General features: G+C 67.8%; 56 protein-coding genes and 1 pseudogene (2 of these 57 cut by a window edge). 19 read left to right on the top strand and 38 right to left on the bottom strand.

The window, feature by feature from the left end; all coding sequences use genetic code 11:
* The 20 genes from tatC to VF632_RS02105 form a co-directional block, all read right to left on the bottom strand.
* Window positions 1–209, bottom strand: partial view of a twin-arginine translocase subunit TatC gene (tatC, locus tag VF632_RS02010; protein WP_331021171.1) — the beginning only. It extends 559 nt beyond the left edge of the window; 209 of the gene's 768 nt are visible here — the first part of the coding sequence; the start codon lies at window positions 207–209; the stop codon falls past the left edge of the window.
* A 54-nt stretch (window positions 210–263) separates the two neighbouring features.
* Window positions 264–812, bottom strand: a complete 549-nt coding sequence (nrdR, locus tag VF632_RS02015) for a transcriptional regulator NrdR (RefSeq protein WP_331021172.1) — start codon at window positions 810–812, stop codon at window positions 264–266.
* Window positions 813–859: 47 nt separating this feature from the next.
* Entirely contained in the window at window positions 860–1,612 is a 753-nt protein-coding gene (gene ybgF, locus VF632_RS02020; protein WP_331021173.1) for a tol-pal system protein YbgF, read from the bottom strand.
* The gene (locus tag VF632_RS02025; protein WP_331021174.1) at window positions 1,609–2,217 is read right to left on the bottom strand and encodes an OmpA family protein; all 609 of its coding nucleotides are present in this window, start codon (window positions 2,215–2,217) and stop codon (window positions 1,609–1,611) included. Before VF632_RS02025 ends, ybgF begins: the two co-directional genes overlap by 4 nt.
* Window positions 2,218–2,728: 511 nt before the next feature.
* Complete coding sequence (locus VF632_RS02030; RefSeq protein WP_331021175.1) at window positions 2,729–4,042, bottom strand: hypothetical protein; 1,314 nt, start codon at window positions 4,040–4,042, stop codon at window positions 2,729–2,731.
* The gene (locus VF632_RS02035; RefSeq protein ID WP_331021176.1) at window positions 4,042–4,923 is read right to left on the bottom strand and encodes a hypothetical protein; all 882 of its coding nucleotides are present in this window, start codon (window positions 4,921–4,923) and stop codon (window positions 4,042–4,044) included. The genes VF632_RS02030 and VF632_RS02035 overlap by 1 nt, the downstream gene beginning before the upstream one ends.
* A gap of 29 nt (window positions 4,924–4,952) precedes the next feature.
* Complete coding sequence (locus tag VF632_RS02040) at window positions 4,953–5,369, bottom strand: biopolymer transporter ExbD (protein ID WP_331021177.1); 417 nt, start codon at window positions 5,367–5,369, stop codon at window positions 4,953–4,955.
* Entirely contained in the window at window positions 5,369–6,070 is a 702-nt protein-coding gene (locus tag VF632_RS02045; protein ID WP_331021178.1) for a MotA/TolQ/ExbB proton channel family protein, read from the bottom strand. Before VF632_RS02045 ends, VF632_RS02040 begins: the two co-directional genes overlap by 1 nt.
* Entirely contained in the window at window positions 6,070–7,416 is a 1,347-nt protein-coding gene (hemA, locus tag VF632_RS02050; protein WP_331021179.1) for a glutamyl-tRNA reductase, read from the bottom strand. The genes VF632_RS02045 and hemA overlap by 1 nt, the downstream gene beginning before the upstream one ends.
* A complete protein-coding gene (locus VF632_RS02055; protein ID WP_331021180.1) occupies window positions 7,398–8,033 on the bottom strand; it encodes a bifunctional precorrin-2 dehydrogenase/sirohydrochlorin ferrochelatase in 636 nt (211 codons plus the stop codon). The genes hemA and VF632_RS02055 overlap by 19 nt, the downstream gene beginning before the upstream one ends.
* Entirely contained in the window at window positions 8,030–8,854 is an 825-nt protein-coding gene (locus tag VF632_RS02060) for a cytochrome C assembly family protein (RefSeq protein WP_331021181.1), read from the bottom strand. Before VF632_RS02060 ends, VF632_RS02055 begins: the two co-directional genes overlap by 4 nt.
* An 85-nt stretch (window positions 8,855–8,939) precedes the next feature.
* Window positions 8,940–9,947, bottom strand: coding sequence for a LysM peptidoglycan-binding domain-containing protein (locus tag VF632_RS02065; protein WP_331021182.1), 1,008 nt, complete (start codon window positions 9,945–9,947; stop codon window positions 8,940–8,942).
* A gap of 238 nt (window positions 9,948–10,185) precedes the next feature.
* Entirely contained in the window at window positions 10,186–10,821 is a 636-nt protein-coding gene (locus tag VF632_RS02070; protein ID WP_331021183.1) for a tetratricopeptide repeat protein, read from the bottom strand.
* Window positions 10,822–10,895: 74 nt separating this feature from the next.
* Window positions 10,896–11,231, bottom strand: coding sequence for a divalent-cation tolerance protein CutA (gene cutA, locus VF632_RS02075; protein ID WP_331021184.1), 336 nt, complete (start codon window positions 11,229–11,231; stop codon window positions 10,896–10,898).
* A complete protein-coding gene (locus VF632_RS02080) occupies window positions 11,228–11,680 on the bottom strand; it encodes a tetratricopeptide repeat protein (RefSeq protein ID WP_331021185.1) in 453 nt (150 codons plus the stop codon). The genes cutA and VF632_RS02080 overlap by 4 nt, the downstream gene beginning before the upstream one ends.
* 156 nt (window positions 11,681–11,836) lie before the next feature.
* A complete protein-coding gene (locus VF632_RS02085; RefSeq protein ID WP_331021186.1) occupies window positions 11,837–12,499 on the bottom strand; it encodes a hypothetical protein in 663 nt (220 codons plus the stop codon).
* A gap of 6 nt (window positions 12,500–12,505) precedes the next feature.
* On the bottom strand, window positions 12,506–12,886 hold the full coding sequence (locus tag VF632_RS02090; RefSeq protein ID WP_331021187.1) for a 6-carboxytetrahydropterin synthase: 381 nt from the start codon (window positions 12,884–12,886) through the stop codon (window positions 12,506–12,508).
* 6 nt (window positions 12,887–12,892) lie between these two features.
* Window positions 12,893–13,633, bottom strand: a complete 741-nt coding sequence (locus VF632_RS02095) for an SDR family oxidoreductase (protein WP_331021188.1) — start codon at window positions 13,631–13,633, stop codon at window positions 12,893–12,895.
* A 744-nt stretch (window positions 13,634–14,377) separates the two neighbouring features.
* Window positions 14,378–14,968 (bottom strand): GTP cyclohydrolase I FolE, encoded by a 591-nt coding sequence (gene folE, locus VF632_RS02100; RefSeq protein WP_331021189.1) that lies wholly within the window; start codon window positions 14,966–14,968, stop codon window positions 14,378–14,380.
* The gene (locus VF632_RS02105; RefSeq protein ID WP_331021190.1) at window positions 14,969–15,379 is read right to left on the bottom strand and encodes a 6-pyruvoyl trahydropterin synthase family protein; all 411 of its coding nucleotides are present in this window, start codon (window positions 15,377–15,379) and stop codon (window positions 14,969–14,971) included.
* Between the two features lie 374 nt (window positions 15,380–15,753).
* On the opposite strand from VF632_RS02105, the gene VF632_RS02110 reads away from it, so the two are divergent.
* On the top strand, window positions 15,754–16,167 hold the full coding sequence (locus tag VF632_RS02110; protein WP_331021191.1) for a Fur family transcriptional regulator: 414 nt from the start codon (window positions 15,754–15,756) through the stop codon (window positions 16,165–16,167).
* Between the two features lie 104 nt (window positions 16,168–16,271).
* Window positions 16,272–16,682: a MerC domain-containing protein gene (locus VF632_RS02115; RefSeq protein WP_331021192.1), complete on the top strand. Its 411-nt coding sequence runs from the start codon at window positions 16,272–16,274 to the stop codon at window positions 16,680–16,682.
* Window positions 16,683–17,086: 404 nt separating this feature from the next.
* On the opposite strand, the gene VF632_RS02120 is transcribed toward VF632_RS02115, so the two are convergent.
* The 4 genes from VF632_RS02120 to VF632_RS02135 all read right to left on the bottom strand — a co-directional run bounded on the left by VF632_RS02120 (window position 17,087) and on the right by VF632_RS02135 (window position 22,065).
* Window positions 17,087–17,515 carry a hypothetical protein gene (locus VF632_RS02120; protein WP_331021193.1) on the bottom strand — a complete coding sequence of 143 codons (429 nt, stop codon included), beginning with the start codon at window positions 17,513–17,515 and terminating at the stop codon, window positions 17,087–17,089.
* Window positions 17,516–17,665: 150 nt separating this feature from the next.
* Window positions 17,666–19,639 carry a penicillin-binding protein 2 gene (gene mrdA / locus VF632_RS02125; RefSeq protein ID WP_331021194.1) on the bottom strand — a complete coding sequence of 658 codons (1,974 nt, stop codon included), beginning with the start codon at window positions 19,637–19,639 and terminating at the stop codon, window positions 17,666–17,668.
* A gap of 85 nt (window positions 19,640–19,724) precedes the next feature.
* Window positions 19,725–20,579, bottom strand: coding sequence for a nucleotidyltransferase domain-containing protein (locus tag VF632_RS02130; RefSeq protein WP_331021195.1), 855 nt, complete (start codon window positions 20,577–20,579; stop codon window positions 19,725–19,727).
* A 352-nt stretch (window positions 20,580–20,931) separates the two neighbouring features.
* Complete coding sequence (locus VF632_RS02135; RefSeq protein WP_331021196.1) at window positions 20,932–22,065, bottom strand: VLRF1 family aeRF1-type release factor; 1,134 nt, start codon at window positions 22,063–22,065, stop codon at window positions 20,932–20,934.
* 298 nt (window positions 22,066–22,363) lie between these two features.
* Here VF632_RS02135 and VF632_RS02140 point away from each other — a divergent pair, with 298 nt between their 5' ends.
* The 6 genes from VF632_RS02140 (at window position 22,364) to VF632_RS02165 (ending at window position 28,594) form a co-directional block, all read left to right on the top strand.
* Window positions 22,364–22,489: a hypothetical protein gene (locus VF632_RS02140; RefSeq protein WP_331021197.1), complete on the top strand. Its 126-nt coding sequence runs from the start codon at window positions 22,364–22,366 to the stop codon at window positions 22,487–22,489.
* Window positions 22,490–23,146: 657 nt separating this feature from the next.
* Window positions 23,147–23,629, top strand: a complete 483-nt coding sequence (locus VF632_RS02145) for a hypothetical protein (RefSeq protein WP_331021198.1) — start codon at window positions 23,147–23,149, stop codon at window positions 23,627–23,629.
* Between the two features lie 905 nt (window positions 23,630–24,534).
* Entirely contained in the window at window positions 24,535–24,987 is a 453-nt protein-coding gene (locus VF632_RS02150; RefSeq protein ID WP_331021199.1) for a DUF4145 domain-containing protein, read from the top strand.
* Between the two features lie 384 nt (window positions 24,988–25,371).
* Complete coding sequence (locus VF632_RS02155; RefSeq protein WP_331021200.1) at window positions 25,372–25,920, top strand: thioredoxin family protein; 549 nt, start codon at window positions 25,372–25,374, stop codon at window positions 25,918–25,920.
* A 230-nt stretch (window positions 25,921–26,150) separates the two neighbouring features.
* A complete protein-coding gene (locus VF632_RS02160; RefSeq protein ID WP_331021201.1) occupies window positions 26,151–26,408 on the top strand; it encodes a hypothetical protein in 258 nt (85 codons plus the stop codon).
* A gap of 104 nt (window positions 26,409–26,512) precedes the next feature.
* Entirely contained in the window at window positions 26,513–28,594 is a 2,082-nt protein-coding gene (locus VF632_RS02165; RefSeq protein WP_331021202.1) for a S9 family peptidase, read from the top strand.
* A gap of 89 nt (window positions 28,595–28,683) precedes the next feature.
* On the opposite strand, the gene VF632_RS02170 is transcribed toward VF632_RS02165, so the two are convergent.
* The 11 genes from VF632_RS02170 to VF632_RS02220 form a co-directional block, all read right to left on the bottom strand.
* Window positions 28,684–30,084: a sigma-54 dependent transcriptional regulator gene (locus VF632_RS02170; protein WP_331021203.1), complete on the bottom strand. Its 1,401-nt coding sequence runs from the start codon at window positions 30,082–30,084 to the stop codon at window positions 28,684–28,686.
* Entirely contained in the window at window positions 30,081–30,653 is a 573-nt protein-coding gene (locus VF632_RS28190; RefSeq protein ID WP_331021204.1) for a DUF433 domain-containing protein, read from the bottom strand. The genes VF632_RS02170 and VF632_RS28190 overlap by 4 nt, the downstream gene beginning before the upstream one ends.
* Before the next feature lie 21 nt (window positions 30,654–30,674).
* The gene (locus VF632_RS02180; RefSeq protein WP_331021205.1) at window positions 30,675–32,027 is read right to left on the bottom strand and encodes a sensor histidine kinase; all 1,353 of its coding nucleotides are present in this window, start codon (window positions 32,025–32,027) and stop codon (window positions 30,675–30,677) included.
* On the bottom strand, window positions 32,027–34,519 hold the full coding sequence (locus VF632_RS02185; RefSeq protein WP_331021206.1) for a hypothetical protein: 2,493 nt from the start codon (window positions 34,517–34,519) through the stop codon (window positions 32,027–32,029). The genes VF632_RS02180 and VF632_RS02185 overlap by 1 nt, the downstream gene beginning before the upstream one ends.
* Window positions 34,520–34,795: 276 nt before the next feature.
* The gene (locus VF632_RS02190; RefSeq protein ID WP_331021207.1) at window positions 34,796–35,326 is read right to left on the bottom strand and encodes a hypothetical protein; all 531 of its coding nucleotides are present in this window, start codon (window positions 35,324–35,326) and stop codon (window positions 34,796–34,798) included.
* 163 nt (window positions 35,327–35,489) lie between these two features.
* Window positions 35,490–35,972 carry a hypothetical protein gene (locus VF632_RS02195; RefSeq protein WP_331021208.1) on the bottom strand — a complete coding sequence of 161 codons (483 nt, stop codon included), beginning with the start codon at window positions 35,970–35,972 and terminating at the stop codon, window positions 35,490–35,492.
* The gene (locus VF632_RS02200) at window positions 35,969–36,595 is read right to left on the bottom strand and encodes a nucleotidyltransferase domain-containing protein (protein WP_331021209.1); all 627 of its coding nucleotides are present in this window, start codon (window positions 36,593–36,595) and stop codon (window positions 35,969–35,971) included. The genes VF632_RS02195 and VF632_RS02200 overlap by 4 nt, the downstream gene beginning before the upstream one ends.
* A 238-nt stretch (window positions 36,596–36,833) precedes the next feature.
* Window positions 36,834–37,550, bottom strand: a complete 717-nt coding sequence (locus VF632_RS02205; RefSeq protein WP_331021210.1) for a carboxypeptidase regulatory-like domain-containing protein — start codon at window positions 37,548–37,550, stop codon at window positions 36,834–36,836.
* Between the two features lie 415 nt (window positions 37,551–37,965).
* Entirely contained in the window at window positions 37,966–39,207 is a 1,242-nt protein-coding gene (locus tag VF632_RS02210; RefSeq protein WP_331021211.1) for a hypothetical protein, read from the bottom strand.
* Window positions 39,208–40,136: 929 nt separating this feature from the next.
* Window positions 40,137–41,111, bottom strand: coding sequence for a PD-(D/E)XK nuclease family protein (locus tag VF632_RS02215; protein ID WP_331021212.1), 975 nt, complete (start codon window positions 41,109–41,111; stop codon window positions 40,137–40,139).
* Between the two features lie 4 nt (window positions 41,112–41,115).
* Window positions 41,116–41,538: a single-stranded DNA-binding protein gene (locus tag VF632_RS02220; protein WP_331021213.1), complete on the bottom strand. Its 423-nt coding sequence runs from the start codon at window positions 41,536–41,538 to the stop codon at window positions 41,116–41,118.
* A gap of 666 nt (window positions 41,539–42,204) precedes the next feature.
* On the opposite strand from VF632_RS02220, the gene VF632_RS02225 reads away from it, so the two are divergent.
* Entirely contained in the window at window positions 42,205–43,290 is a 1,086-nt protein-coding gene (locus tag VF632_RS02225) for a hypothetical protein (protein ID WP_331021214.1), read from the top strand.
* Between the two features lie 40 nt (window positions 43,291–43,330).
* Here VF632_RS02225 and VF632_RS02230 read toward each other — a convergent pair whose 3' ends face one another.
* A complete protein-coding gene (locus tag VF632_RS02230; protein ID WP_331021215.1) occupies window positions 43,331–46,237 on the bottom strand; it encodes a relaxase/mobilization nuclease domain-containing protein in 2,907 nt (968 codons plus the stop codon).
* A complete protein-coding gene (locus VF632_RS02235; RefSeq protein WP_331021216.1) occupies window positions 46,234–46,728 on the bottom strand; it encodes a plasmid mobilization protein in 495 nt (164 codons plus the stop codon). The genes VF632_RS02230 and VF632_RS02235 overlap by 4 nt, the downstream gene beginning before the upstream one ends.
* A 259-nt stretch (window positions 46,729–46,987) precedes the next feature.
* Between VF632_RS02235 and VF632_RS02240 the strand changes: the two genes are divergently transcribed.
* The 10 genes and pseudogenes from VF632_RS02240 to VF632_RS02270 all read left to right on the top strand — a co-directional run bounded on the left by VF632_RS02240 (window position 46,988) and on the right by VF632_RS02270 (window position 56,386).
* Entirely contained in the window at window positions 46,988–47,302 is a 315-nt protein-coding gene (locus VF632_RS02240) for an acyl carrier protein (protein ID WP_331021217.1), read from the top strand.
* Window positions 47,299–47,667 carry a helix-turn-helix transcriptional regulator gene (locus VF632_RS28010; RefSeq protein WP_349263960.1) on the top strand — a complete coding sequence of 123 codons (369 nt, stop codon included), beginning with the start codon at window positions 47,299–47,301 and terminating at the stop codon, window positions 47,665–47,667. Before VF632_RS02240 ends, VF632_RS28010 begins: the two co-directional genes overlap by 4 nt.
* A complete protein-coding gene (locus VF632_RS28195; RefSeq protein WP_414682876.1) occupies window positions 47,664–48,554 on the top strand; it encodes an ImmA/IrrE family metallo-endopeptidase in 891 nt (296 codons plus the stop codon). The genes VF632_RS28010 and VF632_RS28195 overlap by 4 nt, the downstream gene beginning before the upstream one ends.
* A gap of 874 nt (window positions 48,555–49,428) precedes the next feature.
* On the top strand, window positions 49,429–50,046 hold the full coding sequence (locus VF632_RS02245; protein ID WP_331021224.1) for a hypothetical protein: 618 nt from the start codon (window positions 49,429–49,431) through the stop codon (window positions 50,044–50,046).
* Window positions 50,047–50,141: 95 nt separating this feature from the next.
* On the top strand, window positions 50,142–51,146 hold the full coding sequence (locus VF632_RS02250; RefSeq protein ID WP_349263961.1) for a nucleotide kinase domain-containing protein: 1,005 nt from the start codon (window positions 50,142–50,144) through the stop codon (window positions 51,144–51,146).
* A gap of 150 nt (window positions 51,147–51,296) precedes the next feature.
* Window positions 51,297–52,184 (top strand): thymidylate synthase, encoded by an 888-nt coding sequence (locus tag VF632_RS02255; RefSeq protein ID WP_331021219.1) that lies wholly within the window; start codon window positions 51,297–51,299, stop codon window positions 52,182–52,184.
* Window positions 52,185–52,210: 26 nt separating this feature from the next.
* Window positions 52,211–52,582, top strand: a pseudogene (locus VF632_RS28200) (metallophosphoesterase); the annotation flags it as partial.
* Window positions 52,583–52,873: 291 nt separating this feature from the next.
* The gene (locus VF632_RS02260) at window positions 52,874–54,535 is read left to right on the top strand and encodes a hypothetical protein (RefSeq protein ID WP_331021220.1); all 1,662 of its coding nucleotides are present in this window, start codon (window positions 52,874–52,876) and stop codon (window positions 54,533–54,535) included.
* Window positions 54,536–54,543: 8 nt separating this feature from the next.
* On the top strand, window positions 54,544–55,596 hold the full coding sequence (locus tag VF632_RS02265; RefSeq protein ID WP_331021221.1) for a hypothetical protein: 1,053 nt from the start codon (window positions 54,544–54,546) through the stop codon (window positions 55,594–55,596).
* 376 nt (window positions 55,597–55,972) lie between these two features.
* Window positions 55,973–56,386: a hypothetical protein gene (locus tag VF632_RS02270; protein WP_331021222.1), complete on the top strand. Its 414-nt coding sequence runs from the start codon at window positions 55,973–55,975 to the stop codon at window positions 56,384–56,386.
* Here the strand turns inward: VF632_RS02270 and VF632_RS02275 are convergent.
* A protein-coding gene (locus VF632_RS02275) for a hypothetical protein (RefSeq protein WP_331021223.1) crosses the window boundary here: on the bottom strand, window positions 56,365–56,759 show its final stretch. 1,159 nt of this gene lie beyond the right edge of the window; only the last 395 of its 1,554 coding nucleotides appear in the window; its start codon lies off the right edge, out of view — the gene reads right to left on this strand; its stop codon occupies window positions 56,365–56,367. The genes VF632_RS02270 and VF632_RS02275 overlap by 22 nt on opposite strands.

Raw genomic sequence — 56,759 nt, forward strand, 5'->3', positions numbered from 1 at the left:
GGGCTCAGGTACTTGAGCTTTTCGCCGTGCAGGAACGGCTCGATGGGGCGGATGAGCAGCATCATCACCCCCAGGCGGTCCACCAGCACGAACCCCGCGATGGAGCAGGCGATCACCGCCAGCAGGCTCCACAGGATGCGCCAGCGCAGCTCCTCGAGGTGGTCGAGGAACGGCATTTCGCCGGGCCGGCTGCTCTGGAAGATTCCCATCGTTCCCTGAAAGAAAACCAGAAGCGGGCGCGGCCCTCCGCGCCCGCCGAATCGTCAGTTCCCCGCCTGCCCCGCGCCCTCGTCCTCGTCGTCGGCTCCCAGGCCGGGGAGCTCGAACTCGGGCTGCACCTTGCGGTACTCGCGCCGCGTCTGCTTGTCGCGCAGGTCGCGGAACTCCAGCAGGAACTCTTCCGGGTCCTGGAAGTTGCGGTAGACGGACGCGAAGCGCACGTAGGCGATGTGGTCGCGGCGCTTCAGCCGGTCCATCACCATCTCGCCGATCTCCTTGCTCCCCGCCTCGCCGCTTTCGCGCCGGTCCAGCTCGCGCTCGATCTCCTCGACGATGCGGTCGATCTCGGCCGGGGTCACCGGGCGCTTGGCCGTGGCGATCTGCAGGCTGGTCAGCAGCTTGCGCCGGTCGAACGGCTCGCGCTCCCCGTCGCGCTTGAGCACCTGCAGGGGCCGCTCCTCGATGTACTCGTACGTCGTGAAGCGGCGCTCGCACTTCAGGCACTCGCGGCGGCGGCGCACGGCGCGGCCCTCGCGCACGCTGCGCGAGTCGACCACGCGGTCGTCGGTGTGGTGGCAGAACGGGCAGCGCACGGCCTAGAACCCCGCCGGGGCGCCCGGGTTCACCGGAGCGGCCTGGATCACCGGGTCCCCAGCCGCTGAAGCTCGGTGCGGGCCTCGGCTGCCTCGGGGCTGCGGGGGAACCGCTGCACCACCTGGTTCAGCCGGGTGCGGGCCTGCGTGCGGTTGCCGCGCCCCAGCTCCAGCCGCCCGATCCGCAGCAGCGCCGCCGGCGCCCGGGCCGAGGTGGCGTGCTCGCTCAGCACCCGCTCGTACGCGGTGATGGCGGCCGGCACGTCGCGCGCCTGCTCGTAGCTCTGCCCGATGTTGTACTGCGCGTCCGGGGCCAGCCGGTGCTCGGGGGCGGCGCGCAGGAACTCCTCGAAGCCGCCCCGCGCCGTGGCGACCGACCCGCGCCGCAGGGCCGCGAGCGCCGCGTCGAACAGTTCCTGCGGGTCGGCCGCTTCTTCCTGGGGCGCTGCGTCGGCGCGCTGGGCGGCGGCCTGGGCGCGCCGGGCCTCTTCGGCGGCGGTGTCGACCTGGCGACGGAGTGCGCCCAGCTGCGCCTGGTTCTGTCCGCTCAGCTCCTGGATCTGCACCAGCTGGCGGTCGATGGCCACCAGCCGGTTGGCCAGGTCGCCGCGCAGCCGGACGTTCTGGTCGCTGAGGCTGTCGAGCATGGCCTCGGTGCGCGCGATCAGCACGGTCACCATGGAGTCCTGCCGGGCCTGCTGCGAGGCCATTCCCAGCTGCAGGTCGCGGATGTCCTGCTTGGTGGCGATGCAGCCGGCCAGCAGGGGAAAGGCGAGCGCCGCCAGCGCCGCGCGCCTCATCGCAGCTCCTGTGGCACCACGCGCACCTCGCCGGCCGCGATGGCGAACTCCACGCGCCGGTTGCGCGCGAACGCATCTTCGCCCTCGCCCTCGGCCAGCGGGCGCTCCTTGCCCAGGCTGACGGTGGTGAAGCGGTCGGCGTTCACGCCGTAGTTGGCCAGGTACGCGCGCACCGCCTCGGCGCGGCGCTGGCCCAGCGCCAGGTTGTATTCGGTGCTGCCGCGCTGGTCGGCGTGGCCTTCCACGCGCAGCCGGACGCCGGGGTTGGCCTGCAGCACGGCGGCCTTGAGCTGAAGGATCTCCGCCGCGGTGGGGGTGATCTCGTTGCTGTCGTACTCGAAGAAGACGATCTCGGTGAGCACCTCGCGGGCCCCCGCGGTTTCGCGCGCCAGGCGCTCGCGTTCCGTCCGCTCACGCTCGGCGCGGTCGCGCTCGGCGGTCTCGCGGTCATTCGCGAGGCGGATGGAGTCCGCGCGCGCGCGGTCGGCGGCGCTCTCGGTCGTGGCGTCCGGGGTGGGCGCGGTGGTGACGGCCGGGCGCTTCTTGCATGCGCCCAGGGCCATGACGGGAACGAGGGCGATGACCACGGCGTGGCGAAGGTTCATTCGGTTTCTCCTGGCGTTTGGTGCGGTGCTGCGTGTGATGGTTCCCCCTCCCCCGGCCCCTCCCCCGCTGCGCAGGGGAGGGGGAGACCTGAATCGCGCTCTGGCTGAGACTGGCGCATGCCGCAGCCGCCCCCCTCTCCCGGCCTCTCCCCCATAAACCCCATGGGGGAGAGGAGAATTCGATTGCGCTCCGGCTGGCCCCGCACACTCGACTGGCTCCCTTCCCCAGCGCAATTTGCGAGGGAAGGGCTGGGGATGGGGGGCGCCCGCCCGAGCACCGGACCTGCCCACCCACGCCTCGACCTGGGGTGTACCCCCTCTCCCACGCTGTTTGTGGGAGAGGGTGGCACGCGTGTCAGCGCGGCCGGGTGAGGGCCCCACGGCAGCCGAGGCCTCGGCTACGGTGACCGCTGCCGCGCCCGGGCTGGTACGTGCCCCAGGCTAGATCCTTCGGCCCGCGACGTCTCTGCTACGGGCTAATTCCCCGCGCCTGGGCCTTCAGGATGACAGATTACCGTCCCCCGCCGAGGCGCATCAGCGTCCCCGACCAGTCGGGCAGACCGAAGCCGCGGCCGCCGACCAGCTTGCGGACGTTCCCCGTCACCGTGTCGAGCACGAACAGCCCACCCCCTTCGCGGTCCGGCGAGGCGAACACCAGGTGCCGTCCGTCCGGCGCCCAGCTGGGGTCCTCGTTGGTGGAGCGGTCGGTCAGCACCCGCGGACGTCCTCCATCTGCGCTCACCGCCACGATCTGCATCACCCCGTTCACCCGCGTGTGGTACGCGATCACCGGCCCCACCGGCGACCAGTCGGGCGAGGTGCTGTAGGCGCGCCGCCCGTAGGTGTAGTCCGAGACCAGCCGAGGCTCGCCGCCCAGCGCCATCACGTAGATCTGCGGCTCGCCCAGGCGGTCGCTGACGAAGGCGACGCGGCGCCCGTCCGGCGACCACGTGGGCGACAGGTTGTCGTACCCGCGCCCGCGCGTGTGCTGCTGCAGCCCGCCTGGCCCGCCGATCGTGGCGATCTCGGTGTTTCCCGCCACGGTGGTCGCGAATGCCACCGTGCGCCCGTCCGGCGCGTACGAGGGCGTGATGTTGATCCCGGCGCGGTCGGAGAGCACGCGGTCCGCCCCCGTCGACAGGTCGCGCTCGTACAGCAGCGGCGCGTCCGCGCGAAAGCTGGTGTAGGCGATACGCCCGCCGTCCGGCGACCACGCGGGCGAAAGCGCGATGGAACCGTCGCTGGTGATACGCGTCAGGTTCTCGCCGTCGCTGTCGACCGCGTAGATCTCCTTGCTGCCGCGCCCCTGCGTGACGAAGGCGATGCGCGACGCGGCCATCCCCGGCTCGCCCGTGGCCCAGCGCACCACCTGGTCGGCCGCGGCGTGGGCGGCCATCCGAAACCCGCGCGCGTCCGCCGCCGGGATGGGGAACGTGCCCTCGCCCTTCTTCTGCCCGTAGACGGCGTCGTACAGCGTCAGCGTCAGGCTGGAGCCGCCCGCGCGCGGGGCCACGCTTCCCGCCAGCACCCAGTCGGCACCGCGCTCGCTCCACAGGTCCAGGTTCACCGGCTCGCCCGCGCGTGCGCCGGTCGCTTCGCGCACCTGGAAACGATCGCTGAACTGCAGGTCGCGCTGCACGATGGCGCGCACCGCCTCGCCCCCCGCCCCGCCGAAGGGCAGGACCACGAAGCCGGACGCCGCCTGCGTTTCGTACGTCGTGCGAAGCTGCACCACCACGGAGTCCTGCGCCCGCGCCGGCGCGAACGCCAGCACGGCGGCGGCCATGGCCAGGAAAAGGCGGGTGGATCGTTGAACCACGGTCATCACAGCATTTCGGGAGTGATCAGGACGCACACGGGAAGCTCTTCGACGCTGAACCCGGCGGGAAGCGTCCCAAACGCCTTGCGGTTGCCGGCCTGCTCCGCCGCCTCCATCAGCGCCAGGCGAAAGGCCGCGCCACCACGCACGTCCCTCGTGGCAATCTCCGCCACCGAACCGTCGCGCATGATGCGGAAGCACACGTTGCCGCTGCCGCCCGACGCCGACTCCGGAGCGCGGAAGAACCGCCGCACCTGCCGGACGATGTTCGTGCAGTACCCCGCGGTGGGGCAGCGCACCCCGCGGCTGCTGATGGTCAGCCCCTCGCCGCCGGGGCTGTTCGCGTCGGCGTTCCGCCCCGTCGCCGGCCCCGTGCGCGTTCCCTCGCCCCGCGAGCGGCTCGCATCGTTCCCCGTCCCGCTCTGCCCCGAGCCCGGCTGCGTCGCCGGTGGCCGATTCGGTGTGGACGGCGTGGTGCGGGGCGGCGTGGACGGTGTCGTCCTCGGCGGCGTCGGATTGGGCCGCGGCGGCGTGGGACGCGGGGGCGTCGGGCGCTCCGGGGTCTTTCTAGGCTCGGGAGCCTTCTCAGGTTCCTTCGGCGCGCTCTTCTCTGGAACCGGTGGCGCGGGTTCCGGCTCCGGCGCGGGCGGCTCCGGCGCAGGTTCGGGTTCAGCCGCGGCGGCCGGGGCGGGCTCCGGCGCGATGGGGCCGGGCTCCTGGTTGGCCATGGCCTCGGGGAGCGGCTCGCCTTCCACGTTGGGCCGCTCCGAGACGATGTCCACCGCGTAGACCTTCATCTTCGGCGGCTTGGGATCGGCCCCCGTGAACGCCATGAGGACGACGGCCAGTCCGTGCAGCGCCAGCGACGCCAGCACGGCCCCGGGCATCCGGCCTCCCTCGCGGCGCCTGGCCATGGCTACTGCTGTCCCGGCTCGGGCTCGGCGATGAGGCCGACGGAGGCTACGTCCGCCGCCTTCATCAATCCGAGCACCTGGATCACCTTGCCGTAGGGCACCCCGTCGTCCGCGCGCAGATACACGCTGGTGGCGCCCTTCTCCTTGACCATCGCCGGAAACTGCCGCTCGAACTCGTCCAGCCGCACCGCCGCCTCGCCGATGAACACCTGGCCCGCCTTGTCGACCGTCACCGTCAGCCCCTCGTTGGAGGGGACCGACTGGGTGCGCGCCTTGGGCATGGTGATCTCTACCCCGCCCTGCATCATGGGAGCGGTCATCATGAAGATCACCAGCAGCGTCAGCGCCACGTCCACCAGGGAGGTGACGTTGATCTCGGCCGTGATGCCCGATTCGTGGCGGTTGCGGCGGCGCGGCACTAGATGCGCCCCTCGCGCGCCAGCGTGCCGATCAGCTCGCTGCTGATCCCCTCGAGCTCGCCCATGAAGCGGTTGAGCCGTCCGGTCAGGTAGGTGAACGCCATTGCGGCGGGGATGGCCACCACCAGCCCGCCTCCCGTGGTCACCAGCGCCTCGGCCACGCCGGGCGCCACGGCGGCGATGCTGCTGGAGCCGGACTCCATCACGCCCATGAACGAGTGCATCACGCCCAGCACCGTGCCCAGCAGCCCCAGAAGCGGCGACACGGTGGCGATGATCGCCAGCCAGGCGATGCCCCCCGAAAGGGCGTCGCGCTCCTCGCCCTCCTCCTTTTCCAGCACGATGCGAAGTACCTCCAGCTGCGCCGGAGAAAGGCCGCGCACATCGCTTCCCGCCTTCATGGCGCCGGGCCGCAGCTCGCTGAAGAAGCCCACGCCGCGCTTGAACACGCGGGTGAAGGGCGACTCCTTGAGGCCGCGCACCCACTCGTACGCCTCTTCCAGCCGCCCGGCCGACTCGATGCGGTCCAGGAACTGGTCGGCCTCGGCGTGAAGGCGGCGGAACTGCAGCATCTTCCAGACGATCAGCGTCCACGAGACGACGGAAAAGATCGCCAGCACGCCCATGATGATCTTGGTGGAAGGCGTGCCGTGGGCGATCATCTCCCACGTCGCGGAAAACTCGTTGCTCCCGGTCTGCATCAACCCTGGCGTGTGGTGGCGTGTGGTTCAGGCGTGCCGGCTTCGGCGTCCGCGGCGTCGCGATCGGCGGCCTCGCGGTCCAGCTCGAACAGGTAGCGCACCGCGTCGAGCACCCCGGTGCCGCGGCCGTTCCCGGCGGCATGGCGCAGGTTCACCGTGGGCGCGTGCAGCACCTTGTTCACCAGCGCGCGGGTCAGCGCGTCAATGGCCAGCTGGTCTTCCGGCGACAGGTGCGCAAGCTGGCGCATGGCGCGCTCCACCTCGGCCCGGCGCACCTCTTCGCCGCGGTCGCGCAGGGCGCGGATTGTGGGCACCACCGCCAGCGCGGCGTACCACTGCCAGAAGTCCTCCACGCCCTGGCGGACGATGGCCTCGGCGGCGGGAAGCTGCGCGCGGCGGCGGCCCAGGTTGTCGTCGACGATGTGCTGCAGGTCGTCGACGTTGTACAGAAAGACGTTGGGCTCGTCGCCCACGGCCGGCTCCACGTCGCGCGGGATGGCGATGTCGATGAAGCACAGCGGCCGCCGCGCGCCCCCCGGCAGCGCCGCCCGCAGCCGCTCGCGTGTGACGACCGGGTGCGGGGCGGCGGTAGAGCAGACCACGATGTCCACGTCCGCCAGCGCGGCGCCGAACTCGTCCCACTGGATGGCCCGGCCGCCGCACTTCTCCGCCAGCTCTTTAGCCCGTTCGAAGGTGCGGTTGGCGACGATGGCCGTCCTCACCCCCTCGTCGCGCAGGCACTGCAGCGTCAGCTCGCTCATCTCGCCCGCGCCCAGCACCAGGGCGCCACGCCCCTTCAGCGAGCCGAAGATCTTCTTGGCCAGGTCCACCGCCGCGGTGGAGACGGAGGCCGCGCCCCGGCCCAGCCCCGTCTCTCCCCGCACCCGCCCGCCGATGGAGAACGCGCTCTGGAAGAGGCGATGGAGCGCCTGGCCCACGACGGCCCCGTCCTCACCCGCCACCTCGCGCGCGGCCGCGTAGGCCTCCTTCACCTGCCCCTGGATCTGCGGCTCGCCCAGGATCATGCTGTCCAGCCCCGACGAGACGCGGAACAGGTGCTCCACGGCCACCCGGTCGCGGTGCACGTACAGGTGCCGCGCCGCCTCGCCTACAGTCATCCCCACACGCGCGGCAAGCAGATCGCGCGCAAGCTCCACCGCGTGCGAGCCCTCCGGCGCGGCCAGGTACACCTCCGTCCGGTTGCAGGTGGAAAGGATAACGGTTTCCGCCGACTCGCGGGCAAGCGCCAGCAGGGCGTCCGGAAGCTCGGCGCGCCCGAAGGCGAACCGCTCCCGGAGCTCGATGGGCGCCGTCCGGTGGCTGGCTCCTACGACTGCGACAGGCATCGTGCGATGGCCCGTTCCACTTCATCGTCCCGACCCTGGATCGCCAGGTCCAGGAACTCGGGGGTGATCAGGCTGAACCAGAAGGCCCGCCGCCGGCCCTCGTCGCCCGCCCAGCGCGCCTGGACGTCCGCGCGCGCCTCCGCCAGCCGCCCCGCCGCGCGCCCCAGCCCGGCGGTGACCACGTCGTCCAGCCGCTCGCCGATGCGCCGCGCCAGCAGGGGCGACGCGCCGCCGGTAGAGATGGCGACCACCACCTGCTCGCGGCGCAGGTGCGAGGGCACCTGGAAGTCCGACTCGCCGCCCTCGTCCGCCCGGCTCACCAGCGACCCGGCGCGGCGCGCATCGTCCGCAACGGCCGCGTTCACCTCGGCGGCGTTCGTCGCGGCAAAGACCAGGTGGAATCCCTCCACGTCCACGCTCCGGTACGCGCGCGGAAACCACGTCAGCTCGTGCGCCTGCACCGCGGCCCGCAACTCCTCCGACACCTCGGGGGCCACGATCACCGGCGCGCCGCCGGCATCCACCAGGCTCGCAACCTTGCGCGCCGCCACGGCCCCGCCTCCGACCACCAGCACCCGGAGCCGCGCCACGTCGAGCATCACGGGATAGGCGCTCACAGGAACCCCGCGCCGGTGTTTTCGCCCGCGCGCAGCAGCAGGTACGCCACGACGACGATCGCGAACCCGATGACGGAGGCCATGGCGCCGTGGCGGGGATGCCGCGCGCCGCGCCCGCGTGCCGCCAGGGCGACGACGAACACCAGCCAGGTGACTACCCCCCAGACGACTTTGGGGTTTCCCGCGCCCATCCCCGGCCCGAAGCGGTGCGACCACGCCCACCCCAGCAGCAGCGCCGCGGTCAGGAACGGCAGCCCGGCCAGCAGCGCGCGAAAGCCGATGCGGTCCAGCGTATCCAGCGGGGGAAAGAAGCGGAACACCGCACCGAAGCGCTTGCCCTTGAGTTCCCGCCACTGCAGCAGGTACATCAGCCCCGCCGCGAAGGCGATGGTCAGCCCCGCGTACCCCACCATGGCGAGGACGACGTGCAGGACGAACCAGGGGCCGCGGTACACCTGCTCCTGCGCGCCCACGCCCGGCGCCAGCCCCACGATCTCGGCCACGGCGGCCAGCGCCGCGGCGACGGGGACCAGGACCAGCGAAAGCGGGCTCGTGCGCGTCAGCGCCAGGACCAGCGAGCCCAGGGCGATCAGCAGGGCCAGCACGGAAAGCGACGGGCCCAGCCCCACCAGCGGCAGCTCGTGGTGCCGCGCGGCGAAGGCGCCCAGCGCGGCGCCGTGCGCGCCCACGCCCAGGGCCAGCGCGGGGGTGGCCGCGCGCGGAGCGCCGTGGCCGCCGCGGGCCATCGACAGCCCCAGCATTCCCGCCGTCGCCGCGTACAGCAGCAGCGCCACGGTGTGAAGCGCCAGCGTGGGGCTCATCGCCGCCCCACCGCAAGCAGAGGCGCCCTTCCCGGGGGAAGGGCGCCGCGATCACCACCCGTCCGTCCCGCCACGGTCCGCACCGTCACGGCATGCGCGCCACGCGGCGCACCGGAAGCCCCACCCGGATGGAGGGCTGGGCCAGGTGCGTCACCCTCACGGATGCGGTGCGTCCCGTGACCTTCACCACCTGCATGCGGGCGACGGACACCTCGGGGCGGGTTCCCCAGTCGCGCCCCCGCGGCGGCGCGTAGGCCTCGAACACGTCGCCGATGCCCACCCCCGCGTCGCGGCCCACGTCCAGGAACAGGATGGACTCGGTGCGCTGGATGGGGCTGGGCAGGCCGAAGCCCAGGATGCGTCCCTGCAGGTCGGCATCCACCGGGCGCGACCGGGCCGTGGCGGCGACGGGAAAGCGCTCCCACGGCACAGCGATGTCGTTGGGCGCCACGCGGTCGAACATCCCCACGATCACCACCGTGGCCGTCGAGCCGTCCAGCGCCGCCACCGTTCCCACGCCCGTCGGCTCGTACACGCGCCCGGAGCCGCGGATCTCGCGGTCCGTGCGCAGGAAGTGAAGCCGGTCGCCCACGCGCACCGCGGCGGGGTCCACCACCACGAACACGCGGTCGTACAGGTTCAGCTGGCCGGGGACGCGCCCCTCCACCACCGACTCGTACAGCGGCTCGGTCAGGCGCCCCACCGGCCTCACCTCGCCCTCGCGGGCCACGAACGAGGCGCGGTAGAAGTCGCCCTGCAGCACCTCGGCCGCCTCCCCGCGCGCCCCGAACTGCACGCGCGGCCCCTGCGGCTGCTCCTGCGCCGGCCCGCCGAACGCCGGCTCGCCCTGCATCCCCGCAGGCAGCACCAGCCGCTCGGAGGGGTAGATGCGGGCGGGGTCCTCGACCACGTCGGTGTTCAGCCGGAAGATCTCCGGCCACAGGAACGGGTCGTCCAGGTAGGCGCGGGCGATGTCCCACAGGGTTTCGCCCGGGCGCACCACGTGCACGCGCGCGGGCTGCTCGTCCTGCGCGGCGAGTGGAGCGGCAGCGAGCAGGCCCGCGGCGGCGATGACGGATGCGGCTTTTCTCACGAGACCCCGAGGGTTGTGCGTGAGGGACGTGGGATTCACCGGAGCTGCCGGAGAGGGCCGCCCAAGAGGCCGGCGTTCCCGCGTAGTGTAAGGCGCCGCCTTGCCGAAAGCAAGGCGAATCGCGCCATCCACCCGTTTGCGGGCCCTCTGCATCCACCCTGCGTCGCAGCCGCAAAACAGCGCCGCCCGTCCGCATGGATGCGGACGGGCGGCACGGGTGTGCTCAGGGGGACCGCGTTCAGGTGCGGGCCACCACCTCGCGCGACAGGCGGTACATCTCGGCCGCGCGGTCGTGGTTGCCCTTGCGGTCGTAGGCGATGCCCATGGCGTAGTACGCCTTGCCGTTCTCGGGCGAAAGCTGCACGGCCATCTCCAGCGCCTGGATGGCGGCGTCGGACTCGGCCATCTGGTTCAGCGCCTCGCCCAGGATCAGGTAGGCGCCGCCGTGATCGGGGTCCAGCTCCACGGCACGCCGCAGCTGGGTGGCGGCGGCGGCGTACACGCCCTTCTTGTAGAGCGTGTAGCCCAGCAGGTAGCTCACCTCGGGCGAGTCGGCGGCCAGCTTCAGCGCCTTGCGAAGCTCCTTCTCGGCCGGCTCGTACTTGCCCAGCGCGAACAGCGCCGACCCCAGCCCCAGCACCGCGCGCAGGTTGTCGGGCTGCCCGGCCGCGACGGTGCCGAACGCCTCTGCGGCGTCGGCGTGGCTGCCGGCGGCGCTCAGCGACTCCGCGCGCTCCAGCCGGGCCAGCCACGCGTCGGGCGAGGCGTCGCCGCCGCCCGCACCCGCGGGCGCCTTGCGCGTGCGCTTGCGGGCCGGCTCGACGGCCTCCGTCTGCCCATCCTGCTGTGGAGCTTCGTCCTCCGCCTTCGTCATCCGAGCCGTTCCGCTTTCAGTTCCACGGGGGGCCGGTCCTTCCGTCCCTTCGCTCCCACCCACCGCCGCCGCTGCTACGGCCGCGTTTCGTCCATCACCCACCTGCAGTACGGCGCCAGCCCGTCTTCTACCGGGGCCACCACCAGTTCCGGAACCTGGTACGGGTGCAGCTCCGGCAGCCGCTCCTTGAGCCGGGCCACGTTCTCCCGGCGGGTCTTGATCAGCAGCAGCACCTCGGGATCGGCGTGCACCTGCCCTTCCCAGCGGTACACCGAGGTGAGGCCGGGAACCAGGTTGGCGCAGGCGATCAGCCCTTCGTCCACCAGCGCGCGGGCGATCCGCTCGGCCGTCGCGGCGTCGGGCGCCGTGCTGAAGGCGATGACGATTTCCGAGGCGCCTTCGCCACTCACAACGGAAGCTGAAGCTCCGGCGAGCCTTCACCCTCGCCCGTCAGCTCGGCCAGCGTCTGCTTGGCATGGCTGATGTGCCGCTGCGCGTTGGGCGCTTGCGGGGGCCGGGCCAGGAACGCCCGCAGGTGCGCCACGGCCTGGTCCTGCTGCCCCTGCTGAAGCAGCAAAAAGGCGAGGCCGTAGTGGGCGCCCGACGCGTGGGGCTTCAGCTCCAGCACGCGGCGGTAGGTTTTCAGCGCCTCGTCGGTCATGCCGATGCGCGTGTACGTCACCGCGATCTGCTGCAGGACGTCGGTGTCGTTGGGACTTTCGCGGAGCGCCAGCCGAAACGAGGTAAGGGCCTCGTGGTACTTCTCCTGGTGGAGCAGGACCGTGCCCTCCTCGTAGTAATCCGGCTCCCGCTCCTGCGAGCCGGAGCGGCCGCCGATCAGGTTCGTGAACCAGGACATAGCCACGAAGTGGAGATGCGAGAAGGACTTGTCTGTGGGCCGCGGAGCGCGGCTTGGACCGCCGGCGGGACGCGCTCGGCGCGGCGCGCCGGCCGCGCCCCGAAGGTTCCCAAGCTACTCGCGAAGGGCCGCTCCCGCAACCGAGCGGAGCGCGTGTCAGCCCCGCCGCGAGGCCCCCAGCTGCACCGGCCGGCCGGGTGCCGCGGCCACTACCACACCCTCCTGCTCCAGCATCACCTGCGCCCCCAGCCCCCGCAGCCGCGCACCGGTTTCGGCGTCCGCGGGGTCCACCAGGAGGCGGGCACCGGGGGCCAGCACCCGCAGCGCCTCGCGAAGCCGCGCGTCGCCGGCCCCGCCCGTGAGCGCCGCGCCGCGCATGGTCCCGTCGCGGAAGGGCAGCGCGGCCCCGGCCCTCACCCGGCTCACCCCCGCCTCCATCGTGGGAGGCGGCCCGGCGCTGTCATCGACGCCGACGACTTCCACCTCCGGCACCAGCCTCGCGAGGGCCGCCGCGTGCCGCGCGCCGGGGCCCTCGACCATCACCAGTCCCCGCGCCCCGGCCAGCCCCATCAGCGCGGCGAGCTTCACCGCTGCCTCCGGGTCGTCCGCGGGGGGATCGGCCGGGACATCCGCCTCCGTCGCGGAGCCAAGGGAAAGGTGGGCGACGCCGCCGTGGACGGGGTAGGTTTCGCGGCAGTTGGCGCACCCGAGCCGTCCCTCCACCACGCGGCGCTCCTCCAGCCGGTCGGCCTGCACCAGCAGCCCGAACCCCGGGCCGCAGCGCGGGCACGAGAGGGCGTCCGTCAGCAGGATGTACATCGCAGCCTACCAGGTGGGCTTCAGGGAGTACTGCGCCCACTGGTTGGGGGTTTCCCACACCTTCACGTAGACCAGGTTCTGGCCCTCGGCCCCCAGGCGCGCCTGCATCTCCTGGAAGATCCACCGCGCCTGGTTCTCGGCGCTGGGCTCCAGCTCGGTGAAGGGCGGGATGTCGTTGATGTTCTGGTGGTCCAGCTCGTTGGCGATGGCGCGCAGGTGGCGCTTGGCGTCGCCGAAGTCGAACGCCATGCCGCCGGGACCCACGTCGTCGAAAGCCAGGCCGGCCTCGACCACGTAGTGGTGGCCATGGAGGTTTTCGCACTTTCCCTTGTAGTCGCGAAGGAAGTGCGCGGAGTCGTACGAGGCCTTTACGTTCAGCAGGAACATGGGCTTTCAGCCGGCTGCTTCTACGGCGATGCTGGGGATTTGCACCCCCGGGGGCTGCGACGCCGCAAACACCACGGCGCGCGCCACGTCTTCGGGGCGCATCATGGACGCGCGCGACGGAAGGTCGGCGCGCTCGTCCGGGTTGACGGTGTTCCACAGGGGCGTGTCGGTGGCCGCCGGCTCCACCAGCGTGGCGCGCACGCCCGTTCCGCGCAGTTCGGCCAGCAGCACCTCGTGCAGCCCGCGCAAGCCGAACTTGGAGGCGGAATACCCGCCGTTCTCCGGATATGCCACCCGCCCGGCGACGGAGCCCAGGTGGATGAAGTGCCCGGTGCCGCGCCGCAGCATGGCGGGGAGAAAGGCGCGGATCATCAGGAACGGGCCGCGCAGGTTGGCGGCCAGCATCCGGTCGAAGTCCGCCGGGTCGGCACGGTCCAGCCGCGCGAGCGAAAACGCCCCCGCGGCCCCCACGATCAGGTCCGGCGCGTCGCCCAGCAGCTCGGCCACGTAGGTGGCGAGCGTGTGCACGCCCTCGTGCGTGCCGACGTCGGCGGGCATGGCGTGGCCGCCCACCTCGGCGGCGGCGCGCGCCAGCGGCTCGGGCGAGCGCGCCACCAGGCCCACCCAGGCGCCCGCGGCCGCAAGCTCGCGCGCAACGGCCAGCCCGATGCCGCTGGAGGCACCCGTCACCAGCGCCGTCTTTCCCTTCAGCCCCTCCATCCCGTTCCCCCGAGCCGATTCTGGCATTGGATGATGATGTGGTTGGTGGATGAAAGGTGCTGCCGATCAAACGGACGAAATCCTCGCACGCGGGCGTTCGGACTTCGAGCCGGGGGAGGCTTGGATGCGGTGCATGCCGCGGCGCCCCCCATCCCCAGCCCTTCCCCCGCAAACTGCGCGGGGGAAGGGAGCCAGCCCGGTGCGCCACAGTAAGTGCACGCGCTTGGGCTGGGATTCCTAGCGGGGATCGATGCGCTTCGACCGCTCCGGTACATACCCCGGCTGCCCTCTCCCGCCGGGAGAGGGGGAGAACTTCGATCGAGGTTCGACTGGCTGCCTCGCATGCGGCGGGAGCCCCCTCTCCCCGGCCCTCTCCCCCGCTTCGCAGGGGAAAGGGAGAATTCGGGTGCGGTCCGGCTGGCCCCGTGCACTCGACTGCGCGTGCAGTCCGCGAAGGCGGACTTCGGGCCGTTGTTGCCGCGAATTCATTCGCCCCAGCAGGGCCGAGGCCTCGGCTTCCGCGACCGCTGCCGCGCCCAGGCTGGTTCGTGCCCCAGGCTAGATCCTTCGGCCCGCGAACCATCGGGTGCGGGCCGGTGCGGTGCGCCTGGGCCTTCAGGATGACAGGCTCCGCCGCTTCGGCCGGGGTGACGCGCCACACTGGCTCCCTTCCCCCGCGCAGTTTGCGGGGGAAGGGCTGGGGATGGGGGGCGCCCGCCCGAGCACCAGACCCAATCCTTGTGCACCCCTCCTGAAGTCTACCCCCCCCCTCTAGTCCCTGCCCCTCACCAGCCCCAGGAACTCCTCGCGCGCGCCCAGGTCGTTCAGGAACACGCCCTTCATGGCGCTGGTGACGGTGCGCGAATTCTGCTTTTCCACCCCGCGCATCATCATGCACAGGTGCGCGGCCTCAATCACCACGCCCACGCCCTGCGGCTCCAGCACGTCCATCAGCGCGCGGGCAATCTGTTCCGTCAGCCGCTCCTGCACCTGGAGGCGGCGCGCGAAGATCTCCACCACGCGCGGCAGCTTGCTCAGCCCCACGATCTTGCCGTTGGGGATGTACGCCACGTGCACCTTGCCGAAGAACGGCAGCATGTGGTGCTCGCACATCGAATACATCTCGATGTCCTTGACGATGACCATGTTGTGATGGTCTTCGTCGAAGATGGCGTCGCCGACAGCGTCGTGCACCGACAGGCCGTAGCCGCGCGTCAGCCAGCGCAGGCTCTTTTCCACCCGCTCGGGGGTCTTCAGCAGGCCGTCGCGTTCGGGATCCTCCCCCAGCGCCTCGAGCATGCCCCTCACCAGGCCCGCGAACTCCGCGCCAGCCTGGCCCTCCGCTTCCGTTCCGTCCGGCATCTATTCTCCCGAATATTCCGCGGAGTTCCGCGGTGTTTCCCAAAGTGTCAGCTTCACCAGCCGGCCCGCGGGCACCACCGGCGCAATCCGGTGCCACAGCGCTACGACCAGGTTTTCCGTGGACGGGATCACGTCCCGCAGCCAGGGCACGTCCAGGTTCAGGTTGCGGTGGTCCAGGTCTGCCACCACCGCCTCGGCGGCGTCGCGCAGCAGGCCCAGGTCCACCACGTAGCCCGTGTCCGGGTTCGGCTGGCCCTCGACGGTAACGTCGAGCTCGTAGTTGTGGCCGTGCCAGTTGGGATGGTTGCACGGGCCGAACACGCGGCGGTTCTCCTCGTCGGAGAAGGCCGGGTTGTGCAGCCGGTGCGCCGCGCTGAAGTGCAGCCGGCGAGTTACGCGAACCGTTGCCACGCGTGCCCAAGGAGCCGGGGTGAGAGCGAGAAAAGGCCAGCCCCGCGGGGCGGGGCCGGCCTGAACCGGGCGGCAACGGGAAGGATTTTTGAAGCCATGTCAAGGACATGTTGCGGTGGCTTCTCCGCGGCGTTCCGCCTTCCCCTGCGGGCGTGGCGTCTGCCGCAAAAGGCAGCCCCGGCTTCAAAAGTGTTGGCTCAAAAATTGTGCTCCCCGCTACCTCCAGACGGCGGTGAAGATAAGGCACTGGCCGAGTTCAGGTCAAGGATGGCGGTGCCGGTCGTGACGGGGAGTTCCTCCGGTTTCCGCCAAGCCGTTGCGCACCATGTGGATGAGCGTAGCTTTCCAGGCTCACCGACAGACGGAGGGACGCGGTGGAGCAGCAGATCCTGGAGCTGATCTCGGGGCGAGGGCACCGGCTGACCCAGCCGCGCCGCGCGGTCGTGCGCGAGATGGCGCGTGCCGGCGGGCCCGTCAGCGCTCGCGTTATCCACGAGGCGCTGTTGGCGGAGGAGACCGACCTGGCCACCGTGTACCGCACCCTCCACTGGCTGGTGGAGCTCGGCGTTGCGCGGACGGTGGTCACCGGCGGCGCGGAGCGGTTCGAGCTGGTGGCGGACGATCGCCACTCGCACCACCTGCGCTGCGACGCCTGCGGCACCATCCGCACGGTGTCCGTCTGCGGCCTGGACCGCGCGGTGCTGGAACGCATCGAGCGCGAGTACGGCTTTGCGGTAGACCATCACCGGCTGACTTTCCACGGGCGCTGCGCCGGGTGTCGTTCCTAGTTGCGAAAGACTTGCAACAAGATCCTCGATCCGCTATCCTTGCCACCCCGGAGCGCACGCCGTGCTCCGGGGCGTTTTCTTCTCCGCACGAGTACGAGTTTTCGATGAGCACCACTCCCGCGCGCGCCCGCACGGCGCCTGCGTTCGGCTGGGCGGCCGCGCTTCCGCTGCTGTGCTCGGTCCATTGCGTCGCAGCCCCGCTGCTCACGGTCGTCGCCCCGGCGTTCGCCATCGCCCCCGCCACGGAGCACGCGGTGCAGTTCGCCTCGGCCGTGCTGGCCGTCATCATGGCGTGGTCCGGGCTTCGCGCGCACCGCCGCACGATCGTCCTCGCCCCGATGGCGCTGGGGATGGGCGTGTGGGCGGTGGCGGAAACCGTCGGCGTCGGCGGCGCGGCCGAGCAGGCGGCCCACGTGGCGGGCGGCCTGCTCTTGGCTGCGGGGATGCTGTGGAACGGCCATCTGCGCCACCATGCCTCGTGCCACCACTGCGGCTGCCCCGCGCACCACGACTGAATCTCCGGCGGGTACCACGACGGGAAGGAGCGGGGAGAACTTCAATCGGGGTTCGGCCGGCTGCCTGCGCATGCCGCGGGAGGCCCCTCCCCCGGCCCCGCCCCGCACGCTGCGCATGCGGAGAGGGGAGACCTGAACTGGGTTCCGACTGGTTTCGGGCACTCGACGCGGGGCGAGGAACGATGCGCTTCGGCGAGCCCGGTGCATGCCCCGGGCAGCCCTCTCTCCCCGGCCCTCTCCCCCGCAAGCGGGGGAAAGGGAGAATTCGATCGCGCTTCGGCTGGCCTTGCGCACCCGACTGCGCGTGCAGTCCGCGAAGGCGGACTTCGGGCCGTCGTTGCCGCGAATTCATTCGCCCCAGCGAGGCCGGGGCGGCCGCACGATCGACCCGAAGTGGCCGAGCGTCAGTTCACCCGGACGGGGATCGAGGGCGAGCCGTAGTCGACGGCGCCGGCGGAAATGACGTCCACGCGAAGCGTGGTGTTGCCGCGGCTGCGGCCGACCAGCGTCCCCGATGTTCCCCCCGCGTCCTCCCAGCCCGCCACCTGGCTGTTGACCACCGTCACCCGGACGGATTGCGACAGCCCCAGGCCCACCGGGACCCCCGCGGCACTCAGCAGCACCACCTCGAGATCGCGCTCGGCGCCCTGGTTCACGGAGAGCGTCCCCGTTACGCCCGTGCCGTCGACGGTCACGAGAGGAACTCCGCCAGCGTCCTCGATGATCAAGCCGGCCACCGCCTCCCCGCCACCGCCGGTGATGTCGGAGCACGCAGTGGCGGCGAAGAGCACGGGAACCAGCAGCGCGAGCCTGCGCATCGTCATGCCGATCATTGAGGGTTCGGTTGAGGCTTCGGTGCGAACGTAGATTCGTACCGAAAGAAGCCGTCGCGCGTTCCATAGATCAAGCCCCGACACGTACGAGAAAGCCGGCGGCGGCCCCGCGAGGGACCGCCGCCGGCTCCTGTTTCGTTTCGGCGCCCGCTAATTCGTGTCGCCGGAGTCCGACCGCTGCTCGCGAGGCGTGTCGTTCCCCCGCTCGCGCGATTCGCGGCGCGCGCGGTTGCCGGACTCGCTGCCTCCGGTGGAAGCGCGAGGCTTCAGGCGCCGGTTGGGCGTGTCCCACTGCCCGTCCGTGCCGGCCCGGCCCGCGCGCCAGCGCTCGCCCAGCGTGGGCTGCGGGTCGAACGGGTGGCCGTACTTCTTGTCGAGGTAGAAGTTGGCCACCTTGGCGCCCAGCGGGGCCGCCGCGTCGCCGTGAAGCCCGTGCTCCACGATCACCGCCACCACGATGTCGGGGTGGTTGTCCGGCCGGCCCGCGAAGCCCACGAACCAGCCGTGGTCGTCGCCCTGCGGGTTCTGCGCGGTGCCCGTCTTTCCGTACAGCTTGTAGCGCGCCAGGCTGGACTGCAGGGCCGTGCCCTCCTGTTCCGTCACCAGCCGCAGGCCCTCCCACAGCGCCTCCAGCCCCGTCGCGTCGATCCCCAGGTCAATGCCTTCGCCCCGATCGATGGTGTCGCCCGCCACCAGGCGCGGTGCCGGCGCGGTGCCGTTGCCCGCCAGCGCGCTGTACACGTACGCCATCCGCAGCGGCGTCTGCGAGTTGGGTCCCTGCCCGATGGCCAGGCTCATCACGTCGCTGGGCACCGGCGGAACGCCGAAGCGCTCCTTGTACCAGTCCAGCCCCGTGGGGAAGATGCCCGGCTTTTCGGCGGGCAGGTCGATGCCCGTCTGCTTGGTGAAGCCCAGGCGCACGCCCGCGCGCGTGAGTTCGTTGAGCCCGATGCGGATGCCCACCTGGTAGAAGTAGACGTTGCACGATTCTTCGATGGCCCCGGCAAGGTCCACGTTTCCGTGCCCCTGCCGGTTCCAGCAGCGCGAGTAGCGCCCCGCGTACGCCATGCCGCCCGTGCAGGAGATGGGCATCCGCGTTCCCGCCTTCAGGATGCCGCGCTGCACGCCGATGGCCGCCGTGATGGTCTTGAAGGTGGACGCCGGCGGGTACTGCGCCGAGATCGTCCGGTTGTACATCGGCAGGCGCGGATCGGTGTTCAGCGCGCCCCACAGCCGCGGCGGAATGCGGCCCACGAAGGCGTTGGGGTCGTACGTGGGGTGGCTGTACAGCGCCAGGATTTCGCCCGTGCTGGGCACCATCGCCACCACGGCGCCCTTCATGGTGTCGGGGAAGATGCTGTGCGTGTACTCCTGGAGGTCCAGGTCCAGCGTCAGCTTCATGGAGTTGCCGGCCACGGGGGCCTGCGCGCCCACGGTAGACCGCGGGTCCACCACGCGGCCCTTGGCGTCCACCTCTACGAAGCGGGCGCCATCGCGGCCGGCCAGGGCCAGCTCGTACTGCTTTTCGATCCCCGCCTGCCCGATCAGCCGGCCCTGCTTGTAGCCCGCCTGCCGGTACTCCGGAAGTTCCAGCTGCTGCTTGGTGATCTCGGTGACGTAGCCCGACAGGTGGCCGATGGCGGCGCCCGCCGGGTAGTAGCGCTGGGGCCGCTCCACCACCATCAGGTTGCTGAACGCGGCGCGGCGCTCCTCGACGGCGGCGGCCTGCGAAAAGGTGGCGCGGTTCGTCACCTCCAGCAGGTCGTGCGGGCGGCGGTTGCGCTTGGCCATCAACGTTTCGATGTCGCTGGCCGCCAGCCCCAGGAAGGGAGCCAGGTCGTTCAGCGTCTGCAGCACCACCGCGCTGTCGCCCGGCAGTACGGCCAGCGAGTACGAGGTGATGCTGGTGGCCACCACGTCGCCGTTGCGGTCCAGGATGGTGCCGCGGGGCGCCGGGATGGGAATGCCGCGCAGGCGGTTTTCCTCGGAACGCATGGCGTACTGCTCGCCCGCCACCACCTGCGTGTGGAAGAAGGCGGTGAGCAGCATGGCGACGACGAACGTTACGGCGAACAGCGCACCGAGGCTGCGCCGCTGGCGCGTATCGCGCTGAAAGAGCTTCATCTTGCGTCGGACGTTGGATTTCCCACGTGTCGGCCGGGGTTCGGCCCAGGGATGGATAGCAAGAGCCGCGCCGGTCGTCCCCCCTTCAGCCCCGGTGGAATCCCCCGCTGCGCGCCACCTGTCGGCCCTGTCGAACCACCAGCGCGCGCACCCGGTCCACCAGGTTCAGCAGCGTGTCGAGGTCCACCGGCGGAGGGGGAACCGGGCTCTCGTCATCGAGCTCCACGTGCCCCGGTGGATACGACCGCGCCGCCCAGGCCAGGGCCGCGCGCTCGGCGCGGGAAAGCGGCAGGTTCGGGGTGCGCTCCAGGAACCGGCGGACGGCGTCGCCCCGCCGCGGACGGGTGTCGCCCGCCAGCAGCAGCGCCGCGGTGCACAGCCGCACCAGGTCGTCGCGCACGCGGCGGACCCACGCGTCCGGGCCGTCCCGGAGGCTCCGCACGACTTCCTCGCTCCCTTCGTCCACGCGGTCCAACAGCCGCGCCGCGCAGAACCGTGCATCGTCGGGGGTGAACGGGACCACGGGGAGAGGCGTGTGCGAGGGCCAGAGGGGAACGGCGTCGTCCAGCGCGTCCACCAGCATGGGCGTGCGGCAGCCCTGGCCCAGATCCTGGAGCGAGACGGACCACACGCCAACGTCCACGCCGGTGCGCGCCGCCACCTCGTCGGCGATGGCCTCGGCGTGGCCGGCCTGGGGCTCGCGATCAGGCGGCAGCCGGCGCCAGATCAGGAGCACGTCCACGTCGGAATCGGGACGCGCCTGCCGCCGCGCCTTGGAGCCGAACAGCGCCGCGTGCACCAGCTCCGCGCGGACGCGCTGGCGCACCTGCCTCACCAGCTCGGCGACGGCGGCGCGTTCCCGTGCGTCCAGGCAGGCCGCCACCTCCGGCTCGTCCCCCGCGATCATCCCTGTCCCGTCCGCATCCGCGCTCCCGTGCATGGTTCGCCGGGGCGGGAGCAAACCGCGTTCCGAGCAAGGCTTCGCGGCTAGCGCCCAACTCGCCGGTGCAGTCCGCGCAGGCGGACTTCGTGATTTGCCAGCTGCGGTTTCAACCGCCGGAGGGGAGTGGAGGCCTCAGCCACAGTGACCGCTGCCGCGCCCGGGCTTCGTGCCGGCCGCGGCTAGATCCTTCGGCCCGCGTCGGATGTGCTGCGGGCGAATTCGGCGCGCCTAGGCCTCAGGATGACAGGCTTTGGGGCGTCGTCTGATACCATCGGACCGGGAATTGGCTGAAGGCCCGGGAGAGCGAGTCTCCCGGGCCTTCGTGGCCTACCCCCGCCCGACCGGTGGATCAGAACCGCAGCAGGGCCGCGGCGCCGCGCAGGTCGGCGATGGCGTTGGCGTCGGCGAACTGGATCTCGGCCTCCTGCTGCTGCGCCAGCCGCACCATCTCCTCCATCACGTCCACCTGCTCCAGCGATTCCGACCCGTCGTACGGGCAGCGGCTGACGTCGCGCACGAAGACGAAGCCGCACTGGCTGCAGCGCACGCCCTGGATCTGGCCGTCGCGCGGCAGCACCAGCGTGTCGACCTTGCCCTCCTGCAGCGCCGTGAGCGTGCCCTGCACCCCGGCCGTGGCCAGGTAGTCGTGGGCCGCGCGGTCGCGCACCTGCTCCAGGAGCTCGCGGTCGTGCCGCTCGTGATCGGCGCGCAGGTGCGGCTCCAGCCGGGCCAGCACCTCCGACGCCGCCTGGTCCACCGGCATGGGACCGGTGTGGCCGATCATCTGCTGCACGTTGTCCGCAAGGAATTCGCGGAACCGGGCGACGTTCTCGTCCGTTCCCAGCAGCACCAGGCTGGCGGGGTGGAAGCGGTGCACGAACTTCTCCACCTCGGTGGCGAAGTCCTTGAAGAAGTGCTTCATCTCCTCGCGCTTGCGCCGCTGGTAGCGCGTCTGCGAGTAGCCGCCCGCCTTGACGTTGCTGGGCACCGGCAGCGGGTCGCCGCGAAACTCCAGCTCGTCGAGCAGCGTTCCCAGGTACACGCTGAGAATGCGGACGTGCTCGCGGTCCAGCAGCACCACGCCGTAGTGCTCGTACGTCGTCAGCACCTGCGCCAGCGGACCGATCACCGGGCGGTCGCTGACCACCATCCGGTTCTGCACCGACACGGGGAACTGCAGGGCCTCGAACCAGTCGCCGCCCACTTCGGCGTAGATCACCACGCCGCGGTTCTGCTCGTCGAACTCGTTTTCGCACCAGCCGAGAATGCGCTCGTACAGGCTCCCGACGCCCGTTTCGCTTCCGCTGCCGGTGGGGATGGTGATGTTTTCGAGCTCGGCGAAGTCGCCGCGCCGCTGCCCCAGAAAGACGAGGTGGTTTCGCTTGTTGTTGCTGTCCACCGACATGTCGAGGAACAACGACAGCACCTGCTTGTCCCCGTCCTGGCGCTGAATCAGGCGTTCGAGATCCTGTCTGCTGATCATGGGCTGCACCGTTGATGGTTCGAAGAGCCTGCGGCACCGGACCGCCGCGGTGCCGGACGCCGTTTGCAAGAACGCTGCCGCCCCGCCCATCCCGCGCGACGCCGCCCGCACGCGTTCCATCCGCCGCATCCTGCCCTCGTGCAAGCACTTGCAACGCATCGTCACCCCGCCGCACCGATCCTCGTCCACCGACCGGTGTACCACCATGCAGCAGCGAGCGGCGCGCACCCGGCGCCCGCCAGCGTGGCATTTGCACGCGATCTCCCCAGGTGGCGGGGAACGCGTGGACGAGGGAGAGATGATGGCGACGACGACGGAGTTGGACCTGCAGGCACGGCGGACGACAACCTACCGCGACGTCCGCACCTGGTACGCCCCCGGCCGGGTCGAAACCACGCTCCGCGTGGCGAAGCCTGATCCATGACGCAACAGGAGCAGCTGGACCTGTTCTGTGAGTCTTGGCGCCCCCTGGCCAACGGGTATTACCGAGGGACGCCGCGGCCTCAAACCGCTATTCTGGCATCCGCCATGAATGTTCTACTCTCGAGTGTGCCTCTGGCCGAGAGAGGGCGAGCGATGGGGGAGCTGTTGCTGAGGCGCACGCCCGCGCAGGGATTGACCCGCCCCGATGGGCGAAGGCACGGGAGCGACGTAAAGCAACGTGCGTGGCTCCGTCACTGAGCGCCCGGACGGCTGGTTAGTTCGCGTGTCGCGGGAAGAGGACGGGGGCCGGGCCATCTCTGCCGATCTCGTCAGGTCCGCTGAAGAGGTTTCAGGGGCGCTGAAAACGGTTTGGAGAGGGACGCCCCGCGGTCATCCGGCACACCTGGGTCAGGCAGCAGGGATCTGTCAGAGCCGGAGAATCGATGGCTCGGCCGGGTATCCTGGCGTGGGACACGAACCGTAAGAGGCAGTACAAGGCAGTGACGGTGCACGGGCCGCGAGAGTCTGCAGAAGCTACCTTAACGCAGCTTCAGAACTTCGCCGCGGTGCACCGGATCCGATCAAAAAGCCAAAATGGGAAGGGCGGTGAACATTGAATAGCGAGTTTTGGGACGCCCTCGCACGCATCTCTGTCCTGTTGTTCGCCTTCCTCGTCGGCGGCACGGCCTCAGGTGTGATCGCGTTGCGGTTGCTGCATGCCCACATCGTCTATCTAGACCGCCGGATAGACGAGATCGGGGAGCGCATGGCAGCCTTCAAAGACAGCGTACGCAGCTTCGCGGCGACAGTCGAGCCTGCCGCAGAGGAGGCGAAAGGCCTTCGGGAGGAGCTTGAGCAATTCCAGCGCGACTTCGAAGAAGTAGAGCGCAGCGGAGATGAAGGCGACATCGGCAGATTCCTTCAGAACTTTGAGACATTTCGTGTAAAGTTTGCAGACCGCGAGCCCCAGCTAGTGGCCGACATAGAGTCCCGGAGCCGCGCAATCGAAGCCGAGCACCAGGCGCTAGCTCGGGACGTGAAGGCTGCTCGCCGGGCGCACACAAGAGCGGTTTTTCTGTTCCGGGCTCTGCAATGGATCGGAAACATCGGCCCGAGGGGCTTTACCGGGGGGGCGCAATGACCCCGCTAGCTACCTTTCTGTGGGGCTTCGCCGGGAGCTTGGCCGTAGAGGTTGTGGCATTGAACGGCTACGCTGATCGTTCGCGGCTGCCGAAGAGGTACAAGACCGTATCTTTCTGGATCGCGCGCGTGCTCTTGGCCGTCGTTGCCGGGGGACTTGCAGTAGCCTACGGGATTCAGACCCCGATCCTGGCAGCCAACGTGGGCATATCTGCGCCGCTAATCATCGGAGCGATTGCAGCCAATGCGCAGCCCCCGACTGAGGTGCTGCCCGATCCGCCTGCGACCTGAACGCGCCCCGGAGTGCCTACCTAAGGCTGCTGGAGGGTTCCTCTTTCCCCTCTGGTGTGCCCGTCGGCAGCCACGGGCGAGCCTCTTCCGTCCCGCCATATGCGCGGCTGCTAGCGCAGGCCGGGTCCGCATTGCCCCATATCTCGAAATAGTTTAGCGTCAGGGCAGAAGGCGCGTGCTCTCCGATTCATCCACCCGCGGCGGGGTCCTCTTGTGTCACTCAGCGAGAACGTAGGCGAGCATTTCCGCACTCAGAACAAGCGCGACCAAGGCATCCAACTAACTGAGGGGCCGTGTGGGCACTGCGGATTTGCTGTGCAGTTTTCCCGGCCTGAGGGCGTACCCTCCCTCTCGTATCGGCACACAGGGCCAGGTCGGGATGATGATGAAGCCGCTGAGGCATACCACAGCTTCTACATCGGCGTTTGCTCTAGACCGGTCTGCCGCCGCCCCACCGTGCTGTATCAGCGATTCACTAAGTACTGGTCACACGGCAGCCATGAAGATTCAGATGAGCACGTACAAGTTCTCTACCCACCGAACAGCGGGGTTCGGGCGCAGCTACCCACCGAGGTCCCGGAGAGACTGCGAGAGCTGTACGGGGAGGCAGCCGCCGTGGAACACATCTCTCCGAACAGCGCCGCGTTTCTGTGCAGGCGCCAGTTAGAGATAGTGCTGCGGCAGCAACTCAAAACGAAGCGTGGGATGCTGGGCACCCTGATCGATCAGTACAGCAGTGCACAGACACTCCCGCCCCTGGTCGCCGACCTGATGAACACAATCCGTTGCTTTGGGAACGTGGCCGGGCATGGGGAGCAAGACGATTCGGGCGAGTGGATCGACGTTGAAGTAGGTGAGGCAGCATATATGCTTGACGCTCTCCCTCACATCTATCGCTTTGTGTACGTGGAGCCCGCGGTTCGCGAGCTGATGCGCCAGAGAGCCGAAGCGAAGAACAAGGGAAAGAATCCTGGAAGCCTTAGCGCCGCCTCTCAGTTTGTACTTGCGCAAACGCCCCCGGCGCCACAGGAGACCGCAGAGCGAGATGAGGACGGCCTTCCGTTGTGAACGAACGAGGCAACCGGTCCGGCAGGAGAGAGAGGGCGGAGAAAGTTTCCACGCGGGGCCGCTCGCACATCAGAGCCGCACACACTAAACACCAGCAGAGGAAGCCAAACGTAAAGGAATCCGCTGTACCGGACACCGTTTGCATGAACGCTGCCGCCCCGCCCCCACCTGCCCCGCCCCGGCGACGCCGCGCGTCCTCGTTCCATCCACTGCATCCTGCCTTCGTGCAAGCACTTGCGTGGCTCCGTCCGTCCGTTGCGCCGATCCTCGTCCGCAGACCGGTGTACCACCACGCAGCAGCGAGCGGCGCGCACCCGGCGCACGCCAGCGTAGCATTTGCACGCGATCTCACCCCCGTGGCGGGGACGCGTGGACGAGGGAGAGATGATGGCGACGACGACGGAGCTGGACCTGCAGGCCTGCTGGGACGGTGCGTTCAGCTGGGACGACTACCTGAACCACGAGGTGGTGAAGCTCGCCGAGATGTGGAAGGGCACTTGGCAGCGCGCCCGGGCCCCGGAGTGGGCAACGCAGCGCGGGCAGGAGATCGGCGGGCGGTGGCGGATCCTGGTGATTTCCGAGGATTGGTGCGGCGACGCATGCAACACCATTCCCTGGATGGCGCGCCTGGCCGAAGCGCTTCCCCAGGTGGAGCTGCGCGTAGCCAAGCGCGACGAGAACCCGGAATTGATGGATGCGTTCCTGACCAACGGCTCGCGCTCGATCCCCATCGCGATCGTGCTGCGCGAGAACGGGACGGTGGCGGGGCACTGGGGTCCGCGTCCGGCGGAGCTGCAGGAATTCGTGCTGCGGGAAAAACGGGCCGGCATCCGCACGACGGACGACATCTACCGCGACGTCCGCACCTGGTACGCCCGCGACCGTGGCGAAACCACCCTCCGCCAGCTGCTGGACATCATGGCGGACGGCTGATCCGCGCTCACGGCGGGAGACGGGTTCACGCGGAGCCGCGGAGGAACTGATGACCCGCGGAGGGCTTCGATGCCTTCCGCGGCTCTCTGCTTTTCTGCACGGCTCCGCGTGAGAAATGAAGGATTTCGTTGCACTGCCGCGCGGCGCACAGCATAATTGCGAGACACACGCACATCGAGAGCACCGAACCCGAGCGGGAGCCGTCTAGACCCGCGCGTCCGCCGCCGCAGATGACGCTTCGCACCTTCAACGACCCCGATGGCGTTTCGTGGACCGTGTGGGAGGTGATCCCCGACGCTTCCCGGTCCAGCCAGTCGCTTCCCGAGCTGATGGTGGGCGGGTGGCTGTGCTTTCAATGTGGCGACGTGACGCGCCGTTTCTATCCGCTTCCCGCGGACTGGGCGGGGTTCAGCGAGTCCGAGATGTGGCTACTGCTGCGCGCCGCCGTTTCGCCGCAGGAGCAGCGGGACGGGATGGACCCCGCCTAAGCTTTGACCGAACGCCGGGCGCCTGCCGCGCTTGCCGCCCGGCGCGATGGTCTCTACGATGGGGGAAGTTGCCCGTTTCCATTCGCCGATGGCAAAGGAACCCCATGAACACTCTCCGTCCGGCGGCCGCCGCCGTCGCGCTGGTGCTGGCCGCGGGCGTTGCCCCGCTCCCCGTCGCCGCGCAGGAGGTTCGCTCCGACTCGCTGTTCACCACCGCCCGCATCCTGGACTTCGAGACGGTTGCCGATCCGCAGATTTCTCCCGACGGGCGCCACGTGGTCTACACCCGGCGCTGGGTAGACAAGCTGAAGGACCGGTGGGAATCCAGCCTGTGGATCGTGAACGCCGACGGCACCCGCAACCGGTTCCTGGTGAACGGATCCAACGCCACGTGGTCGCCGGATGGAACCCGCATCGCCTACCTGGCCGAGGGAGAGCCCAAGGGGACGCAGGTGTGGGTGAAGTACCTGGATGCCGAGGGCGCCAGCCAGGTCACCCGCCTTTCCGAGAACCCCGCCAACGTGCGCTGGTCTCCCGACGGACGGTCGCTGGGCTTTACGCAGTTCGTGCCGCAGGAAACCCCCTGGAAGATCGACCTTCCCGCCGCGCCCGCGGGAGCGCAGTGGACCGAGGCGCCCCGCGTGGTCAACCGGCTGCACTACCGGGCCGACCGGCAGGGGTTCCTCAAGGCCGGCAACATTCACCTGTTCGTGGTTCCCGCGGATGGCGGAACGGCGCGCCAGGTGACGACGGGCGACTGGAGCGTAGGGTCGCGCTTCGACCAGCTTCCCGGCGGCGTGGCGTGGGACTGGATGCCCGACGGGAGAACCGTCGTCATCGAGGGGTTGAAGATCGAGAACCCCGACAGCATCTACCGCGACTCGTACCTGTACGCGGTAAACGTGGCGAACGGCGCGGTGCGCCAGCTGACGCCCGACCGCGGGAGTTGGGGAAAGCCGGCCGTTTCTCCCGACGGCAGCCAGATCGCCTTCGTGGGCGCGCCGTATTCGCGGATGAGCTACCGCGCGGGCGACCTGTGGCTGATGCGCGCGGACGGCGGGGGCATCCGGCGCATCTCCGGCAACTTCGACCGCGATCCCGACAACCTGGTCTGGGCCGCGAACGGCGGCGGCGTGTACTTCACGGCCCAGAGCGAAGGAGCGAGCAACGTCTATTTCGCCCCGCTCCAGGGCGGCGTGCGGCCGGTGACCCGGGGCGCGCAGGTGCTCACGCTCAACTCCCTGTCCCGCGGCGGCGTGGGCGTAGGCGTACGCAGCACGGCGCGTGAGCCCGGCGACGTGGTGCGCTTCGAGGCGCGCAACCCGGGCGAGGTCACACGCCTGACGCGGGTGAACGACGACGTGCTGCAGAACGTGGCGCTTGGCGAGGTCGAGGAGATCTGGTACACCTCGTCGGGCGGGGCGCGGGTGCAGGGGTGGATCGTAAAGCCCCCGTCGTTCGACCCGGCGCGCAAGTACCCGCTGCTCATGGAGATCCACGGGGGCCCGCACGCCATGTACAACGTGGGCTTCAACACGATGTTCCAGAACTTCGCCGCGAACGGGTTCGTGGTGCTGTACACCAACCCGCGCGGCAGCACCGGGTACGGCACCGAGTTCGGCAACGCCATCCAGCGCGCGTACCCCAGCGTGGACTACGACGACCTGATGGCGGGTGTGGACGCGGTGATCGCCCGCGGGTACGTAGACCCCGCCAACCTCTTCGTGGGGGGATGCAGCGGCGGGGGCGTGCTCACCAGCTGGGTGATCGGCCACACCGAGCGCTTCCGCGCGGCGGCCGTGCGCTGTCCGGTGATCAACTGGCTGCGCTTCGCGGGCCAGACCGACGTTCCGCTGTTCGTGTCCAACTTCTTCGACCGGCCCTTCTGGGAAGATCCGCAGGCCTGGCTGAAGCAGTCGCCCCTGATGTACGTGGGCAACGTAAAGACCCCCACGCTGATCATGACCGGCGAACTGGACCTGCGGACGCCCATGCCGCAGTCCGAGGAATACTTCGCCGCGCTGAAGATGCGGGGCGTTCCCACGACGCTGCTCCGCTTCGCGGGCGAGTACCACGGCACCGGGTCGCGGCCCTCCAACTGGATGAGGACGCAGCTGTACATGATGGACTGGTACCGCCGCTGGGGCACCTTCGACGACGCGGCGCCACGAGCGGCGGCACCCTGATCGCAGCCGCGCAGGACTGATGAGCCGCGGAGGTGCTGGATGCGCCTCCGCGGCTCGCTGTGTACCGGCCTGAACCCGGATCGCCGGTGCTACGCCGATGGGCCGGGTCCGTCTGCCGGCCCTTCCCGCGTGAGTCCCAGCGAGCGCAGCCGCTTCTGCAGGCTCTGGCGGTGCAGGTCCAGCGCGCGGGCGGTGGCGGACACGTTGTCGCCGTGCCTCTCCAGCGCGGCGGCCAGGAAGCGCCGCTCCCACGCCTCCATCGCCCGGTCGCGCGCCTCGGCGAAGGGGAGGTCGGCGAGCGCGGCATCCACCGGCCCCACGGGCGCGCGGCTCTCCGCCAGCTGCGGCGGCACGTCCCCCGCCCCGATCTCGTCCTCCTCGGCCATCACCACCGCCCGCTCTACCGCGTTGCGCAGCTCGCGCACGTTCCCCGGCCAGTCATAGGACAGCAGAAGACGCCGCGCGGCGTCGGAAAAGCCGCGCACAGGCCGTCCGTAGCGCCCGGCGAAGTGCGCCAGGAAGTGCAGCGCCAAGGGCATCACGTCCTCGCGCCGGTCGCGCAGCGGCGGGATCTGGAGGGCGATCACGCGCAGCCGGTACAGGAGGTCGTCGCGGAAGGCGCCGGAGGCGACCATGGCCTCCAGCGGGCGATTGGTGGCCGCGACCATCCGTACGTCCACGGGCACGGGCTTCGTCGATCCCAGCCGGGTCACCTGCCGCTCCTCCAACGCCCGCAGAAGCTTGGCCTGCGCGGGCGGAGCCAGGTCGCCCACCTCGTCCAGGAACAGCGTGCCGCCGTCCGCCGCCTCGAACAGCCCCTCCGCGTCGCGGTCCGCGCCCGTGAACGCGCCGCGCACGTGGCCGAACAGCTCGCGCTCCACCAGCTCGCCGGGAAGCGCGGAGCAGTTGAGGGCGATGAACGGCCCCGTGCGCCGCCGGCTCTCGTCGTGCACGGCGCGGGCGACCAGTTCCTTGCCGGTGCCGCTCTCGCCGGTAACGAGCACCGTGGCTTCCGTAGGCGCGGCGCGCCGGATGACGCGCACCACCTCGCGCAGCGCCGCAGAGTCGCCGATCAGCCCGCGGAAGTCGCCCGCCAGCTCGCGCCGCAGCCGCCCGTTCTCGGCGCGCAGCGAAAGCACTTCGCGCGCGCGGCGGACCACGGCGCGGATTTCGTCGTTGTCGAAGGGCTTGGGAACGTAGCCGTACGCGCCCTGCCCCAGCGCGCGCACCGCCGTCCGCTCGTCCCCGTGCGCGGTGACGAGGACGAAGAGGGTTTCGGGATGGCGGGCGCGGACCTCCTCCAGCAGCGCCATTCCGTCCATCGCCGGCATGGTGAGGTCGGAAAGGACGAGGTCGGCAGGCGCCTGCTCCAGCGCAGCGAGGGCCGCGGGCGCGTGCTCGGCCTCGCGCACCTCGTGCCCGTCGTCCTGCAGAAGCTCCATGAGCGAAAAGCGGATCGCTCGCTCGTCATCGACGACCAGGATTCTCACAGCTCGGAACCACGCAGGCGCCGGGCTCGCGCGGAGATCTCTTCCAGCGTCAGATCGCCGATCAGCGCGTCTCGCTCCTCAGTGTAGTTCCCCGCCCCGGTCGCCATCGCGAACCCGGCAACAGCTGGGCTGCGACGAATCAGGAGCGATGCGTACTGCATCACGGCTTGGATGTCCTCGCGTTCAAGGTTCTCGAACTCCTCCAGCACTTCGTCCATGCTCGACCCTGCACCCAGCAGATCGAGGATGTCGATCACGCGGATGCGATAGCCCCGGATACATGGCTGGCCCCCGCATTGTGCGGCATTGACGGTGATGCGGTCCGGCAGGTTCGGGGTCGTCGAAACGCTTGCATCGGACGAACGCGTGGGGAACCGGCGGCGCGCTTCCGCGAAGAACTCGTCCTGCGTCATATCGCCAAACAGCGCGTCACGCTCTTCTGTGTAGTTCCCCAACCCGATGTTGAACTGGCTGAGGAAACGAAGCGTGTCGGCGACGCCCATCTCGCGAGTGAGCAGGGTCATCGCGTCATCCGTGATTTCGCTGATCGATCGGACAGTTACGCCCATCGTTCCACCTCCTGAACCAACTCACGGACTTACCGGATTCGTCACTGGGACGCTCGATCTTGGGATCATGATGCGGAACTCGGCGCCGCCGCCGGGGGCGTCGCCTACCTCCGCCATCCACCCTTCCTCTCGCGACAGGCGGCGGACGACGGCGAGGCCCAGCCCGGTGCCCGCGCCGCCGGTGTGGAAGGGCTCCCAGATGAGCTCGCGCTGGTCGCGGGGCACCCCAGGGCCGGAATCGCGCACCGTGATCTCCAGTCCGCCCGACACCTCGCGCGCGGCGAGCGAAACCGTGCCGCCGACGGGCGAGGCCGCGACCGCGTTCAGCAGCAGGTTCAGCAGCGCCTGCGCCAGCGGCTCGCGGGCGCCGGGCGCCGTCAGCCCGCGTGCGTCCAACGACAGGCGCACGCCTGCCTTTTCCGCCCGGCCCGCCACCAGCAGCCCCAGGTCCTCGAACAGCGGACCTAGTGGCGTGCTCGCTCCCGCATCCCTCAGCCGCGGGGCGCGCTTGGCGATACCCAGCAGGTTGGTCACCAGCCGCTCCACGCGGCCCACCTCTTCCAGGATCACGGATGCGTAGCGCCGCCGCTTGTCGTCCGGGATCTCCTCCTCCGCCAGCCGCTGGGCGAGTGAGCGCACGCCGGTGAGCGGATTGCGGATTTCGTGCGCCAGCGAGGCGCTCAGCTCGCCGACGACCGCCAGCCGCTCCTGCTCCGCCGCGGCGGCCGCCAACTCTCCGGTGCGGACGGCACGCACCTCGATGTTGTAGAAGCGCAGCCGCGCCACGCCCACGAACAGCAGCAGCTGGATCCACACCATGGCCAGCGGCATCACGTAGATGCCCAGCGACCCGCGGGTGAGCACGCTGCTCAGAATCCCGATGGGCATCACCATCACGATCCCCAGGAGCAGCGTGCGCCCCAGCCGCCGCTCGGCCGCGGAACTGCGCGGCTCGCGGCGCATGATCCGCACGAACAGCGCGGTCGCCAGCACCCATCCGCCGATCGTCCACGTGAGCAGAACCGGCCGGGCATAGCTCATCGTCACCAGGTGCTGGTCCAGCGGCAGCAGCGCGAACCCAAGGCCGAGGGCGCCCAGTGCGTAGGGCAGCGAGCGCACCGTCTGCATCAGCGCGAACGCCAGGAAGAACCCCGGCGACAGGTGCACCGCGCCGCTGATCCACGGCCGCCACGTATCCCACTCGCCCGTGGCGAAGCCCATGCCCTGCGCGAACAGCCAGACCGCGATGCACAGCTGGAAGAGCGCGTACCACCGCACGCCGGCGCTGCGCGGGTTGAACAGCAGCAGCGTGAGGGCGGAAAAGACGGTGACCCCTAGTGCGAAGAACGCCTCTCCCGCCGCCAGTGCGTTCATCAGAAGGTGAGCCCCAGGCCCAGGACGAGGGTGCGCTGCGAGAAGTAGGAGTGGACGGGGCGGCGCTCGGCGTAGCCGTCGCTGTAGGTATACCCCTGCACGTTCTTTCTGTCCAGCAGGTTCAGCATTTCCAGGTACACGATGCCGATGCCCGCGCGCATGGGCAGGTAGCGGCTGATGCGCCCGTCCAGCCGCGCGTACCCCGGCAGCCGGGACCCGTGCACCGCGCCGTAGATGGGCGAGATGCGCCCGCCCGCGCCCGTCCGCCCGCCGTCGATGTCCGTGAACGGGCGGCCGCTGCCCAGCCGCAGCGTGCTTCCCAGCTCCCACATCGGCCGTACGCTCCACCGCGCCACGCCCGTCAGCGAGTGCCGCACGTCCACGGCGGAGGGCACGCTGCCGCCGTCCTCCAGGTCTACCCGGCCGTCCAGGAACGAGTAGGTGATCCAGCCGTTCAGGCGGCGCTCGCCGCTCCACCGGACTATGGCGTCCATCCCGGCCACGCGCCCCGCCTCGATCCGCGGCCCGTCCCCGTCTTCAGCATATCCGCCGTAGCGCTTGACGTAGCCCTCCACCTTGAGCGAGGGATCGCCGGCGCGCTCCGCGCCCGCCACCAGGTGCTCCGCCCGCGTGGGAATGCCGCCGGGTGTGCCTGCATCGGGCACACGGTACTTCGTGCGCCAGCGGCCCTGGTGGAACAGCCCGCCGCCGAAGCGCAGGGTCCACTCACCCGTGCGGTACGCCAGCGCGAGGCGCGGGTCCGCAGTCCACGACTCCTCGCCCGGCAGGCGGTCGGCGCGCACGCCAGCGATCAGCGCCAGCGAGGGCGAGAGCGCGCGCTCCACCTCCACGTAGCCGCCCACGTGCCCCGCATCGTCGCTCTCGTTCAGCGCAACCGTCGGCGCGCCGGGCGACAGGCGGTCCGTCGCGGGAAAGCGGCCCGCCTCCGTGGCGTCCATCCACGCACCCTCCACCCCCACCGACACACGCCCGCCGCCGGGGAGCGACACGTCCGCGTCCACCCGCCCGGTGGCGCCGCGGTCCGTACGCTCGCGGTCCAGCACGCCGAAGGTGAAGTGGGTGCTCCGCCGCGAGCCGCTGACCGTGCCCCGCAGCGCCACGAGGTCGCCCGCCAGCAGCGTGCGCCCGCTGAGCGACGCCAGGCGGTTGCTGCCGCGGCTTTCGAACGGACCCGTCCAGCCGTACGCATCCACGTCGCGAGAAAGCACGTCCTCGTCCGCGAGCGCCACCAGCTTCACCTCGCTCCCCGCGCGCGGCTCCCACACGGCGCCGCCCATCCCCTCCACCGCGGCGGGGGCGCGCTGGAACTCGCCCTCGCGGCCGTGCATGGCCATCATCAGCCGCGCGTCGGTCGCCCGGACGGTGGCCCAGGCGCCGGTGTTGGGCGACGTGGGCAGGTCGATGCGGGTGCCCGCCTGCACCGTGTTGGCGTTCAGCCGCACCGTGCGCGTGTCTGGCCGGCCGATGGTACGCACGTCCAGCACGCCGCTGAGCGCGTTGCCGTAGCGCGCGCCGAAGCCGCCGCTGGAAAAGTAGGCCGCGTCCAGCACCTGCGCGTCCAGGATGCCGAACGAGGCGCCGCTCAGCGTCTCGTAGCGCCCGGGGTAGAAGAGCCGCGCGCCGTCCACGAACACCGGCGACTCCGCCGGGTCGCCGCCGCGCACGTACAGGTCGCTCCCCTCGCCGGCCCGCGTGGCGCCGGGGCCGGTCTGGAACGCCTGCATGATGTCGGCGGTGCCGCCCGGCGTCACCAGCACGTCCACGCGCGTCAGCGCCACCTGGCTGCGGGTGTCGTCCATGCGCGTGCCGGCCTCCACGACGATCGGCGCCAGCGCGAGCGCCGGTCCGCCCTCGCGCCCGGCCGCGGCCACGGCACCGGCCGGAGCGCCCCCGAGCCGCGCCCGCAGCTCCGCGTGCTCCGGAAAGAGCGCGGCGCCGCGACGCCAGACGGCCAGCGCATCCTCCTCGCGCTTCACTCGGCGGTACAGGTCGCCCAGGACCAGGTAGGTCCGCGCGAAGCCGGGCCGCGTGCCTTCGCCCTGCTGGCGCAGCAGGATCTCCAGGTGGCGGATGGCTTCGGGTCCGCGCCCCAGGAACTCGGGCGTGTGAAAGTGGTGCATGGCCAGGGTGAAGCGCGCCTCCCAGTGGGTGCTGTCGATCTGCAGCGCCTCTTCCAGCAGGGTGTTCGCCTGCCCGATGAGCGTGCCCTTCCCCATCATGTCGGCGAAGGGCAGCTCGCAGCCGGCACGCAGGTTGGCCATCCTTACCCGCGGCTCCACACCCCTGGGCTCGGCCCGCAGCCACTCGGCGAGGAGCGCCGACGCGCGCTGCGCCGCGGGCCGCGCCGCCGCCTCGTCCTTGCGCGCGCCCGCCGCGCTGCACTCCTGCACCGCGGCTCGCGCCTCGGCCGCCTTCTCCGCCGGGAACTGCTGTGCGTGCAGGGTTCCCGCCCAGGATGCCGTCAACAGCATCGTCGCACTGATCGTTCTCGCTATGGATTTCATCGTCCGCTCCGGTTGGTTGTCGATCCGTCGTGTCTACGTGGACCAACAAGGCAACCGCGGGACCGGGCTGCGCATATTCGCAAGTCGTTCGGAGACGACTACTTAGGCGTTAACTAAGCCAGATGCCGGTGCAGCCGGAGCGTGTCAGGTGCAGCCGCGCGGCTGCACCGTGCAGGGGGGAAACGACGAGAGCCGCGGAGGGGCAGTAGCGCTCCTCCGCGGCTCGTCGATCCACTCCGTGCCTCAATCGCCTGACACGCCGATGAAGACCAGGTGCCGGGGCTTGCCGTCTTCGTAGACGGGAAAGTAGACCGCCTCCCAGCGTGCCAGCGAGCAGCTGATCTCATGCGCCGCTTCTTCCGCCGCGTCCCGCCCGGGCTCCGTCGTGCCGAAGAACTCGCGCAGGCGTAGCTCGGAGAGCGGAATGGCGACGCCGAAGCCGCGGTACATGCCCGTACGTTCGATGTCGAGGATGGAGTGGGTTCCATCCTCCTCGGCCCACGCGACCGCCTCCTCGATGGAGGACGGCGAGCGGAAGCCCCAGGCGGCCCACCGGAACAGCTCGATCGTGGTGTACAGCGACTCCAGGACCCACAATGTCAGGCGTGTCTTCAACCGCACGTTGGGAAGATCGCGCACGCCCACGAAGAAGTCCGGGAACTCCCACGGGCGGCGATACTGTCCCGCATCGAAGATCTCATCCCGAAGCCGGTGCAGCGCGCGGTCCGGCTGCTCGTCGTAATCGGTGAAGTACGTCCAGATGGTCGCGCCCATGACGGCTCGGCGGGTGGGGGATCGGGGGGCGAGAGGCGGGTGCTGCAGGGCCTGGCCAAAACTGCGGCGGGTCCGCGCCGGGGGCAAGCGTGGCGCGCACCTGGAGGACGACGAAGCCCCGTCCGCGGAGACGGGGCTTCGTGGGCCTGACGGGTCGATCGCGTCAGGGCCGGGGAGGCGCGGCCAGCCGTTTCGCGAGGGAGGGCCGCGTGGATACGATCCGGCGATGAACCGCGTCCAGCAGCGCCGTGGCGTTGCGGCGCGCACCGGTCAGGTCGTCTTTGTCGAGCTCCTCCTCGTCGCCGTACAACGCCGTGTGACGCCCTCCCCGGATGTTCTGCATGGCGTCGGCGCTTCGCTGCAAATCCGCGTCGCCGAGCGCCGAGGCGGCGTAGAACGTCACGTAGTGGTGCCCGCCCACCGCCCCGCGGGGGCGATACCCCGCGGAACGGACGACCGCCGTCGCCGCGCGGAACGCCGCCTGGTATACGTGGGTGTAGGCACCGGCTACGCTGAGGCCCGCGACGGAGGCGTCGGACCACTCGCGAAGGGCCGCGGCCCAGATCGCCGCCACCTCCGCGTCCTCTGCCGGCACCTCTTCCAGGTTGCGGGCCTCCAGCAGCCGCTGGATGCGGTGCGCGCTCACCCCGCCACCTCCGCCAGCAGCGCATCGTCACCCACGATCCACCGCTTCGGACCGTCCAGGATGCGGCGGAGCACGGCGTTCCCCGCCGCGACCTGCCGGGCGAGCTTTTCGGGGGTATAGGTTCGGATTTCCACGTCCCGGTCCAACAGCATCGATGCCTCCGCCGCATGGTGGCCCAACCGCGAATCGGGCCCAAGGTCGCCGACCACCAGCACGTCGACGTCGCTGTCTCCCCGGGCGTCGCCGCGCGCCGTGGAGCCGAACACGAACGCCAGCCGGATGCCCTCCACCCCCGCGATCGCCGCTTCCACCACTTCGGTGGGATCGGCGAAGTCGCGGATCAGCCGGCGAAGCGTCTTCCAGCCGCGATGATCGTCATCCACCCGGTAGAGCACACGCCCGTCGTTCTCGATGCGCCGCACCAGGCCGCGCGACTCCAGCCGCCTGAGCTCGCGGTTCAGCGAGCTCATCGACAACCCGCAGTGCCGCTGAAGGCCGCGCACGTGCTCGGGCTCGTCGTCGTCGCGCATCGCGAAGTGAAGGAGCAGCCGCGCGAACGCCGGCGAAGCCAGCAGCTCGCCCAACCCTCCCGCTTGCGATTCCCTGATTCCCTTCGGCGTCATTCAGCTCTCTCGCGGCCAGGAGTGCTCCAGATTCTGGATCACTCTACGCTGCGCGTCAAGATGAGGGCGCGGGGCAACGCGGGTGGATCGTCCGCCGGGGCAGGGGGCGTGGGGCCGAGATGGCGCCCATCCCGCGGGTTCATGGCGCGTGGACGTCCAGGACGCAGCCAGCCCCCGCCTGCCAGCTGCAAGCGGGGGCTCATTCATGAAACGGGAGGATCTCGTCGTGCGGCAGCCGTCAGGGATGCCAGCCATTGCGAGCCATCTGCTCGACGTATGCCACGGTGTACACCTTCACGAGCCGGCCACCGCCGTAGACCTCCACCATGTGCAGTTCGTCGCCGCGATACGTCGCCAGCGCGTTGAGCCCGGCGACCGTCGGCATCCCGTCGACGGTGACGGAGACGGGAACGGACTGGCCACGCACGTACGCGCACGGCGTGAGACTGCCGGAGGTGCGGCAGGCCACGGGGGCAAGTCCCACCCGGGACCGGACGAACGCCAGCACGTGGGGCGAGGCTGACGCCACCATTTCCCGCCGATCGAACGCCACCACCGACGTGGGCCTGGCGTTGCGGCGGCTCTTCAGCCGATCGCCGAACACCTGCACGCGCTCCAGCAGCATCGGCTCGGGCTCCATTTCGATCGTAAGACCCCTGTCGTCGGTGCCGATGGAAACCGAGGTGGTGAGATGCGCATACCCGAGGCGGCTCACCTCCACCTGGTAGTACCCCGGCTTCAGGCGAACCTGGAAGAGCCCGTCCTCGCCCGCCGCGATCGCCCGGTCCTCCCGGCCCACGTACACGATGGCGTCCGCGACGGGGGAGCCGCTGACGCGGTCCACCACACGCCCGGTCAGCACGGGAAGGGGGGGATCCTGCGCGGATTGCGCAGCCGCGGGGACGGCGGCCATGAACAGCGCGGTGAGCGCAGCTGCAAGGTGGGAGCGGGTCATGTGATCCTCCTGGGGCGTGGACGGGCGGGCGTACAGACCGATGACGAGCAAGAAAGGCTCCCTCATGGCGGCGCCTGCGGATGTCGTTGCGGCGCACCCGGATGCCCGCCCGCCCGGATCACCGCCGGAGCCGCGCTGTCCCCTCCGCAGGACGCGCGCACGGCATCGATTGTGGACGGCGGCGGGGCGGGCCCCTGCCTCGAGCGTCCACGTCGTCCAACTCGTCCGGAATGGGATTTGGGATCGCGCGCAGGCTTTAGCGCACTGGAGCCCCGCAATGGTTGGCCGCCGATACGACGTGGCTCGGCGGCTTCAACAACCGATGAACTCCCGCAGGGGGTAGTCCGTCTGCGTTCTTCATGGACGGCTTGCTTCCGGCAAGTTTGCCGGGAGGAATATCCAGCTGAACCCAGCGTCAGGGGTGGGAATTCTCCAGGTCTGGACGAACACCTTCGAGTGCACGGAGTTCTAAATAGATCTGGTCGCGCACCGCGACTCTGAGCAGGGTGAACAAAGCGTGCGGAACGAATTGGTGCTCGTTTATGAACTTCTGCAGCGACGACCTAGTGTAGGTGAGGAAACGCAGGGCCGCGATCTCCAAGACGCGGTCCTTCGCGACCTCCGCTCTCCGCGAGAACTCCTCTGGAGTGATCCCCGACACCACAACCCCGCAGGTCAGCCCCAGCTCGAACCGACTTCGCTCCAGGAAAACATCGTAAAAGTTGTATCGAGCGTCACTCAGATCCTGCCTGGTTAGCCCCACCTCCTCGTCAAATCCTCTCTCCAGGCATTGCACCAAATCCACTTGGCCCAAGTAGTTCACGTCTGTACTGGAGAGGCCCTCGTTGACAGTCGCCGAGAAGATCTCGCCTCGTATGTTGCCGGCGGCGAGGCGAGAGCGTTGTGCAAGGGCGATAACGTCGCTGTGCGCGGCATCGGACTTCAGGATCAGGAACGCATTAACGCCGAACGAGGTGGTGAAGCAGTTGTATCTTGCGAGGTCACCGTAGGTGCATCGCGCAATCGGATGCCCCTCCTGTACCAACTCGCGGTACACAGACCGAAATACCCGATGGGTGAAATAATCGGTGTTGTAGACCTCCATTCGGAGTACAGGTCGCTCATCTTGCCCAGCGCGCTGGAGTGTATCGAGCCTATACACTCCGAACTTCGGCTGGTTGAAATGGCATCCGTGCCGGCGATGGAGAAAATCCTCCGCGACCCAGCGTCTGTGCCTCTCAATTCGTGCAGCGAGATCGGCAATCCCGGTCGTCATGATCAACTCGGAGTAATCTGATGAGCCATCGAATGCGACCGGCTCCGAGCGAACCCACCCCGCATCGGAATCACCTGAGGTTCCCAACAGCCTCTCAAGAATGTCCGTAGGCGGCACCACGCGTAAGCACCTGTTTGAATGCGAGAGGCGTAAATCCCGTTTCAGATCGTAGGGGCTGGCGCTGCCCAGGGTGGCAACGTTCAATCGATGTTCGCTTGTCGATTCCTGTTCGGCCAACCGGCGGCGGATGCGCCGCTCCGAAACGATGTTGGCCCCCGCTCGCCAGACCCGCTCAACGAGTTTGCCGATGATGATGCCCACCAACATCCAAAAGAACTCGGTTTGACCCGACTGGCGGATCTGGTCGATGAGCGGTTGCATTCAATGATCTTTATGCGAATGACGTACGAGGCACCGGCGCGCGCTAACGGTGCTAATACGTGAGCCGCTCCGCAGGGGCGCAGGTGCGCGTCAAAGCGCCGGTGGGGTCGCCGCGGCAGTACTCCGCAGTCGCCCTCGCGACTGGGTGCCGTTTGCGGCGGGAAGGAGAAGATGGGTACTGCGCCGTGCACGTAGCACCAGTCCCCACCAGTAGATTATGCAGACGAACTGCTCTGCCGCAAGGAGACGACGTGCTTCGATCGCCCCCCCCGGTTGGCCTCCAAGATGATTGGGGTCACCGGCGCGGCCGCCTGCGCGTACTCCAATTGCGCGCGGGACGTCTGCACCAGGATCGTGAGGCTGGCCGCGAAATCTCGTCTCACAGGGCGGTGAGGTTCCGGCTGCGCGCGCGTTCTTCTCGATCTCCGGGTGCAGAGGCGAAGTCTACCCCGACGGTGCGCATGGTGCTGGCGACCTACTTCCACCTGGGCAGCGCCGTGTATCGGTCGGAGCACGTGGAGTACCGGCTGGAGCACTTCGACACGTTGCCCGAAGTACGGCAGCGGGTCCGTCACCCCGTACGGCTTGAAAATCGTTGTCCCGGGTTTGTCCCCGGACACTCAGAACGCAACAAGCCCCCGCCTGCCAAGTGCAAGCGGGGGCTTGTTTGAAGAAGTGCGCCCGACAGGATTCGAACCTGTGACCTTTGGCTCCGGAGGACCGGTCCGCCAAAACTGCACTCGCCGCAAAGCCTGAAAACCCGCGATTTTCCTACGATTTCCGTAACTGGGCGTCACCCGGCGCACCGTGGTAGGCGCTGGAAACTGTGAAAGAAATTGTGAACGGCGGCCGGTCGGGGCAAGGGGGGACCGGGCCCTCCCCCGCCCCGCACCGCCCCGGTGGCTCTGCCCTGTCCTTCCCTGTTCGCGCTACGCCTCGGCGTCAGCGCAGCGTCCGAACTCCACCTCCTCCAGTTCGTCGTGGCAGAGGGCGTAGAAGGGACAGTAGGGGCAGCGCCGGCGCCGCTCGGGTTCAGGCAGCGGGAAGTCGGAGATCGGGCGCGGCGCGTTGCGATCCGGATCGGCCAGCAGCACCTGCATCGCCTGTACGCTGTCACGGATGCGCTCCGCAGCGTGTATCACATCCAGGCGAGAGATCTCGAATGTGGTGTCGTCTCCCGTGGATAGGTTCACCACGCGGCCGAACCACTCGTCATCGCGGAAAGGGAGCCCCAGCACGGTGCGGCAGTAGAGCGCGTATAACGCAATCTGCAGGTCGGCGTCGCTCTCGTCCCCCGTCTTCCAGTCGAGGATGACGACGCGCCGCTCATCCGGGCGGTAGACCAGGTCCGGGCCGGCGTAGATCGGCCAGCCCTCGTGCACGAACGCCTCGGGGCCCTCCGGCACCGTCACGCACTCGGGCCGGCATGCCTCCAGGTCCGCCCAGACCCGCGACGCCTCTAGCGTGCGGAGGCAGAGGCGCGCTTTCGCCACCGCGCCGGCAACCCCGGCCGAGGACGAGCGGCCGGAGTACCACGCGTCCTGCAGCATCACCACGCGCTTGGGATCGCGCTGGAAGAGGTCGCGGTGGTGCGAGCCGAGCACCGCGCGGTTCAGCGCCTCGGATACCCGGACGAGCATGGTGTCGAATGAGGGGCGGGGCCTGCCGCGGCGCACCGCTTCTGCGCACTCGCGGGCGCAGTCGTGCACGGCCGTCCCCACGATCATGGGAAATGACGTGAGCTGCTTGAGCGCGTAGGCGAGCCGCGCCTCCTCCGGCGCTTCCGGCGACCAGCCTCGGTGGCCGCCGTAGTAGCGCCAGAAGTAGGCGCGCGCGCACTCCGCCAGGGCGCGGTCCCGGGAGTGGGACCAGCTGAACTCGGGATAGGGAGCGTCGTACCTCATCGGCCTACAGCGCCGGCTGGAGCTCTGCCTCACCGGCAACGGCCGCCGGGCGTGTGCTCCGTCCACTGCGCCGCTCAGCGCCCCCCGTCTCGCCTACACCCAGCACGTCCGTGGCCTTGATCTCCGTCGTCCAGCGCGTGTCGCCGCTGTCCGTCTCGTACGAGCGGTAGTCGATCTCGCCCTGCACGTAGACGCGGTCGCCCTTGCGCAGGTACTTCTCGACAAACCCGAACGTCGCCGCCAAGCTGTCCCACACCAGGACGCGGTGCCACTGCGTCTTCTCGCGCGGCTTGCCGTCGCGATCGTTCCACCGGCGCGTGGTGCCGAGCGAGAACTGCACAACGCGGGCGCCACCGCTGGTGGTGCGGATCTCGGGATCGGCGCCCAGGTAGCCGATCAGCGTGGCCTTGTTGAGGCAGCGAGACATCGTAGAACCCCTCTGAGACGGATGACGAGCGATGCACTGGCCGGATTGGCCTCAGCGCCTGACTCGTCCACCACTTTTCTCTGCGGGGGTTAAAGACTGAGCGGATCAGCAGGTTAGCGATCACTTACACTCTCCGGAACGTAAGCGATCATTGACGAATCACCCTCCGTGCCGTTCAGCGCGAACGCGAGACCAGCAGCTTGCAGCCGTTCGCGCGGGCGGCGAGGTCCCGGGCGAGGCGGAGGAGGTACTTGGCATCCAGTCCTTCCTTCGCGATCAGGGGTTGCGCGGTCGAGTATCCCAAAACGGTGGTCCCCCACTCGCGCCCGCTGGGCGCAGCCGAGGGCGAGGTCCGTATTCCGAGCGCCTGCGGCAATCTCCTCGCGCTGGGCAACGTCCGGTTCAACCACGTATCACCACTACGGGGACCTGGCGCGTCCGTAGATCGACGACATCAAGCGCACCGATGGACTGCCGTCGCCGTTGCGGCCCCGCCGCATTGCCGATAGTGTAGGGTAAGGGGCGAGCCCGGGGGCCGCCTCTCCTGCGAAAGGCACCTGAGGCCACCCCCGAACATTCACCGACGCAGGCCCATCACGCGGGCCTCCGCGGTCCGTCCCGACTGGCCAGGAGCGGGACATCCAACACGACCCCGGAGGCTATCCCATGAAGTCCACCCTACGGGTGGAGCGGCTTCGCCGTGCGGCGAGGCAGCTTCACCGCGCCCTCGGCAGTTCCGATCCGGAAACCGCCCGGAGCGCCGCCGCCCGTTTCGTCCGGCTGCGCCCCTTCAGCGACCTAGGCACCGACACCCTGATCGCCCGGCGGACGGACGTCAGACTCAAGCACGCCTTCGCCGTTATCGCGGAAGAATCAGGCTTTCCGACCTGGGCCGCGCTCGTCGCAGCGGACGTGCCTGGCCATTCGGAGTTGGACGACCCGGTGCGCTGCCAGGCAGTCGAAGCCTGGCTCGCGGCGAACGCCCCCGTCCTCCGGCAAGGGGGTCTCCTGGACGGTGACCAGCCGGTCCCCGCACTGGCGAACGAACTGCGCGAGGCGACGCTGCGCCGCGTGTCCAACGGGGTTCCGACGTTCGACCTCCAAAGCGTTACGGGAAGTGCGTACCTCCGGCACCTCGGATGTCCCATCGAGGCGTCAGGCGTCGCCGACCACCCCGCTGCGGCTGGTATTGCACAGGACGAAATCGGCACTGCCGAGATCTGGTGCTATGCGAGGCCTGGGGATGGGACGGCTCACCGCATCGACTGGTCAGTCATTGAGGGGATCGAGTACGGCAGGCGCCCATCGATTGACCCTGCCTGGCGGTCGCCGGACGGCTCCCTCCTCTTCGCTTGCGTCGTTATCCTGCGCATCGCGGGTATCGCACGATATATCGAACGTGCGTGCGGTGCCGTCTGGGGTGCCCCGGTACTGGTGTTCGGAGGGAGCGCACCCGTTCGGGTCTCCACGCCCGCCGAGGACTGGACCGCCGTCATGACAAAGGTACTGGCTGAAGCTGAAGCGGACACCGTCGATGCTCCCACGCTGGCCCATCTGATGACAGACGTCAGGGCCCAGGTCGCACCGGGCAATTTGGATGGGTGGTACGGCGCCGCCTTCACCGACGCGGAGCGCGAGGCGGTGGTGGAGGCAGCCATGTCGCCGGAGAGAACGCGACTGCTCTGGGACCTGGTGCGAGGTGAACCCGTGCTCCCGGGGATTCCGATCAGGCATCCTCGATCCGTCGATTAGTCTATAATCTAGGCCACACGGTGGGGGGTCGGGCCGTTCGTCAGAGCCCACCGCGTCCCTCGCCAAGCCCCCGCGCGAGTTTCGCAGCGTCGTGCGTCCTGCCGAGCACCTCGGCCAGGTTTACGGCCACGGCTGTTTCCGAGGAGCCGCTGGCGGCCGCCCCCGCGGTGATCTTCCGTTCAGCCTGGCTCCGCTGAGCGGGGGACAACCAGTCGAAGGCAAGCCGCACCTTGGTCTCGGCTCCAGAGATACCGCCGAGGTCCGCTATGCTTGCATCCAGGGCTTTGATCTGCACTGTTCGCTCGGCGACGACGGCGTTCGCGCGCAAACGCACCTCCGTGCGGCCGACGATCTTCTCCCCGTCCGGTGCTTCCCACTCGACAGGCTTTGCCGCGTCCCGCCGCGCCGGCGCGTACAGGGCGGCGCGGCGGAGCAGCTGCGGCACAGCTTCTTTTGCCGACCGAGTGCTGAGGGAACCGAACATTTCGGCTACCGATTCCAGGACGGAGGAAGGGGAGTCGGTGAGCAGCGGCCCCAGGATTTCCGGTTTCGTCCTCACCTGCGAGGCGGCGGCCTCCAGGTTGCCCCTGTGTTTGAGAACGAGCGCGTCCCACTGAGTGATGGCTGCGGCAGGATCGAGGTATACCCTCGCTGCCGTGGTTTCGAAGTCTCGTTGGGTGCGATCGAGCGCATCATTCTGCTGGTCCAGGATCGTGAGCACCGCTTCGGCCCGCGTCCGCTCCGCGCGAAATACGCGCGCCAACTCGGCCGCAGCGCGGGCGTGCTCCAATTCAGTGAACGCACGCACGGCCTCATCCACGGCCGGCTCGTCCTGCAGGCGGTCCACGATGGGGATCGCGGAATGGCGTGGTTCATCCCGCACATCCAGCCGACTCTCGGGCGTATCTCGAGTGGCGTCACGTCCCTGCTCGTGGCCTGATTGGTCCGGAGTATCTTCCGTCAGTGGGTGAGGCGGGGCTACCCCTTCTTCCCTGATAGGCTCCGCGCGCGAGGGCGGCTCCAGGGCGCGGATCGGCTCCGCCCCGCCTTCCGCCACCGTGGGGCTGGCGATCTCGGCGTCCGGCGCAGTCTCAGCCACAGGGCCGGCCCCCACTTGAACGCTGCCCGGCCACTGAACGGAGCTCTTGTGGCCCTCCGGTTCAGGGAGCCGCGGCAACCCGCGGGAAGCCCGCCATGCACCATCCATCTCACGGAGGAATCCGATGGAGATCGCCTTCGGGTACACAGCGACGATCTGATTGGCGCGCTCCACCTCTGCGAGCGCGCGTTCGCGCGAATCGGCAAAGAACACCGCCGGCCCAGCGCTGTCGTATACGCCAAAGATGTCCCCGTCCTCGTACAGGCTGAACCGGGGCGCATTCAGCTCCGCTGATTCCCGTGGTGCGGCCTCTGGCGCATGAGGCTGAGCAAGCTCGACGTGCTCCGTTGGAAGCTCCGGCTGCACAGCAGGCGTAGGCGTCTTTGACATGGCGTCAGCCTCAGCGACGGGTATCTCTGGGTACCGCCCGAGACGCTTCTCCAGATGGCCGCGCGAGAATTCGCGTCCTACTTCGGACGCCTTCAATTCCCGCTCACCGTCCGTCACGACAAAGCCGCCGCCCTTCACGCGGAGAAATAGGCCGACTTCGGCAAGGTCGTGCTCCAGTTCCGTCCACGATTCCGACAGCCGCAGAATGAGCCTAGCCTGTGACCGCACTTCATCGAGGAAGCTCGCATTCTCGCGCACCAGCTCCGGGGCAGGTGCGGGGGCGGGACGCTCTTCTTCCGGCGTTGCCGTGTGGACAGTTGTTTCTGCAACCGCCAGCGGATGCACGGTGCGATGCGGCCGCCGTTTATCCTCCGGAAGTCGCGGCAATCCGCGGGCGTCGCGCCACTCGCCGTCCATGTCCCGCAAGCAGCGCACGGCACGGATGTTCGGGTAGCGGGCGGCGAGCCACTCGGCGCGCTGCATCTCCGCCTCCGCCCGTTCCCGCGTGTCCGCGAAGAAGAACTGCGGGCCCCTGCTGTCCCAGACTCCAATCGTCTCACCTTCCTCGTGCAGGCTGAACCGCAGTTGTGGGTCCGATACGGCGCGAGTCTCCGGCTGGCCCTCGCTCTCAACGCCGAGGTGCGCTGCAGGCACACCTCGCGGATCACGCACGAGTGTCGTGCTGGCCACAGCGACGCGCGCGCTGTAGTCGGAGTATCGGCCCAGCCGCTTCTCCAAGTTGCCGCGGGAGAACTGTCGTCCCACCTCCGAGGCCTTCACCAGCCGCCGTCCGTCCGTGACGGACATCCCGCGCCCGTTCACGTGCACGGACAACCCGAACTCCGCCAGGCCGGCCTCTACGTCGGCCCAGGAGCGTGCGCGCTCCAGCACCGGGCCAGCGCGCTCCTGCACCTCGCGCAGGAACTCCTGGTCCGCACGCGCAAGCCGCGGCTGCGGTCTCAGCTCAGGGTGCCCCGGCACGGGGGCGAGCCACCCGGGCACGACCCGCAGCCCCTCGTCCAACTCCTGCTGTCGCAGGCTGGCCTCGGTGCGCAATCGGCTCCAACTCCCTCTCCACGCCACACCCGTCTCCGGGTGCACGCGGTTCACCATCGCGTGCACGTGCGGATCATCGGTGTCGATGTGGGCTACGATCACCGCCTGGTGCTCGCTAAGCCCGAGGTCCGCCAGCGTTCGCGCCATCACCCGCTTCATCAGCGCCTCGTCCACGCTATCACCCGGCGCGAAGCTGATGGACAGGTGGAAGACGGGCTTCCTGGTGTACGAGAGGCTCGCCGTGCCTGCCATGATGCGCTCGGCGATGTCCATGCGCCGGGTGGGCAGGTTTTGGAACTCGACCCATCCCACGCGCTGGGACGGATCGACGCGGCCCCTCCCCCTGCGCAGGTAATCACCACAATCCCCGAAGTCATCGCCGAACGTCTGGTTCGCGATCACGGCAGCGCTTCGCGAACCGCTTTCTCGACTTGAGCGAGGACGGAGCGCAGTTCGTCCATCGGCGGTAGCTCCTCGGCCGTGTTCGCGCGGTGCGCGAGCGCGTTCAGCGCATTCCCTGCCTCGACCACGCCCCTGATTACCTCGTCGCCACGCGCCCCGAGCATGGTCGGCGCCGCGGAGATCACGTACTCCACGCTGCCGGCCGCGGCGGTGAGCACGCGCACGCCGTCGTCGTCGCCGTCGGCCTCGGCGACGCGGCGGAGCTGATCGAGGTTGTTGATCACGCGCGCGAGCTGGTTCCACAGCGACCGCGCGCGGCGCGCGGGGGTGATGGGCTGGCCGCGGCTGGGCTGGGACGGGCTCGGCATTCCGAGCGCCGCCTCGCGGACGTAGCGCAGCGGGGGCACGCCGCGGTCGGCGGCGGCGCGTTCGACCTGGGCCCACTCCTCGGGGGTCCAGCGGGTGGGTTTGCGGAGCGTGCGACGCGACAACGGTCTTCCTTTGAGCGCAGCGAAAAGGCGAGCCGACCGGGGGTGCCTGCGAGCGCAGCGAGCGTTTAGGCGCCTCCCGGTCACGGCTCGCTTCGGCGGGCACCCTGCTGATACCGCGACGTCCGCTGAAACGCCCACGAGCCTGACCCGATTACCTTGCCCTTCGATCAGCCGGTAACGGATGAGCTCAGGAGACGCACATCTTGCGTTCGATCTGGATGTGTGGTAAGATATCCTTACCACTGGTAAGGAGGCGTCTATGAGTGATACGGGATTGGAGGGGCGGGTCTGCGGATTGGTGCGGGACGCCGTTGGGGCGATCCAGCGGCAATGCGGTCGTGAGGTACTAGAGATAGACGACTCTATCGTTCCGCTCCAAGATTTGGGAGCGTTCGACAGCTTGAACGTAACGGAAGCGTGCGTGCTCCTTTCGGCTGAGATCGGCGTGAAGGTGGAACCGAATGTCTTCGCGTCGAACCGCGGTTGCCCGTTACCAATCGGTGACATCGCGCGAGGCATCATCGCCCGGTACGGGAAGAAGCTGAAACTCACGGATGGTGAAGGAGCCACATGAACGACCAAAGTGCCGACGATGCAGCTGCTAAGCGTGTCGTAATTGGCGCGCGATTACGAAGCGCCCGTGAGATGGCCGGCCTGTCTCAGGGACAAGTAGCTCGACTCGTTGACTTACACCGACCGAGCGTGAGCGAAGCGGAGGCAGGTCGGCGGCGCGTTCCTGCGGAGGAACTCGCGCGCTTTGCCGAGATCTATGGAGTTAGTACCTCCTGGCTGGCGGGTGATGACCCCGACGCGTTACGCCCGGATGATGCACGCGTTCAACTCGCGGCACGCGAACTCGGGAAGCTCAAACCCGAGGATCTTGATCGAGTACTTCATCTGCTCGCAGCCCTCCGTGGCTCAGGGGGCGCAACCTCATGAACCGGCGTACATTGGCGGAGCGGGCACTCCGGGTTGCGCTTGAAACGCGTGTTCGCCTGGGTATCCCGCTGGGGGAAGCTCTTTCTGTGTATGATGCGGCTGACCGTCTCGGGTTAGAAGTCCGCTTCCTCGCTGCACCAAGCTTGGAGGGAATGTACGTCCGCCAAGGTCCGGATCAGGCAAAGCCTCTGGTAATTGTCTCCGCCTTACGACCGGCTGGACGGCAAGCGTCAACCGCCGCTCATGAGATCGGGCATCATGCCTTTGGACATGGGACACGGATTGATCAGTACATCGAGGGGGTGAGCAGCGCTGCACAATCCCCCCCCGATCCTGACGAGATCTTAGCGAATGCGTTCGGCGCCTTCTTCCTGATGCCCAAAGCTGCGGTAGAAAGAGGGTTTCGGTCGCGGGGCTTCGATCTGAACTCTCCGGCTGCGACAGAGGCTTACCAAGTTGCGGGTTGGCTTGGAGTGGGCTACGGCACGCTTGTCCAGCACATGCGATGGAGTTTGAACCTGCTCTCAAAGCCCCGAGCAGACGCCCTACTGGCCCACAAACCCAAGAGGGTGCGCGAGGACCTGCTAGGCGTTCCGCTGGTTGGCGACGTCATGGTCGTGGATCGGAACTGGACGAATCGGCCGGTTGATCTCCAGGTAGGCGATCAGATGATCCTTCCAATCGGGACTCGTGTTGACGGATTGGCACTCTCTAGCCCTGTGCAGGGCCGTAGGAACGATCTTGTGGTGGAGGCGATTGCCCCTGGGATAGCGCAGGTGCTTGGGACGGATTGGGCAGTATTCGCGCGGGTCGCGCGCCGAGGCTACGAGGGACGCGGTGTGTACCGTCACCTCGACGCTGCAGACGGCGACGTTCCCATCTTTTAAAAGGAGAACTGATGCCTACTGTAAGTGCTGTGGAGCGGCCCGTGGTTGCTGAACCGATCACTGAACTAAATCTCTCCGTTGCGTGGCTCCGCGCCTTCCATATGGTGACTCGGCCCGGAGTAGAGGCCTTGGCTCCTTTGGTGGTGACAGTGCTCGGGTTCGATGACCAGGGAGCACCGGAGCAGGTACCCGAAGTACGAGCGCTGATCGACGAAGCTTTGTTGGAGCAACATGACTCCAAGCTGGCGAGGCGCCCGAAACGAGCTATGCTTCCCCTCAGCTGTCACACCGCAGCGAATACTATTTTCCCTGAGTCACTCTGGAACCGGGATCGGCCACGGCAGGAGTTGTATTCCCGCTATCATGCTGTCCGGAAGACCCTTCGCAAGGATCCACGCAACCGTCGTGGGATTTATTTTGAGAGGCTGATCGACTACGCAGGGGCACCAGAGGAGGGAAACCAACTTGAGCATCTTATTCGTCTCCACGAGCGGGACGTTAAGCGCCTAAGTGCTTACCAAGCGTCTATAAGTCGGCCAAGCGAGGATTTGACCGGGATGCCGCTCCAAGGTTTTCCGTGCCTGCAGCAGATCGCGCTGCACCCAGACCGCGGAGACGGTTCGTTGGCGCTGACCGCATTCTATGGGACGCAGTACATTTTTGAACGAGCCTACGGAAACTATCTCGGGCTCTGTCGACTCGGCGCATTCCTCGCGCATGAGATGGGACTACGCCTTGGAAGGATGACTTGCATCGCTGGACACGCTCCTCGGGGAGGAATAACGGTGACTCGTGCCCGGCGTCTTGTCGATGACAGCGCTAAGGCCATCCAATCCGCAGGGGTTCCCCTTTGAGTACACGCACCGGCGCCCTCGTGGCATTCGAAGGGCCTGACGGGGTTGGGAAGACTACCCTCGTTCAAGGAGTTCGTGACGCGCTTGTAGACCGTGACTTCGGGGTCTCTGTGCTCTCGTTTCCTGGCCGCACTCCTGGGAGTCTCGGGGCGCTAGTTTACGGTTTGCACCACGAACCACAGCGTTACGGGGTGACTCACGTCCTGCCCGCCGCCCTCCAACTTCTGCATGTTGCCGCTCATCTCGATGTAATTGATCGTGAAATCCGCCCGCGAATTGCCGCGGGTGAGATTGTGCTTCTCGATCGGTACTGGTGGTCCACTTGGGTCTACGGGGTGCTCTCCGGGATAAACCATAGTACTTTACGTACCATGATTGAGTTGGAACGCGAGCATTGGGGTGAACTCCACCCGGCTGCCGTGTTCCTGATCCGTCGCTCAATCGATTCTATTCCGCATGCGGAGAGAGCGGATTTCAGGCGCCGAGATGAAGAGTATCGAGCGATCGCCGCAACCCAACAGGATGTCGTGGAACTGAGTAACGCAACGACCGTTGAAGCGGCCGTAGAACAGGTTCTTAGAGAGCTTGACACTCGCCTTCAGCAGCGGCTCAAGCCGCGATGCGGAGTGGGCGCGTGAAGCGGATCACGAGAACGTCCACGGCTTCACTAGCTAAGGAGCATAACGGCATTGAGCAACTGGATCTCGCATCAGAGGAGCAGGGTTCGCTACACATCTTCGTCAGGCTCCCCCCCGCTCGCACCACACCTGTATTCGACACATATTGGAAGTTCGCGGCCGAGCGGCAGGCGATCTTTTTTCGACGCCTAGAAAGAATGCCTCCACCATGGACGAGTGATCCAATTCTACTTAGGCACAAGTTCACGAATGCATACCGTGCATCGGACCGGGTGAGCCAATATCTTATCCGGAATGTTATTTATCGTGGGGACACGGATTCCGACGAAGTGTTCTTTCGGATAGTGCTTTTCAAGCTATTCAATCGCGTAGAAACCTGGGAACGCCTCGAGTCGGCAGTGGGTGAGATCCGATGGGATGCTTTTAACTTTGATGTGTATGATCGTGTACTTGAAGAGGCGATGAGCACCGGCGAGCGGATATATTCTGCCGCTTACATCATGCCCAGCGGTGGCCCACGTCTTGGGGAAGGCCGAAAGCACCGGATGCATCTCCGCCTGCTCGCTAGGATGATGGCAGACAACCTACCCAGCAAAATCGCTGCGTGTCGGCGCATGCAGGATGCTTTCGACTTGTTGCGAGCGTATCCGACAATCGGAGATTTCCTTGCCTACCAGTACGTCACAGACGTTAATTACAGCCGTCTGACCTCGTTCAGAGAAGATGAGTTCGTCGTACCCGGGCCCGGAGCGCGGGATGGCATCCGCAAGTGTTTCGCCGAAACTGGCGGGCTTAACGACGCAGAACTTATTCGATTGGTGGCGGATCGCCAGGAGAGATCTTTCGAGGAACTTGGATTAGATTTTCAAACTCTCTGGGGACGTCGGTTGCAGCTTATCGATTGTCAGAACCTCTTTTGTGAGGTGGACAAATATGCTCGGGTCCACCATCCCGAATACACCGGCCACAGCGGCCGGACTCGGATCAAGCAACAGTTCCGCGCTACTCCTGAACCGATTTGCTACTTCTATCCCCCTAAGTGGGGAATCAACGAGATGATACCGGAGCACGCGCGGGCTGCTTCCGGTACAAAGGAATAACCGGGACCTGGAGCCGAAACGATGTATGCCCTGAGCGGACGAACGGCTGAGGACGTTTGGCGCGCTGCTGTTGAGCTGTTTAAGGAGGGTGGACCTGCTTGCTCTCAGCCTGGACGCGGCGGAGCGACCGCAGAGATCCTGCATGTGGGGATGACGATCAAAGATCCTCGTCAGCGCTGGATTTTCACCCGCACCCCGGCTATGAACCCTGCGTTCGCCTTGGTCGAAGTGATCTGGATATTGGCGGGACGTCGTGACGCGGCGCTTCCTACGCATTGGAATCCGGTACTGCCGCGGTTCTCCGGCGATGCACCCGAGCACGACGGTGCTTATGGATACCGCCTGCGAGACCACTTTGGAATAGATCAACTCGACCGTGTGTACCGAGTTCTCGATTCGGCGCCGGACAGCCGACAAGCGGTACTGCAGATATGGGATGCACGCGTAGACCTGCCTTTTAACGACGGGTCTCCCGCTCGACCCGACATCCCGTGCAACGTAGTCGCGTTCCCGAAAGTGCGGAATGGCCGGTTGGAATGGCTCCAAGTATTGCGCAGCAACGACTTATTCTTAGGCGTGCCACACAACATTGTACAATTCACTGCATTGCAAGAAGTTGTCGCGGGATGGCTTGAGGTGGAGCCGGGTGAATACCACCACATGAGTGACAGCCTGCACGTGTACGAGCGTGACCTGAAGTTCGTCCGCGAAACACCTATAGGAATCTCTACACCCCAGAGTACAACGTCCTTTGCATTAGACCGCGCTTCGTGGGACAAAGCTTTTCCTGATGTGATTCGACGACTAGAAGGCATGATGCCTGCTAGTCTCTCGGCCTCCACCCTTCGGGCGCTGGCGGTGGCTAGTGATGTACCGCTTGCCTATGAAAACGCATTGAGGGTAGCGGCGGCAGATACGGCACGTAGACGTGGGTGGCTGGAGGTCGCTCATGAGGCCATGGACGGATGCAATGATACGGCCTTGAAAGTACTATGGGAACGCTGGAACCAGCGTTGTGGCGGACGTAGGCAAGCTTGATTCATTTACCGCATCGGAGATCACCCGTGACTCTCGTACTGCATCTCTCAGATCTACATCTCGTAGATCCAGCACGAAGCCGTCCAATCGGAGACCACAGGGCGGGGCTTGTTCCTCCGCGCAGCCGGACCACACACCATGAAGTCCTTCGTCTAACGCTGGAGCGACTCGGCCAGCGGCTACTGGCAACGGGGCGAGCGCTTGACGGCATCGTGATGAGCGGTGACGTAGCCGACAAGAATGCTGAGGGTGGGTTTCGGGCGTTCAGCACTCTTCTAGCCGCACTCGGGGATGCGAAACCGGCCGACGAGCAGCGGATCTTGGTAGTACCAGGGAATCATGATGTCACGGCCGACTTGCGTCCGGGGGACCCTGACAGATATGCACATTTTCGAGCATACATACGTGACGCGGGCTATGTTACACCCCTGTTAGAAGGTGTGGACGCAGATGCCCCGCGGGGCAGAGCTATAGCCGGGCATCTGATGCGTATCGGGCCTATTCAGTTCGTTCCGATCGATTCATCAGGGTACTCTCAGGTTCGTCTAGACACCGGCCTCACGGATCCCCAATGGGAGGCGTTGGAACGTTCTCTCCGAAGGCAGCGTGGGGGGGCCGCAGCGGTTGAGGCGTTTCAAAGGCTACGAAGCGCAGATGCAGCTCGCGTTTCCGACCAACAGTTGGAGAACGTGCGTACGATGCTTGAGCGAGCCCACGCCCGTGATCTCGGCGCCGTGCCCGCTGGAGGACATTCCGCTCCATTGGTGCGCGTCGCCGTGCTCCATCACCAGCTACTGCCGGTTTCTACAAGAGAGGAAATCAAGCCGTTTGAATCATTCACCAATCTTGAACTCTTGCGCCAGTTCCTGGTAGAGAACGGATTCTCGATAGTGCTCCACGGCCATAAACATGCTCCTTTTACGTATACTGATTACGTACCTTCACACGCGCGTCCAGATGATCCACCTCGACAGGTGCGGGTTATCTCCGGCCCAGCACCGAGTGGCCCCACACTGGATCCTGACGATATTTGCCGCCTGCTACAATTTGATGCCAACGCCTGTACGCTCGAAGTGGAACGGATTCCACTAGTACTACCTGGCCAGCCTGCCAGGGAGGGGGGGCGGAACACGGTTCCGTTTACTCCCCCCGGAGCGGCAACTTACGTCCAGACTCCCAATGGGTTGGTATTCGACGGGCAGGACGTCGGTTCGGTCTACGCGCGCTTGGTCGCATCGCTTGATGCGGCGAATCGGGATGTGGAGAATGTGCTCTGCCAGATTCGTGTTTCGCCGGAGCAATCAGAGTTGAGTTCTTTGTATCGTGGCTTTGAGGTAGGAGACGCCCCCATTGAACTCGCCTTGGGTGATGATGAGAACGATCATGAACTAGGAGCGGCGAAACGGCTTGAACGGTTCCGCGAAGTGGTGGACTTCTGGCAGCGGTCGGAACCAACTGGGGGTGCTGCGCCACAGGCCTTTACTCACGGAACACGAATCTTGAGATACAATGGGTACATGGATCAGCTGCATGAAATTGCAGATGCGTTACGAAAAGATCCAAGTACTACCCGTGCGGTGCTCGTGCTCCTTCAGCCCGGAGCTGACAACGTCTCTTCTATGAGCCATCCCTTCCCCTCCTTTTGCCTCGCACAGTTTCTCATTCGTCACCCGGGGGATGGCAGCCCTCCAGCTCTCGACTGTGTCGCGTATTTCCGCAAGCTAGAAGTCAAGTACTGGTGGCTCGTCAATGTTGCTGAAATTTCTAGCCTCCAGCGTCGGCTCGCGACTCTTGTCCTCGCGGGCGCTGATCAACGCGTTCTTCCTGACCTCAGAGCCGGACGCATTACGACGTTTGCCGCGCGAGCCCACGCCGGCGCTAGTCCGCCCAAGGTACAGGTTAAACGGATCGACTGGTTCTATGCCGTAGCTCGCGAACGACTTTTCGCAATGGTCGGAGCACTCGTCTGGCCGGATATGCCGGAGCGTGCTTCGTTGGCGAATGATTGGATGGATGTGCTGCGGGATCTGATCCCAGCTCCTGCACCGGATCGCGACGGGGTCGCGGTTGCCGTTGATGGGCTCCAATACGTGGTGCAGGAACTTGAGAAGCACTTTCCGGCAGAAGCGGAGCAAGGCGATCCGGAACTGCGGGCGTTGGCAGCATCCGTGCGCGCACTACTGTACGAAAATGACCGGTACGTTAATGACCAGACCCGTGGAAGAGTCGACCATGCGCGCCATACGGAGTGGCGCGCGGAGGTGACCAGGATCGTCCAGAACATGGTCGAGCATACCTACGCCCGGATAAACCGGGTCCACAACGCGCCAGATGACCAACTGCTCCCCTAATCGCTCGAATGTCTGATCCACCCTGGTGGTTCACACCCGCTCACGTGCAGGGGGTGCTCCTAGAGGAGGCCATCCTCTATCTGCTGCGCTCGTCGGGGTACACGACAGTCACAGCCCCCGACAACGTGACAACGCGACGTGCGTTCGGCGGGGGGCTGCAGGTGCGTGGAAGGGGAGGCGAGCACCAGATCGACGCGATCGCAGATTTCACTATAACACCTCCCTTCACGAACCCCCAGCGGCTGATCGTGGAAGCGAAGTGCTATGCGCGAAAAGAGGTTGGCCTTGATGTCGTTCGCAACGGCGTCGGTGTGCTGAAGGACATCTCAGAGTTCTGGGCGGCGCCCGATGAATCGAGCATCGGCAAGCGCCGATACCACTATCAGTACGCCATCTTCTCGGCTTCTGAATTCTCTCTGTCGGCGCAGCGCTACGCATACGCCCACGATGTGCACCTGCTTCCCTTGCGACGCTCGGTGTTCCTCCAGCCAGTCATCCAGGCAATCATGGAGACGAGCCGGATGGTTGGGTACGCGCGGTCACCGGCGGTGGATAGCAGGGCGCGTTTTCGTCCTGCGGCTAGACCGGACACCGCACGTCTGCGTCACGTCCTGCGCGATGCACTCTTGACCCACCCGGACGGCGTTGCGACGCCCGAAGAGGCGCGGTTCTTGGAGCCCCTTATCAGCGCCTGCCGTAGGGTTGGCACAGCCGTGATTGCGATGATAGGGAACGCCATCCCGGTGTTCCTGATGTCAGACCCAACTCTCGACCTCAGCGAACTGCTCCCATTTACTCGGGTCCGCTACACGTGGGACGAGCAGGGGTGGTACATCTCCGCCTCACACGACGGCCGACGGCTGTTCTCATTCGATCTCCCGGTCGAGGTGGTGCGTCTTTACGCCGCATCGGGAACGCTGACGCCTCCGGAAGCGCTCGACTTGAAAGCAACCATTCTCTCGAACCTTCAAGCGGTGGCGGTGATCGATGGCCGGACGCAGGTTCTGCACATGGACCTGGACCAGCGGTGGCTGGCGGAGGTTCGCCGAACTGGACGGTGACGGAATGTCTGAGGGAAACCGTGGACGTTCAGCACCGGGAGTCTCACCGGCAAAAACGGAGGATTACGGTATTTGAGAAAAGGCGAGGAAAGGAGGAGTGCTCGCGTAACCCTCGTGGTGACGCCACTTCGACAAACTGCGCCGGCCTGTGCAGGAACGGGCCGTAGACGGGCGGCATGTACTGAGGCCGCCCAATCACCGGTTGTCCGTGCAGGCCGGACGGGCACCGACTCAAGGCAATCATCAGCGCAACGGAGTCGTACGGGGTACCATCGAACTGGAGTCACTCGCCGCCGCAGTTCGCGGCCGGAGTTAATAGTCGGATACAGCCGGCGAGTAAGTGACGAAGTCGCGAAGGAGCATTCTGGAGGTTGAGGTGACGTTGAAAGAGAGACTTCAGCAGCTGGTTCGATCGGCGCCGCCGGGCACGCTCGTTCCTGTCGAGGGGCTGGCGAAGCTGATCGACGGCGCGGAGGAGGAGGGGGCAGACCTGGCGGTAGAGGAGGTAGGCCGTCTCGCTGCCGAGAGGTTCGGACGGAAGTCCGCGTACACGCCCGCGGCGATCCGGAAGTGGATTCGTTCGGGCCTGCGAGGGGTACGCCTGCGCGCGTACCCCTCCGGCAGCGGCTATAGGGTTCGTCGGCGTGAGTTCGAGCAGTTCGTCTCCGCCGTACGTAACCAGCAGGTGGACGGTGGGGAACCCGTGCTACAACGAGCCTCAGGATACGACCCCGAACTCGAAGACGAGATCAGTCTCGGCCAGCGCGCCTACGCCGCCAACTCCCGCTGAGCGGCAAGCGCGTCTACCGTCGCCCGCCCATCCTTCGTAAGCTCCCACCGCGCTCCGCGGCCCTCCCCAGGACAGACCACAAGCTCCAACTGCACCAGCCGCGCACGCGCCGGGTAGAACGTGCCCGGTGACATCTGCAGCGCCCGCATCCAGTCTCCGGTCGGCAGCGGTCCGGATGCGAGCATGCAGAGAGTGCGCGCCTGCCCCGCCGAGAGCGCGGCAGCGATCCCGCGCGCGAGCTGGCTCCGGTGCGCGTCCGCCCAGTCGCTCCACCGGTACTCCAAGTGCGGGCGCGAGCGGCGGAACCGCGCGTGCTTGAAGTAGCGCTCCTCCAGCATCTCCATCGAACCGTGCCCCATCTCCGCCCGCAGCT

Source organism: Longimicrobium sp. (assembly GCF_036388275.1).
Taxonomy (GTDB): domain Bacteria; phylum Gemmatimonadota; class Gemmatimonadetes; order Longimicrobiales; family Longimicrobiaceae; genus Longimicrobium.

Coding starts and splice junctions, on each gene's coding strand:
- mrdA (WP_331021194.1), bottom strand. CDS start 19,639: ATGAAGCTCTTTCAGCGCGATACGCGCCAGCGGCGCAGCCTCGGTGCG.
- VF632_RS02025 (WP_331021174.1), bottom strand. CDS start 2,217: ATGAACCTTCGCCACGCCGTGGTCATCGCCCTCGTTCCCGTCATGGCC.
- VF632_RS02080 (WP_331021185.1), bottom strand. CDS start 11,680: ATGTCCTGGTTCACGAACCTGATCGGCGGCCGCTCCGGCTCGCAGGAG.
- VF632_RS02220 (WP_331021213.1), bottom strand. CDS start 41,538: ATGTCTCGCTGCCTCAACAAGGCCACGCTGATCGGCTACCTGGGCGCC.
- VF632_RS02060 (WP_331021181.1), bottom strand. CDS start 8,854: ATGAGCCCCACGCTGGCGCTTCACACCGTGGCGCTGCTGCTGTACGCG.
- VF632_RS02070 (WP_331021183.1), bottom strand. CDS start 10,821: ATGACGAAGGCGGAGGACGAAGCTCCACAGCAGGATGGGCAGACGGAG.
- VF632_RS02160 (WP_331021201.1), top strand. CDS start 26,151: ATGACGCTTCGCACCTTCAACGACCCCGATGGCGTTTCGTGGACCGTG.
- VF632_RS02130 (WP_331021195.1), bottom strand. CDS start 20,579: ATGCACGGGAGCGCGGATGCGGACGGGACAGGGATGATCGCGGGGGAC.
- ybgF (WP_331021173.1), bottom strand. CDS start 1,612: ATGAGGCGCGCGGCGCTGGCGGCGCTCGCCTTTCCCCTGCTGGCCGGC.
- VF632_RS28195 (WP_414682876.1), top strand. CDS start 47,664: ATGAACCGGCGTACATTGGCGGAGCGGGCACTCCGGGTTGCGCTTGAA.
- VF632_RS02045 (WP_331021178.1), bottom strand. CDS start 6,070: ATGCAGACCGGGAGCAACGAGTTTTCCGCGACGTGGGAGATGATCGCC.
- VF632_RS02265 (WP_331021221.1), top strand. CDS start 54,544: ATGTCTGATCCACCCTGGTGGTTCACACCCGCTCACGTGCAGGGGGTG.
- VF632_RS02185 (WP_331021206.1), bottom strand. CDS start 34,519: ATGCTGTTGACGGCATCCTGGGCGGGAACCCTGCACGCACAGCAGTTC.
- VF632_RS02115 (WP_331021192.1), top strand. CDS start 16,272: ATGAGCACCACTCCCGCGCGCGCCCGCACGGCGCCTGCGTTCGGCTGG.
- VF632_RS02240 (WP_331021217.1), top strand. CDS start 46,988: ATGAGTGATACGGGATTGGAGGGGCGGGTCTGCGGATTGGTGCGGGAC.
- VF632_RS02180 (WP_331021205.1), bottom strand. CDS start 32,027: ATGAACGCACTGGCGGCGGGAGAGGCGTTCTTCGCACTAGGGGTCACC.
- VF632_RS02215 (WP_331021212.1), bottom strand. CDS start 41,111: ATGAGGTACGACGCTCCCTATCCCGAGTTCAGCTGGTCCCACTCCCGG.
- VF632_RS02190 (WP_331021207.1), bottom strand. CDS start 35,326: ATGGGCGCGACCATCTGGACGTACTTCACCGATTACGACGAGCAGCCG.
- VF632_RS02200 (WP_331021209.1), bottom strand. CDS start 36,595: ATGACGCCGAAGGGAATCAGGGAATCGCAAGCGGGAGGGTTGGGCGAG.
- VF632_RS02210 (WP_331021211.1), bottom strand. CDS start 39,207: ATGCAACCGCTCATCGACCAGATCCGCCAGTCGGGTCAAACCGAGTTC.
- VF632_RS02135 (WP_331021196.1), bottom strand. CDS start 22,065: ATGATCAGCAGACAGGATCTCGAACGCCTGATTCAGCGCCAGGACGGG.
- VF632_RS02030 (WP_331021175.1), bottom strand. CDS start 4,042: ATGACCGTGGTTCAACGATCCACCCGCCTTTTCCTGGCCATGGCCGCC.
- VF632_RS02205 (WP_331021210.1), bottom strand. CDS start 37,550: ATGACCCGCTCCCACCTTGCAGCTGCGCTCACCGCGCTGTTCATGGCC.
- VF632_RS02085 (WP_331021186.1), bottom strand. CDS start 12,499: ATGTACATCCTGCTGACGGACGCCCTCTCGTGCCCGCGCTGCGGCCCG.
- VF632_RS02095 (WP_331021188.1), bottom strand. CDS start 13,633: ATGCCAGAATCGGCTCGGGGGAACGGGATGGAGGGGCTGAAGGGAAAG.
- VF632_RS28010 (WP_349263960.1), top strand. CDS start 47,299: ATGAACGACCAAAGTGCCGACGATGCAGCTGCTAAGCGTGTCGTAATT.
- VF632_RS02225 (WP_331021214.1), top strand. CDS start 42,205: ATGAAGTCCACCCTACGGGTGGAGCGGCTTCGCCGTGCGGCGAGGCAG.
- VF632_RS02090 (WP_331021187.1), bottom strand. CDS start 12,886: ATGTTCCTGCTGAACGTAAAGGCCTCGTACGACTCCGCGCACTTCCTT.
- VF632_RS02255 (WP_331021219.1), top strand. CDS start 51,297: ATGACGATCAAAGATCCTCGTCAGCGCTGGATTTTCACCCGCACCCCG.
- VF632_RS02140 (WP_331021197.1), top strand. CDS start 22,364: ATGATGGCGACGACGACGGAGTTGGACCTGCAGGCACGGCGGACGACA.
- VF632_RS02155 (WP_331021200.1), top strand. CDS start 25,372: ATGATGGCGACGACGACGGAGCTGGACCTGCAGGCCTGCTGGGACGGT.
- VF632_RS02165 (WP_331021202.1), top strand. CDS start 26,513: ATGAACACTCTCCGTCCGGCGGCCGCCGCCGTCGCGCTGGTGCTGGCC.
- hemA (WP_331021179.1), bottom strand. CDS start 7,416: ATGCCTGTCGCAGTCGTAGGAGCCAGCCACCGGACGGCGCCCATCGAG.
- VF632_RS02035 (WP_331021176.1), bottom strand. CDS start 4,923: ATGCCCGGGGCCGTGCTGGCGTCGCTGGCGCTGCACGGACTGGCCGTC.
- folE (WP_331021189.1), bottom strand. CDS start 14,968: ATGCCGGACGGAACGGAAGCGGAGGGCCAGGCTGGCGCGGAGTTCGCG.
- VF632_RS02120 (WP_331021193.1), bottom strand. CDS start 17,515: ATGATCGGCATGACGATGCGCAGGCTCGCGCTGCTGGTTCCCGTGCTC.
- VF632_RS28190 (WP_331021204.1), bottom strand. CDS start 30,653: ATGGGCGTAACTGTCCGATCGATCAGCGAAATCACGGATGACGCGATG.